Source organism: Micromonospora sp. NBC_00389 (assembly GCF_036059255.1).
Taxonomy (GTDB): Bacteria; Actinomycetota; Actinomycetes; order Mycobacteriales; family Micromonosporaceae; genus Micromonospora.
On the sequence record NZ_CP107947.1, the window covers coordinates 6,609,121 to 6,666,791 of the forward strand.

The following is a 57,671-nucleotide window of genomic DNA, read 5'->3' on the forward strand; positions in this document are numbered from 1 at the left end:
CGCCTCATGGGCACGCCAGTCATAAGAGGTGCCCCAGTAGTCGGCCAGATCCTTCAGGTAGCCCAGCGGCACCCCGGCCTCCCAGCTCGTGCCCGGCAGCTGGCTCGGCCAGCGGGCGTCGGCGAGCCGCCGGCGCAGGTCGTCGAGGCGGTCCTGAGAAATCTCGATCTTGAATGGGGTGATCTCTTCGCTCATGACTACCACGCTACGGACCAGCTAGGACAGGTTCCGCCCTAGGCGCATGACAAACTTCTGAGCATGTTGGAAACCTCCGCGCGACTGCTGCGGCTTCTCGGACTGCTGCAAACCCCGCGCGACTGGACCGGCGCAGACCTTGCGCAGCGCTTGGAGGTCGACGTACGGACCGTGCGGCGTGACATCCAGAAACTGCGTGATCTGGGCTATCCAGTGCACGCCATCGCTGGCGCGGCCGGCTACCGGCTCGGCGCCGGGACGAAGCTTCCGCCGCTGCTGCTCGACGACGACGAGGCCGTCGCCGTCGCCATCGGGCTGCGCACCGCCGCAAGCGGCACGGTGACCGGTATCGAGGACAGCTCACTGCGCGCACTCGCCAAACTCGAACAGGTCCTGCCCTCGCGCGTACGACACCGCGTCAACCTGCTGCACTCGGTCACCGTCACGGTCCCGGCCAGCGGACCGACCGTGGACCCAGCCGTACTCACCGCCGTCGCCGCCGCCTGCCGCGAGCACCACCGGCTCCGCTTCGACTACCAACGCCACGACGGCACGAGCTCGGTACGCGACATCGAACCGCACCGACTGGTCCACACCGGCCGACGCTGGTACCTGATCGGCTGGGACACCGACCGGCGCGACTGGCGCACGTACCGCGTCGACCGGATCCGTCCCCGCATCCCGACAGGCCCGCGATTCACCCCGCGACAAGCGCCCGACGTCGACCTCGCCGGCTATCTCACCCGCGGCGTATCCACCGCCCCATACCGTTACCAGGCCCTGATCACCCTGTACGCGCCAGCCGAGACCGCCGCCGAACGGTTCCCACCCACTGTCGGCGTCATCGAAGCAATCGACCCGCACACCTGCCAACTGCACACCGGATCCAACTCCCTCGACGAAATCGCCATCTACGTCGCGCTGTCCGGCTTTCCCTTCCAGATCCACGAACCACCCGAACTGATCGCACACGTCCGACACCTCGCCACCCGACTCATCGACGCCACCATCCCTATTGGGCACGATGTGCAGGCCAAGCGTGCGGCAAGGTCAACTGGGGAGAACGTGGGCGCATCAGGATGGTCGTACAGCGTCACCTACCAGCCGGACGTCGCGGCCGCGCTTGAACAGTTGCGTCAGGACGTGTACGCCCGAGGTGCCTACTACAGCGAGGAGCCGAACCCACTCCTTGCCCTGACCGCAGACGAGTTTCGTGCCACGCTCAATCCCGCGGACGACGAGAGCGGGATCAACGAGTTCCTCCTCGACGAGTGGCGCGCCGCCCAGCAGCGACCCACGCCGATTGACCCGGACACGTTGCTCGCAGCGCAGCCTGACTCCGGGACGCACTCCATCATCGATATGGCCAACGGCGTGTCGGCCGAGCCGGCGCTGTTCACCGTCTCTCCGTTGACCGACGAGCAGATGCAAGGGTTCTTCGGGACCCTGACGCCCGCGCCGGACCAGGTCATGGAGTGGATGAAGAGCGACGCCCCATACTCGGTACGCGAACGATGGCACGGCATCTACATCGTCAGTTACGTCGACGGACGTCCCGAGCAAATCCACTTCGCTGGGTTATCCGGCGACTGAAGGACGCCGCGCCTGTGTGTTCGACGCCGGGCTAGCCGACATCTCGGTCGTCTGGTGTTAGCTCGCGGTGGTCCCGTCCAGGATGTGCAGCATTTGTTCGACTGTCAGGGCCGGGTTGGCCGCGGCGGCCTCGGCCAGTTCAGGATCGTTGAGGAGTGCGGCGATCCGCGGTGCCGAGAGGCGAGGGCTGGTTGCCATCGCCTGCCGCACGGTGGCGTCCGGGTCGGTGCTGAGCCGGTCGACGAGTTCGGGATTGGCGTGCGGGTCGAGGGCAACGAGCCGCCGTACTGCCGGGTCGGGGTCGTCGGCGAAGCGGGCCAGTCCTTCGGTGGGAAACTGCGATAGCTCGCTGAGGCGGTCGCGGCCGCAGCAGTGGTACTCCAGGAAGCAGCGCAGCAGCAGCGCTGGCGGCGCGGCCGGGTGGTGCTGGGCGAGCAGGACCCGTACGCCCAGGTCAGAGTCGTCGGCGAGGATGGTGACCGTTTCCACCGGCAACTCGGCGTTGCGGGCCGCTCGGCGGCGCAGCAGCGGATTAACCGAACGGGCCCAGCACAGCGCCTCAGTGAGCTGCGGCGAGGCATCGTCGGGATACGGGATCGAACGGCAGCGGACGTCCGCGGAGCCGAAGTGTCCGTCGTCCCGCACAGTGGTCACGTCGATGTCGATGTCGGCCCGCTGTAGCTCGGTGAGGCCAGGATGGGTGGAGACCGCAGTGCGGACCTCGACCACCGGATCATTGGCGAGCCTGACGAGTTGGTCGCCGGTCAGGTCGACGCGACCGGTGACTCCCTGCCGCACCGACGGGTCAGGGTGGCATAGCAGCGTCTCGACCACGTCCGGCGGGACCGTCGGGTTCTCACCCATCACTCGCAGCGCAGCCGTGTCGCCGCTGGCGAGCACGTGATCGACCAGCGCTCGGGAGAGGGGACGCTGCAGCACGTACCAGAACGTGTGACAGTGCTGATCCGGCAGATCCGCAGGCTCCATCACCTGCTGCCGGTGCGCGACGGATGCCTCGGCCGCCGCCCGCACCTCGGGCGCCTCATCGTCCAGCAACGCCTGGCGCGACCGCTCGTCCAGCCAGTACAGGGAACCGGCCGCGAACCGGCGCACACCCGGCCGGGGGTGTGCGGCGGCCAGCCGGAACAGACGCCGGTCATACCCCATTGCGTCGAGCAACTCGCCGATCAACTCCTCCCGCGTGAACGGTATGTCGGAGGGTCGGCCGTCGAGCTCGGTCAACAACCTGACCAGCACGTCGTCGGGCAGCGGCTCCTGTCCGGGTCGGCCAAACGCGCGTACTCTCACCCGCCACGCCGGGTCAGCCAGCAGCTTGGCACGCACCAGAGGGTCGACGTCCGGGTAGGCGGCCAGCGCTCCGCGGATCCTGGGCGAGGGATGGCGCAGCATCGCGTCCCGCACCGGCGGTGGCAGCTCGCGGCGACGGCGTAGCCCCTCGCACACCTGCTCCGGCCATGTCTCTACCAGTCGGAGCAGCACGCTACTCGGTGCTGCTGGGTTCCTCGCCAGACCACGCAGCAACGGCGACGGCGACGAACACCGATCCAACCAGGCATCCCCGATCACCGGCCGCACCTTACGCCCAGGCAGGTCGCACCGAAGCCCGCTTATCGGCCGCTGGACTCTTCGCTATTCCTGGGCGACGGGTCGGAGGTCGTCAAGCTTGATCACCCTCGCCACCTCGCTCAGGTCACTGCCCAGCTGGTGATCGCGCCCGGCCAGCAGGTGCAGCTGTGCCTGCGGGATGACGCGGGTGTAGAGGTCGGCATGCGACGGTGGAGCAGTTTCGTCCTGGAGTCCATGGAACACATGCACCGGCACGCCTTGCGGCAGCCTCGCGCCGAGGTTGTGCGGCGGCTCGAACTCGTCGCCGGGCCAGCCACCCGCACCGACGAACGGCGCGGCGATCAGCACGATCGCCTTGAGCTCCCGCTCCGGTGGCCGCTCGGCGAGCGCGTTGATGAGGATCGTCCCGCCCACTGAATGGCCGGCGACGACCGCCCCGTCGTCCAGGGCCGCGATCTCCCGCCGGATGGCCGCGCTCCACTTGGCGAAGCTGGGGTCGCCCTCGTCGGGCATGCGCGGGTAGCGAACCTCGTACCCGTCCCCGAGCTCCCGCCTCAAGCTGTCGAACAGCTCGTTGTCCCATTCGTCGTGCACGTCGGCGCCGCCACCCTAAATGAACAAGATCTGCGGGGTCACCGCCATGACGATCCTCCTTGGGCACCGCCTGCGGGAAGAGCAGCGACGGCCTCGCGGAGTTGGCTAGCTCGCCACGCCAACGCTTCGCGAGAACGGTTTCAGTCTGCAGCGGATAACAACAAAGGGAAGCGATCCCACTTTAACGTATATCGCACCGGGGGGCTTGCCGCAAGACCCGGGTCTTGCCGCAGAATCGTCGGCCGGAGCCAGGAACGGACGAAGAAATGGGGCACGACGTGCGTGTGTTGTTGTCGACCTACGGGGGGCGCGGTGACGTCGAGCCACTGGTGGCATTGGGGGTCAGTCGAGTGCAGCGGACGACGGCTGCCTCGGAGGTATCGCGATGATCGAGCAGTACGTGTTGGGTCTCCAAGAGGTCGACGAGGCGCAGGTCGCGATCGTTGGCGGCAAGGGCGCGCACCTGGGGGCGTTGTCGCGGATCGAGGGCATCCGCGTGCCAGCCGGCTTTTGCGTGACGACGGACGCCTTCCGGCGGATCATGGCCGAAGGGCCGTCGATCGACGATCGGCTCGACCAATTGTCGCGCCTGAACCCGGGCGACCGGGAGACGATCCGCACGCTCAGCGCGGAGATCCGTCGGACCATCGAAGGGATCGTCCTCCCCGACGATGTGGCGGCGGCAATCACCCGGGCCCTCACCCAGCTCGGTGAGCGAACTGCCTACGCCGTCCGATCCAGCGCGACGGCGGAGGACTTGCCGACGGCCTCCTTCGCCGGCCAGCAGGACACGTACCTGAACGTCATGGGGCCGGCGGCGATCCTCCAGCACGTCAGCCGGTGCTGGGCCTCGCTCTTCACCGAGCGGGCGGTGACCTACCGTCAGCGGAACGGCATCGACCACCGCTCGGTCCACATGGCCGTTGTCGTGCAGCAGATGGTCTTCCCGCAGGTTGCCGGCGTCCTCTTCACGGCCGACCCCGTCACGGGCAACCGGAAGGTCGCCACCGTGGAGGCCAGCTTCGGCCTCGGCGAGGCCCTGGTCTCCGGGCTGGTGAACGCGGACGCCTACAAGGTCCGCAACGGTGAGATCATCGACAAGGCGATCGCCACCAAGCGGCTTGCCATCCACGCCCTGCCGACCGGCGGGACGCAGGAACAGGCGATCAGCTCGGAACAGCAGGAGCAGCCGGCGCTGACGGATGCACAGGTCGTACGGCTCGTGCAGCTCGGGCGGCGGATCGAAGCACACTTCGACCACCCGCAGGACATCGAATGGTGCCTGGTCGACGATGACTTCCAGCTCGTCCAGAGCCGGCCAATCACCACGCTGTTCCCCGTTCCCGAGACCGGCGACGGAGAGAACCACGTCTACGTCTCCGTCGGTCATCAGCAGATGATGACCGACCCCATGAAACCCCTGGGGCTCTCCATGTGGCAGCTGACGGCCATGGCGCCGATGCACGGCGCCGGCGGGAGGCTGTTCGTCGACGCCACCCGGGCCCTGGCCTCGCCCGCGAGCCGCGCCGGCCTGCTGGAAGCGGTGGGGAGGGGTGATCCGCTGATCAGGGACGCGCTGGAAACAGTCCTCGACCGCGGCGACTTCGTCCCGACGCTCCCCGATCAGGGTCCAGCAGGGCCGCCCGCTGGCGGCTCGCCCGCCCCCATCGAGACCGATCCGGCCATCGTCACCGAGCTGATCGAGCGCAGCCAGGCATCCATCGCCGCCCTGCGGCGCGACATCCGGACGAAGACCGGACCGGCACTGTTCGACTTCCTGCTGGAGGCCTTCCAGGAGCACAAGCGAGTCCTCGGTGATCCATTGAGCATGCAGGCGATCATGGCGGGGATGGAGTCCACCTGGTGGCTCAACGACCAGCTGCAGGAGTGGCTGGGCGAGAAGAACGCGGCCGACACCCTCACGCTGTCCGCCCCCGGCAACGTCACGTCGGAGATGGGACTGGAGCTCCTGGACGTCGCTGACGTCATCCGCCCGTACCCGGAGGTGGTGGCCTTCCTGCAGGAGGTCGAGGACGAGGGCTTCCTGGACGAGCTGGCCAAGCTCCCTGGCGGCCAGGAAGCGCGCGACGCCATCGAGGCCTACCTCGACCGGTACGGCATGCGCTGCGCCGGCGAGATCGACATCACGAGGCCACGCTGGAGCGAACGCCCCACCACGCTCGTGCCCGTCATCCTCGACAACATCAGGAACTTCGAGCCGGGCGCTCGCAAGCGACGCTTCGAGCAAGGGCGACAGGAGGCGCAGAAGAAGGAACAGGACGTCCTGGAGCACTTGCGGGCCCTGCCGGACGGGGAGCGGAAAGCCGAAGAGACCAAGCGGATGATCGACCGAGTCCGGACCTTCATCGGCTACCGGGAGTACCCGAAGTACGCCATTGTCAGCCGCTACTACGTCTACAAGCAGGCCCTGTTGGAAGAGGCCGAGCGCCTCGTACAGGCCGACGTGCTTCGCGAGAAGGAAGACATCTTCTACCTCACGTTCCAGGAGCTTCACGACGTCGTGCGCACGAACCAGGCCGACGATCAGCTCATCCACCGCCGCAAGGACGCGTTCAGGTCGTATCAAGCGCTCACACCGCCCCGGGTGCTCACGTCGGAAGGTGAGGGCATCACCGGGGCGTACCGACGCGACGACGTGCCGACCGGCGCGCTGGTCGGCCTCCCGGTTTCCGGCGGGATCGCCGAGGGCCGAGCCCGCGTCATCCTGGACATGGCCGAGGCCGATCTCGAACCAGGCGACATCCTGGTCACCGCCCACACCGACCCGAGCTGGTCACCCCTGTTCGTCGGGATTGAGGGGTTGGTGACGGAGGTGGGCGGCCTCATGACCCACGGCGCGGTCGTCGCCCGGGAGTACGGCTTGCCCGCCGTCGTCGGTGTGGAGCATGCGACGAAGCTGATCCTGGATGGGCAGCGGATTCGCGTGCACGGAACCGACGGGTACATCGAGATCCTGCCTTGACGGGCCACCGACCGAGAAGGCTGTTCATAGCGTCCGGCCCGAAGCAACGCTAAGCAGGGTCCACCGAACTACAGCGCCGTCCAGTAGGCGCGCCCGCCGCCGGGTGGTCGGGCTGGCTCAGCAGGCGCCGCGGTCCCTGGCGGCGCTGGCGATCAGCCTGGCGGCGGGCGGCGTCACGTTCGATGTCGTTCGTTCACCAGATGTGGCAGCGGCGGCGTTACCGGCACCTCAGTGGGCAAGTCGCGATCAGGCGCCACGGCACCTGTTCGGCCTGTGACCATGGCCTGGTGAGTCAACACACCGTTTCTCCAGAGATTTCGAGGTGTGAGTAAGACGGTCATTCGTCGCGGTGGGCTGACTGCCGGATGTCACTGAAAATGGACAGGCGAGTGCGATGGTGGCGGGGCGCCTCGATCTCGTCGATTGTCGCTACGGCCAAGTCGGCGTACGAGAGATGTGCGACCTCCCGGTCCGGGACGTGCTCCCCGCCGACCTGGTAGCGGCCGGTGCGTGGGGCGTCCATGTGCAATGCGGCGGGTGGGGTGAGCATGAGCCAGTCGACCATCGTGTCTGCTGCCTGGAGCCTGTCCAGACCGGCCGTGTGGGCAAGGGCGAAGGGTCGGAACTCGCCGGGGAGTACGGCGGGATCGTCGAGCAGGAGCCGACCTTCCGCATCCTTGAGGTTGGCGAACAGGCCGATCACGATCAGTCGGGGTACGCCGGCTTGGGACAGTCCGTAGAGGAGAGCGTCAGCGGCCTTGACGAAGAAGCCCGGATCGAGGTCGAGGGTGGCGAGCGCCTCTGGTCCGGATGCAGGGCTGACCGCGTGGACCACGGCGTCGTGGCCGTGCACGATCGCGGAGACTGATTGCGGGTTGGTGACGTCACCGCGTACCGCGGAGGTGATGTCGGGGTGTTTGTTGGGGTTCCGGACTATCGAGGTGACGTGATGTCCGCGGCGGTGCGCCTCGGCGGCTACGGCGCGACCCGCCCGGCCGCCGGCTCCGAAGATCGCGATGCTGGTCATGGCGCGACGCTAGTCGGCTGGTGGCCAGTTACTGCAACGGTACTGGGGTAGGTTCGAGCGGTGACGTTGAAGCTTGACGCGGACATGTTCGATCCAGCGTGCCCGTCGAGTGTGCTGCCGTTCCAGATCGGTGACAAATGGACTGCGATGGTGGTGCTGTGCCTTGAGCATGGGCCGCGTCGGTTCAGTGAACTCCGGGTGCCGTTGCGGACGGTCACGCCGAAGGTTCTGACCGAGACACTGCGCGCCATGGAACGGAACGGCACCGTCACCCGTACGTCTTACGATGAAAACCCGCCGCGCGTTGAATACGCACTGACGCCGCTTGGTCGGAGCCTGCTGACTCTTATCGAAGCTGCGCGGTCGTGGACCAGAGAAAACAAGTCCGAGCTGGTGGCCGCCCGAAAGTCGTATGACCCGCGCTTGTCGTGATTCGTCAAAGGCGAGGACGCTAGAACGTCCTGAGAGCAAACTCCCATGAGTCGAGAACTGTAGTTCGCCGCTCCGCAACCGCCGCGGCTACCGGAGGCTGCGGTCTTGGTTGGCGCAGCAGGCATCAGTGCAGCCAGGGCCGCAGCCGCAGCTCGCCGCGCCGTCGGTCTCGCCGCCAACGGCGGGCAGGGCGCAGTCGTCGCACTGCTCGCCGCGCCACGCCTCTACGCCTTCGCGGACGGCGACGGCGGCGATGACCAGCGCCGCGATGGGATCGGCCCACCACCAGCCGAGGGTGGCGTTGGCCAGCAGACCAACGAGCACGATCGCGGACAGATAAGTGCAGAGCATGGTCTGCATGGAGTCGGCGACGACGGTGGCCGAGCCGAGCTCGCGCCCGGTGCGCCGCTTGGCCCAGACCAGCAGCGGCATGACGACGACGGAGACGGCGGCGATGCCGATCCCGATCGGCGACGTCTCGGCCCGCTCGCTGCCGAGCAGGCTGCGGGCCGCGTCGACGGTGACCCAGGCGGCCAGGGCGAAGAACGACACGGCGATGAGTCGCAACGCCAGGCGCTCGCGGTTTTCGGGGACGCGGGAGCGGAACTGCCAGATGACGATCAAGGCGCTTGAGACCTCGACGAAGGAGTCGAGGCCGAAGCCGAGCAGCGCCGTCGAGGACGCCGCCGCGCCAGCGGCGACGGCGAAGACGCCTTCGAGCAGGTTGTAGCCGGCTGTGGCGTAGGCCAGGTGCAGGCTGCGCCGATTGAGCTGAGCGCGCCGAGGTGGGCTTGGTGCCGTGCGGAGCGGGACGCTCACCTCGTCACCGCAGGGGTGTCGGTGCCGTAGGTGGGGCAGAGCGCGACGGCGGAGCCGGTCGCGGCGAGCACGCCTTCGGCGGCTTGCAGGAGGTCCATCAGCTCGGGCCTCGTGAGGGCGTAGAACGACTGCCGGCCCTCGGCGCGGTAGTCGACCAGGCCGCAGTCACGCAGGCAGGCGAGGTGCTTGGACACAGTGGACTGGGCGAGGCCCAGCTCGCCGGTCAGGTCCACGACCCGGGCCTCCCCGGCGGCCAGCCGCGCCACGATCCGCAGCCGCGTCTCATCGGCCAGGGACCGGAACAGCGCTACCGCAGGGCTCATCCCGCCCGCAACTGCCGCAGTCACACACCCGTCGTCCATCATCGCCATAGCGCGATAATAGCCCAGTCAGGCGATGCCGGGTGGTGGACCCTTCGGGGTCGGGCCGCCATAAGCACGTGGCGGACTATGCAGCGCTGTTCAATCCGCTGGCCGCGTCCTTGATCAACGATGCCACCGCACCGGGCTGGGACACGTAGATCGCGTGACTTCCGGCGACCTCCACCACCGTGGAGCCGGCACGCTCGCTCATTGCCCGCTGCGCGGGTGGCGGGATCATCCTGTCCTCGGTGGCGACCAGGTACCAGCTCGGCTTGCCGCGCCAGGCGGGTTCGGTCACCTGACCGGCCAGCGCGTCCGCGCCCCACGGCACCTGCGAGGCAGCCATGAAGGCGGCCTGCTGCGCGGGGAGGTCGCCAGCGAACGAGTCGGCGAACTTCTCCCGGTCGAGCATCAGGAGACCGTCCCTGGGAGGCAGGATCGGCGGCACGGGGGCGCCGGGCGGCGGGTTGGCGATCAGAGTGTTGACGGATTCCCCCTTGTCCGGGGCGAATGCCGCGATGTAGACCAACGCAGCAACCTTGGGGTGGTTTCCCGCCTCGCTGATGACGACGCCGCCGAAGGAGTGGCCGACGAGGATGACAGGCCCGTCCTGCTCATCGAGGGTCCAGTTGGTGGCAGCCACGTCGCCCGCAAGCGAGGTGGTCGGGTTCTGCACAATGCTGACGTTGTAGCCGTCGTTGGTGAGCTCGTCGTAAACGGCCTGCCAGCCGGACCCATCCACGAAGCCGCCGTGTACGAGGACGACGTTCTTCGTCGTCGAGTCTGCACTCACTGTGTTCCTCCTGTTGCTGAGCGACGCCGTCCGGCGCGACGTTGACAGTAGGGCGACCCGATGACCGCCGATTCAGTCTTTTGACTGGCATCTGGGCGGGCCCAGCGAGGGGCGAAACGGCGGACCCCGGCCAAGCAGGCGCCCGTTGTGGCATCGGCCAAACTCGGCCCAGCGGGTACTTACCTGCTTTTCCCGCCTCCATGCCTGGATGACGTCACGGTCGCGCCCAACCGCTGCGCACCATCCAGCGGCGGCGCTTACCCGGCGGCCGGCAGATCAGCGACCCGTGTGCCGAGATCAAGCTCCAGCGACCCCCGGGTCTGAAAGCCCCGGCCGAACAACTCCTTCGACCGGTCCTGCACCTCCGGGGCGGCGACCAACTCCTGGAACCGGCGGCCGTCGGCGCGTACGGCCTCGGCCGGTGGCAGTGTCAGCTCATTGATCGCCCGCTTCGTGGCCTGAATCGCCGCCGGGGGAAAGGACGCGATCCGCCGGGCCAGCGTGGCCACGAACTCATCGAGCTCGGCGTCCGGCAGCGCCCGGTTGATCCACCCATACCGCTCCGCGAGGTCGGCGTCCGCGTCCTGCGCGCCGAGGATCATCTCGAGGGCCCGTCCTCGGCCGAGCCGGCGCGCCAAATGTTGTACGCCACCAGCCCCGGGTGCCACGCCGAAACCGCACTCGGGCTGGCCGAGCAGCGCGTTCTCCCGTGCCGCGAAGCACATGTCGCAGGCGAGCACGAACTCGCTGCCCGCTCCCCGAGCCCGTCCGCGCAGCTTCGCGATCGTGACGACCGGCACCTCGCTCAGCTTGCGCAGCACCATCCCGAGAAAGGCGTCCTGCGGACCCCCGCCCGCTTTGGCCGCCTCGGCCGTGTACTCGGCGACCTTGGTCAGATCGACGTGAGAAATGAAAAAGTCCGGGTCGGCGGTGTCGAAGACGACTACCCGTACCTCTGTGGCTCTGGTCAGGCGGTCAAGCAGAGTGACCAGGTCCCGCACGAACTCCGGGCCGATCATGTTGATCGGCGGCGCGTCCAGCGTCACCGTCAGGACGCCGCCGGTCAGCTCGGTACGCAGGGTCTCGAACGAGGTGTTCATCCGCCTGCTCCTCTCCGTCGCGCGACCGAAGCCGCGGGCAGCGGCGGTGAGATCCGCGGGGGCGACCAGCGCCGGGGCCCCACGTCACGCGACGGATCGGCGCCCGATGGTCGCTGTCGATGGTACGGACTGACTCCGCTCGGCCGTGGCGCTTCACCAGATCCCCAGGGCGCACCGCGCGACTCCTCAGGGGCGGCGGGCGTCGAGCAGGTGGTCGAGGCTCACGGCGGTGCCGATCAACGAGAGGTGGCTGAACGCCTGCGGGAAGTTGCCGGTCTGCTCACCGGTGGGTGCGATCTCCTCTGAGTAGAGGCCGAGAGGGCTGCTGTAGGTGAGCATCTTTTCGAAGGTCAGCGTGGCGTCGTCGAGCCGTCCGGACTCGGCGAGGGCCCGGACGTACCAGAAGGTGCACATGGTGAAGGTGTTCTCCTGGCCGGGAAGGCCGTCGGGCGAGGCGGTCGGGTCGTATCGGTAAACCAGGCTGTCGGACACGAGATCCGCGTCCATCGCCCGCAGCGTGGACTGCCACATCGGATCCATTGATGAGACCAGTCCGACGCCGGGCATGGCGAGCAGCGACGCGTCCAGGACGTCGGTCGCGTAGTGCTGCACGAAGGCACCGCGTCCGGGGTGGAAGCCGCGGGCCATGATCTGGTGGTAGATCTGGTTTCGGTTTTGCACCCACCGGGCGGTGTCGGCCGGTCGTCCGCTTCGGTGCGCGAGGCGGACAGCCCGGTCGAGGGCGACCCAGGACATCAGCCGCCCGTAGGTGAAGTCCTGGCGGCCGCCCCGGGTTTCCCAGATCCCGTCTTCGGGCTCGTCCCAGTGCTCGCAGACCCAGTCGACCAGTCGCACGGTGTTCAGCCACAACTGGTGAGAGGTCTGCAGACCAAGGCTGGCGGCTTCGTGGAGGCCATTGAGTAGCTCGCCGTAGATGTCGAGTTGCAGCTGGTTCGCGGCGGCATTGCCGATCCGCACGGGCGCTGATCCGCGGTAACCCTCGAAGTGGTCGAGCACCTCCTCGGAGAGATCGGGTGAGCCGTCGATGCGGTACATGATCTGCAGCGGCACCTCCCGGTCCCTGGCCTCCCGGACCCGTTCGTCGACCCAGTGGATGTACTGCCACGCCTCCTCGGTGAAGCCCAGCTTGAGCAGGGTGTGTACGGAGATTGCCGCGTCGCGGATCCAGGTGTAGCGGTAGTCCCAGTTGCGTTGGCCGCCGACCTGCTCGGGCAGCCCGGCGGTGGGGGCGGCGATGAGCGCGCCGGTCGGCGCGTACGTCATGAGCTTGAGCGTCATCGCCGACCGCTCGACCATCTCCCGCCAACGACCGGTGTAACGGGAACGGCCCAGCCAACGCCGCCAGAAGTCGCGGGTTTGCTCCAGCAACTCCTGCACCTCGCCCGGCGTGTAGAAGCGTGGCAGGTCAGCCGACACTCCTGTTTCCAGAACGGCACCCCCGGCCTCGCCCTCGCGCAGCGTGGCGATGGCCCATATGCCATCGTCCTTGCGCTGGACTCCCTGCTCGCCGGGCTGGGTTTCGGGGTATCGAACGAGGCTCACGGCGAGGGAGAGCGCAGAGCTGCGGAAAACGTGACCGGCGGGGTACGCGTCGAGTTGGTGCGGGTCTCGCCCGTAGTTGAAGCGGGGTTGGCAGTCGACCCGGAACCGCATGACACCTCGGACAACCCGCAGCACCCGCACCAGGCGATGGCGGTCGGTGGGCTGATCCCCCGCGACGGGCATGAAATCCACGAGCTCACCCACACCGTCCGCGCTCAGGAAGCGGGTGATCAGGATCGGCGTGCCGGGCAGGTACAGCTGCTTACTTACGTAGTCGACGCCCTCTGGCGACACCTGGAAGTACCCACCCTTGTGCCGATCGAGCAGGCCGCCGAACACGCTCGGCGAGTCGAACCGAGGGGCACAGAACCAGTCCAGCGTCCCGTCCTTCGCCACCAGCGCCGCGGTCTGCAGATCACCGATCAAGCCATGGGATTCCAACGCAGGGTACGAATCCACCCATGCCTCCCCAAATTATCTCAGCGTTACCAGACTACCTTGTACCGGACGAACCACCTATAACGCACCACCGTGCCTGATGATCTTCAAACAGCCATTGGGCGCGGTTGGCATGCCGCCAGCCGCTGATTGGCTCTCGACCTGTAGAGGCCCGCCAGGGAGATTGCAGATCTGATGCCGTACTTGAGGGAGTTGTGATGCAGGTAGCCGTGGTGACCTTCGACGGGTTCAACGAGCTCGACAGCTTCATCGCTTCCGCGCTGATCAACCGGTGCCGTAAGGGCGGCTTGGAGGCCTTCATTACGACGCCGACGCCGGTGGTCACGTCGATGAACGGCGTCGAGGTGACCGGACAGCGCCCGATGGAGTTCGTGACCGAAGCCGACGTCGTGCTGATCGGTAGCGGGGTGAAGGCGCGAGACGTGGTCGCCGACGACCAGCTGCTCTCCAGGCTGCTGCTCGATCCCTCGCGACAGCTAATCGGTGCGCAGTGCTCCGGCGCGCTCGTGCTCGCCCGGCTCGGGTTGCTGGCCGGCATGCCGGCTTGCACGGACAGGACGAGCCGGCCCTATGTCGAAGCCTGCGACGTCACCGTGCTGGACGCGCCGTTCCACGCCGAGGGAAACGTCGCTACGGCGGGCGGTTGCCTGGCGTCCCAGTATCTCGCCACCTGGGTGATCAGCCGAATGCTCGGGGAAGACGCCGCGCGCGACGTCCTCGATTACGTGGCTCCGGTCGGCGAAAATCAGGAGACTGTCGAGCGCGCCGTACGCGCCATCCACGCAGGCGAGGTTGCGCTGCGCTGACGCCCCGCGATGAGCCTTCCCGGGCCCGCCTGCAGTCATAGCGGCGACTCCTGAGCGCATTGGAGGGATTTCGTGTCGGTGGCTGCCGTCGAGTCGGCATGTACGACAGGTGGCCGACTTCCGTCGTAGGCTGCATCTCGCACGCGATGGGCAGGAGGCTGAGGTGGCCGAGACGGCGCTGACCGAGACGATGGTGGCCGAGGTGATGGCCGAGCTGGCCGAGCTCGAGGACCCGAAGACTCGCGAGGTGAACGAGAAACACGGTGACGATCACGGTGTGCACCTCGGCAAGCTGCGCGCGCTCGCGAAGCGGCTGAAGACGCAGCAGGAACTCGCGTGCCAGCTCTGGCAGACGGGTGACACCGCGGCAAGACTGCTAGCGATCTTGATCTGCCGCCCGAAGGCGTTCGAGCGTGACGAGTTGGACGTCATGTTGCGCGAGGCGCGCACACCCAAGGTGCACGACTGGCTCGTGAACTACGTGGTGAAGAAGAACCCGCACTCCGAAGAGCTGCGCCTGGCCTGGTCCGCCGATCCGGATCCAGTGGTCGCGAGTGCCGGCTGGGCGCTGACCACCGAACGCGTGACGAATAAGCCCGAGATCCTCGACCTCCCAGGACTGCTCGACATCGTCGAGACGGAGATGAAAGACGCCCCGGATCGCCTGCAGTGGGCGATGAACCACTGCCTGGCTCAGATCGGAATCGAGCACGCCGAGCACCGCGCCCGTGCAATCGACATCGGTGAGCGCTTGGAGGTGCTCAAGGACTACCCGACTTCCCCGGGCTGCACCTCTCCGTTCGCGCCCATCTGGATCAGCGAGATGGTGCGCCGACAGCACGGTAGGTAGAAGATCCGAACCGGCTTCGTTCAGCCCACGAGCGCTCGTACGACGTCGGGCCGGTTCAGGGCCGCGACACACCAGGCGAAGTGGCCGTCCCTGCCCTGGGCGTCGTAGGCGTTCGCCGTGATCAGGGAGTATGCCGCACGGTAGACCAGGAGCGCCTCCCGCTCATAGCCCAGGCGCTTCTCGATGTGCGCGTAGAGACCGAGCTCGGTGTCCAGGGCGTGCTCCCCGTACATGTCGAAAATCGAGGCTGCCACGGAGGCGTCGAACACCGGGTCGCCCTCGGTCGTGAGGAAACCCCAGTCAAGAACCGCAGTAGGACCACCGGCGTCGTTCACCAGGATGTTGCCCAGGATCATGTCGCCATGGACGACGGACCGCCGTCCGCTGTCGACATCACGCAGGCGGTCCTGCAGCGCGGTGAGCTTCTTGTCGAGGTCCTCGACAACCGGGTCGAGCACCGGCCGGAATCGGGCGACGCGACGCTTCACCAATGCGTGGAGCGCATCCGGGAAATCGTCCTCCGCGTCGTAGAGCGACACGTCCTCATCCATGACCGACAGCGCTCGCCCCTCGGGCAGGGGCCCACTTCCCGCCAACTGAGCCAGCACGTCGACGAACGCCGACCTGGCCTCGTCAACGCTGATGCGACCGGCCTCCAGTTGGTCGGTCATGGTCGTGCCGGCCAGCCGCTGCTCGGTCGTGACGCAGCGGTCCTCGATCACATGGACCTCGTGGATCCGCGGGACCGCGAACTCGAAGGGCTTCCCGGCCAACGCGTCGTAGAACACCCGGGTGCGCTGCAGCGACACCTCCGACTGGCCGAACCAGACCTTGGCGACCCGCTCCTGGTCGATCTCGTAGACAAGCCCTTCCATCCCCCGACCCAGCAGTCGGGGGTCCGCCTCGCCCGTCCAGCGGTGCAGGAGCCGGACCACTTCGTCATTGGTCGGGTAATCCATAAGGTCGCATTCTCTACCCCCGCACGTGGGCGGGCCGGTCGTGGGCGGTGACTCGCGCCCCCGCACGCGCCTCAGCCGGCGTACACCGCTATCTGTCGAAGCGGATCTCGACCCGGCGGTTCTTCGCCCGGCCGGCCGGTACGTCCCTGCCTTGCGGGGTGGTCTCCACCGCGATCGGCTCGCTCTCGCCGTGACCGGCGGCCTGCATGGTCACCGGAACGCCGGCCAGCAGCACCGCGAGCGCGACCCGGACGGTCTCGGCACGCCGCCGCGACAGTTCCTGGTTGTCGGCCGGGTCACCGATGCCGTCCGTATGCCCGTCGATCCGGACCACGCCCTTGGCCTGCTGACGGATCCGGTCGGCGATCTGTGCCAGCCGCTGGTGCGCGGCCGGGGACAGGTCGGCCTTGCCGAACGCGAACAGCACGTCCGCGCCGAGGGTCAGTTCGACCCGATCGGTGCTCTCGGCCTCGGTGCTGTCACCCTCGACGCTGCCGGTGACGACGAAAACATCCACCGCCGGCGCCACCACGTCGACCACCGGAGCGGTCACCTGCCCGTCGTCGGCTTCCAGCCGTGGCCCGCCCACCGCGATCGTCGGCGGGTCGAACACGGCTCCGGGCGCCGCCCACGCCGCCGTGGGGCAGAGGAGCAGCAGGCCGGCGCCGATCGTGACTGTGACCCGACCGAGCGGGCGGCTAACCGAGCGGGACATTCTCGAACACCGGAATCTGCGGGATGGCCAGGTCGACGGCGGTCACGTCTGCCGGCGGAGCCCCGAACGTGGCGAAGAGTTCGGCCGCCTGCTGCGGCTTCACGAACACCGCGTTCAAGTTGGCCGAGGCGAGAAACTCCTCGTTGGCGTTCCGCGCCACCAGGTACTGCTTGTGGTTCTTCCGATCGAGCAGGTAGACGCCGGAGAAGCTCTGCTTGCCGCCGACGCTTCTGGTCGACCCGGCAAAGGCGTCGTTGATCTGCCACCCCAACGAGGAACCCTGACCCTCCGGCGTCAGGTTCGTCACCCGGAGGTTGACCGTCACGAACCCTTGGTCCCGGCGCGGCCCAAACAGCTCGACCTTTAGTGGCACGACATGGCCCGCGTGGCTGACCTGCGCCTCCACCGTCGCGATGACCGGTGCCCGCTCGTCAGGCTTTCCCGGCGCCCCACCGCCTGCGGTGGCCTGCTCCCGTTCCGGCTTCGACCCTGGCATGCAGCCGGTGGTCAGCAGCGTCGCGGCCAATGCCAGCGTGATCGCGGTCATCGCCTTGGGCAATCGCACGGTGGTCCCTTTCATCGGTGTCGCGGCGTGGATACCCCTGCCTTCAGGCGGGGGAGGAAACGCAGCTCCCTCCCCTCAGGGATAGACTTACATGAACTACTGGTAAAATGCGAGGTATGGGTGAGGTGGTGAAGCGGGCGTACAAGTACCGCTTCTATCCGACCCCGCTGCAGGCTGAGCAGTTGAACCGCACCTTCGGGTGCGTGCGAAAGGTGTACAACCTCGCCCTGGATGCGCGCACCCGCGCGTGGGCGGTTGACCGGCAGCGCAGCACCTATGTGCAGTCGTCGGCGTGGCTGACCGAGTGGAAGCGCACCGAGGATCTGACGTTTCTCAATGAGGTCAGTTCCGTGCCGTTGCAGCAGGCGCTGCGGCATCTGCAAGCCGGGTTCGCCGCGTTTTGGGGTAAGCGGTCGCGTTACCCGCGTTTCAAGTCTAAGGCGTGTTTCAAAAGTGGAGTCTGATCGAAGTCACCGCGTGGCGGTGATCGACAGCTGAAGAGGTCTCCGGTAACTGGTTCTGCGACCAAGCAAGAACTTCATACCGGAGACCTCGTGCCCAGCGTAGCGGTGACGAGGCGGCATGACCTGACCGACGGGCAGTGGGCTGTTCTGGCTCCGTTGCTGCCTGCCGCGCCGAGGACGGGTCGTCCGCCGAAGTGGAAGAAACGACAGCTCATTGACGGGATCCGGTGGCGGATCCGGATCGGTGCCCCGTGGCGTGACGTCCCGTCCGAGTACGCGCCCTGGCCCACCGTCTACGGCCTGTTCCGCCGCTGGCAGCGTGACGGAACCTGGGACAAGATCCTGTCCGCGCTGCAAGCCGCTGGCGACGCGACCGGCCGGATCGGTTGGACGGTGAGCGTGGACTCGATGACCAGCCGCGCCCACCAGCACGCCGCCGGAGCCCGCACCGACGGGCATCTGCAGAAGGAGCCGCCCGGCGGGGTGCACGACGAGCCGGCCGATCACGCGCTGGGCCGATCGCGCGGCGGGCTGACCACCAAGACTCATCTGGCCTGCGAGCAGGGACAGAAGGTCCTCTCCCTGATCGTGACCGCCGGGCACCGTGGTGACAGCCCGCAGTTCATCCCCGTCCTGCGCCGCATCCATGTGACCCGCCTCGGCGTGGGTCGACCCCGCACCTGCCCCGACCTGGTCTTGGCCGACAAGGCCTACACCAGCCGCGGCAACCGCAGTCATCTGCGCTCACGCGGGATCCAGGCCTGCATCCCCAGCAAGACCGACCAGGACGCCCATCGCAAGGCCAAAGGCTCCAAGGGTGGCCGCCCACCCGCGTTCGACAAGGACCTCTACCGGCTACGCCACGCCGTGGAGAACGGCATCAACCGGCTCAAACGCCACCGCGGCGTCGCCACCCGCTACGACAAGCTGGCAGTCCGCTTCCAAGCCGTTCTCACCATCACGATCATCACCGAGTGGCTCTGACCGGCTTATGAAACACGCCTTAAGCGGAAGTCTCGGGCGTCGGCGGAGTACACCCGCTCGGCGTTCCGCTGGCGCGACGGGCAGCTCACCCTGGCCAAGATGGAGACCCCACTGGACATCGTGTGGTCCCGGGCCCTGCCGGCGGGCGCGCAGCCGTCCACGGTCACCGTGTCCCGCGACGCGGCCGGCCGCTGGTTCGTGTCCCTGCTGGTGGAAGACCCCACCGTCGAGCCCCTTCCTCCGCTCAGCACGGCGGTGGGGGTGGACGCGGGCATCACCAGTCTGCTCACCTTGTCCACCGGGGAGAAGATCACCAACCCGCGTTATGAGCGCGTTGACCGGCGCAAGTTGGCCAAGTCGCAACGCGCCATGGCCCGTAAGGCCAAGGACTCCGCGAATCGGGCCAAGGCTCGCCTTGCGGTGGCTCGGATTCATGCCCGTATCGGCGATCGGCGGCGGGATCACCTGCACAAGTTGTCGACTCGACTCGTCCGTGAGAACCAAACGGTCGTGATCGAGGATCTCAGTGTGCGCACCATGCTGCGCAACCACAGTCTGGCCCGCGCCATCTCCGACGCGGCGTGGACACACCTGCGCGGCATGATCGAGTACAAGGCCGCCTGGTATGGGCGGACTGTGATCGCCGTTGACCGCTGGTATCCGAGCACGAAGACCTGTTCGGCGTGCGGGCGGATCAACACCGCGATGACTCTCGGCGTCCGTGTCTGGACGTGCCCTGGCTGTGATGTCGTGCACGACAGGGACGTCAACGCCGCCCGCAACATTCTCGCCGCCGGGCTGGCGGAGAGGTGAAACGCCTGTGGAGGGACGGTAAGACCCGACCCGCGTCAGCGGTGAAGGCGCGGCCCGGTGAAGCAGGAACCCCCTTGGGTGACCGAGGGAATCCCCGCCCTTCACGGCGGTGGAGGATGTCAATCGTGTCCCCCTGAGGATTGAGCGATGACCGCTCCCCCACCCGCGGCAGGTTCACGAAGTGTCACTGCCGCGGGTGGAGCGCGATGTGGCTGCCCGTCAAAGGCATGGGCCAGCCCCATGGACGCCGAGGCGATACGCACCCTGTCCCTCGGCGGATAACGGGTCAGGCGCTGTCGAGGGCCCAGGCGCTGCAGGCATACGGAGAGCCATTGGCGCCGTCGGTGAGACAGACCCGGTAGCGCACGTCTCTGCCTTCGGGAATGTCGTAGTCGTGGACTGCTGTCCAGCCGTTGCCGTACCCGTTGTAAAGACCGCTGGACGGGGTGACCCAGTGCCAGCTCGAGTTGTAGTACTGCTGGAGAAATCCCTTGACGCCGTGGCCATCTGCCTCGACATCGAGAACTTTGAGGATCTCGTCACTCGATACGAAGTTGACTTCGCCCGAGCAGAACTCGCCGCCGTACCACACGGTGCACACGGTTCCGCTGGCCTGGGCCGGCTGCGCGGACAAGCCCACCATGAGGGTCGCGCTTGCGATGACTGCCATAACGGACCACTGTCGCTTGGCCATCGTGCTCCTTCTTGTCGTTGGATGCTCGTCCAGCGTTCCTCAGCAGTCGGATCGCTTCGCGGCGTTGTCGTTCCACCAGGCGGCCTTGTCCTCGCTGCCGGAGACGTAGTGAATGTCGTCCCACAGGCGGATGTTGAACAGGTAACAGCCCCGGCTGCTGGAACGTTCGTTGAGGTCGTAGGAGCCGCCCTGGCTGGCCCGCCGGGTGGTGCAGTTGCCGTTGCCGGACGCCTGGACGCTGTAACCGGCGCCGGTGAAAATGTCATGGAGCACGACGTTGACGTGCGCGCCGTCGGCTTGGACGTCGCAGACCTGGACGATGTCCCCGTCGGGCCAGAAGTCCACGCGGCCACCGGGATTGCCGTCGTTGGTGTACATCCAGTAGTGCGGTCCCGAGTACGCCTGGGCCGGACTGGCGATCACCGCCGATGCCGTCAGGGTGGCTACCAAGGCGACCAACGTGGTCGCAATGCGTCGTAGATTCACTGCGTACTCCTTTTTGAAGGGTGTGCACGGCGTCCCGTCACGGCAGCCGCAGGTTGGATGATTTCCTCCACCGAATGCAGTCCGCTTGCAACCGCCTTGCAGTGCGACGGTTCGAGAGGTACTGATCCTGGGCCCCGGCAAAGTCGTCAGTTGATGCCCCGTATGGCCGTCTGAGGATGGACGCAATTCCACTGTGCCGACGGACCGGAGCTGACCGGCGGTGGATGCGGGGCTGTGACCGCCCCGCATCCACCCACCGGCGTCAGCCGATCGGCGTCAGCGTCACATCGCGTCGTACCGTGCCGTACGGTGCGTCGAGCCGTTGTTGCGCGGTGCCGGGGAAGTGACCGGCGGCGTCGACCGCCAGGTCCCACGTGCCCAGGGGCACCCGCAGCGTGAAGGTGCCGGTGGCATCGGTGACGGTCTCCTCCTCGACCTCCTCCAGCCGCAGGAACTCCACTGTCGCCCCCGCCAGCGGCGCGCCGGTCGTGGCATCGGTGACGACGCCGGTGACGGTGCCGGGCGGCAGGAACCGCACCGACTGTCCGGAGCGCAGCCACTCCTCGTTGTAGCTGTACTCCTGCGCGTACGAGGAGTCGGCGTCCTCGATGCCGACGGTGGCGCCGTCGCCGCGCCCGTCCGCGGTGTCGGGCAGGGACCGATGCTGCAGGTCGATGCGGCCGTTTTCGTGCAACACCGCGTCGACGCTGAGCCGCTCGCCGTCGAGCAGCATGTCCTGCCAGGAGACCATGAAGCGCCGGTTCGGCGCGGTGCCGGCGGTGCCGTGGGCGACCCGGGACGAGCCGTCCATAACCAGGCTGTCCCAGAAGGCGTATACCGCCGCGTCCGGGGCGGACGAGCTGTTGCTGGGCAGCGTGCTGTTGGAGCCGCTCTGGTAACTCGCCGGCTCGAACGTCAGGTAGCCGTAGCGGGACACGTATGCCGTGCTGAACTGCTGGCCGTACAGCCGGAACGGGAACGGCAGCGGGACCGCGGTCGGTGCCCCGTACTCGCTGGTCGTCACCGTCGTGGTGGCGAAGCTCGGCTCCACCGCGCCCAGCAGGCACTGGTGGCCGAACCCGTCGGCGCCGTCGATCACGCCCATCGGGGAGACCACCGTGATGTCGGTGACCGCGTCGCCACCGATGATCGTCGGCAGGTAGAGCCGCCCGTCACGCTGACAGCTGTTGACGCTCGCGTAGACGTACGTGGCCACGTCGGACTCGGGGACCTTGGTGAACCGGTACGCCCCGTCCGCTGCGGTGGTCATCCGCACCGTCGGCAGATCGCTGTGCGCGAGCCACACCTCGGCGCCCCGGACCGGCTGTCCGAGTGAGTCCCGGATGACGCCGCTGACCGTGCGCTCGTTGAGTGACAGCCGCACGTCGTGGCGCATCCGCTCCCCGCTGGTGTCGAGCACGATGGTGGAGCGGTGGATCCCGAAGGTGACCAGCGAGACGTCCACGGTGTACGTGCCCAGCGGCAGGTGCAGCACGTACGTTCCGTCGGCCGCCGCGGTGGTGGTCACCGCGGAGGTGTCCCCCGTGACCGCCGAGATCAGCGCGTTGGCGGCCGGTGACCCGTCCGGCTTGGTGACGGTGCCGTGTAGGGATCCGGCCGCCCGGAACGTGATGGCGCTGTTCGGGCGAAGCGCTGCCACATCGCGGGAGTATTCGAGCCCGATGGTGCCGGCCTGGTTCTCCACGCCCACGCTCGCTCCCGCGCCCCGGGCCACGGCACCTGTGGTCAGGTCGCGGTAGTGCACGGTGACCGCGCCGGTCTCCGAGAGTTCGATGGCGAACGTGACCCGCTGCGTCCCGTCCTCGTAGAACGTCACGTTGCGCCACTCGACCACGAACCTCCGGTCGGGTGCGGCACCGTAGTTGGCGGTGCGCACCTCGGCCTGGGCGTCGACGATCAGGTCGTCCCAGAACCCGAAGACCGCCGCGTTCGGGGTGGACGGGTTGGGCACCTCCCGGTTGATGGAGTTGTCCGTGGCCCGGTCGAAGGTGAGGAATCCGTTGGTGGCCACCCACATGGTGGTCTGGTTGCGGCCGTAGAACGGCACCGGGAAGGGCAGGTTCACCTGCGTCGATTCGTCGTCGCCGGTGAGCGCCAGGGTGGTGGTGCCCGCCGGGAACGGCGCGGTCGTGCCGTTGCACTGGTAGCCGGAGGCGTCCACCTGGGCGGGCGGGCGCAGGTCGACCGTCTCCGCCCCGTCCACCGTCACCTGCCGGCTGCCCGCGCTGAGGCAGCGGCCCGCCCCGAAGGTGAGGGTGTACCCACCGACCGGCACGCCGTCGATGCGGTAAGCGCCGTCGGGCCCGGTGACTACCGCGGGCAGCGGTGTGGCCAGCAACTTCACCGCGATACCGGGGGTGCCCAAGCCGCCCGGGTCGCGGACCACGCCGGTGATGGCGTGCCGCGCCAGCGCGACGAGGTTCAGGTCGGTGGTCGCGGTGCTGTTGGCGGTCACGGTGGCGGAGATGGCGCCGTCGCTGAACCCGAACGCTCTGACCGACAGGGTGTAGGTGCCGGGCGCCACGGTGACGGTGTAGCGGCCGGCGGTGTCGGTGGTGGCCACCCGCTCGGTGCGGTTGGGCCCGTTGAGCCGCACCGACGCGCCGACAACCGGTCCGGCGGGCCCTCGGGCAACGCCGGTCAACGTGCCGCGGGGGCCGTGCGGCGCGGCGACGACCGCGGCGTGCACGTCAAGGCGGCCCTTGCCCCAGACGGGATTGTCGGCCACTGTGCCGCCGCACTGCGTGTCGGCGACGTCGACCGCGCCGCCGTCGAGCAGGGCCCGGGTCGCGGGGATGTTGCCGATCAGTTCCGGTGCCGCCGACCACAGCAGCGCCACCGCCCCGGAGACGTGCGGCGCCGCCATCGAGGTCCCGTTGTACGCCTCGTAGCGTCCGCCCGGCACCGAGGACACCACGGCGACGCCTGGCGCGGCGATGTCCGGCTTGATCTCCGTGGCGGCCGCGCCGCGGCTGGAGAAGTCGGCGATGGCGTTGTCGGCGTCGAACGCGGCCACCGCGTACGCCTGGGTGTAGTCGGCGGGCGAGCCGACAGTGTCGCAGGCGGGGCCGCTGTTGCCCGCGGAGAAGACCGGCATGATGCCGACGTCGATCCACCGGCTGACCACCTGGCTGTAGAACGGGTCGCTGACCGGCGAGCCCCACGAGTTGTTGACGATGTGCGGGGCGAGGTCGGGACGGAAGGTGAAGGTGTCGTCGAACGGCGCCATGACCCATTCGCCGGCCAGCAGCAGGGCCAGTTCGGTGCAGCCGCCGCCGACGCAGCCGCGGGCGGCCACCCAGCGCGCGCCGGGCGCGACGCCGATGTGGGTGCCGTCGCCGTCGTCGCCGACCATGGTGCCCATGGTGTGCGTGCCGTGGCCGTGGGTGTCGCAGGGCGCGGTGAGGCACTGACCGTACGGGTCGTACCAGTTGAACCGGTGGTCGAACACGCCGTTGCCGACGTTGCCGCGATACTGGCGGACCAGCGCGGGATGGTCGAACTGCACGCCGCTGTCGATGCTGGCGACCACGATGCCCTCGCCGCGCACGCCGAACTGCGACCATACCTGCGGGGCTTGGATGCGGTCGATGTTCCACTCGACGGCTGCGGCCGCCGCGGTTCGCTGCGCCGGGGTCGGTTCCGGCAGCTGGAAGGTGCGCATGGTGCGTACGGTGCGCACCTCGGGCCGGCCGGCCAGCTCGGCGGCGAGCTTCGCGTCGGCGTGCTCGACGTGGACCGCGTTGACGATCCAGAACGGATGGTGGTCGACCTTGCGTTGGGTGAGCAGCTGCCGGATGCCGCGCTGGCTGCGCTCGGCCAGCGTGGACAGGGTCCGCTGCCCGTAGGCGGTGCGCTGGGCATGTGTTCGCAGCCCGCGGGCCGCGCTCAGGTCGGCGCTCTCGGCCAGCTCGACGATCAGATCGGCGGTGCGCCCGCCGGTCAGCGCCTGGCGCGCCGCCGGTTGGAGCTTGTCGGCGGCGGCACCAGCCGCGGGAGCGGGAGCGGTCAACAGGGTCGTTGCGAGTACGACGGCCACCGCGGCGGCGAGCCACCGCACGGGCCGCGACCGTGGCGCGGAAGGGGAGGTATGCATGGAGTCCTCGTCTGGGCGTGGGGCGGTGGCGGGCGCGCGTGCGCCCGCCACCGCCGGAGAGGGAATCAGCCGACGTGCGTGTCGAGGTACGACAACGCCTGGTTGGCGGTCAGCCCGGACAGCGCCGGGAGGTTCGCCTTGCCGAGCTCGGTCTCGATGACCGAGGCCAGCGCGCCACCACCAGCCGCCCGGTCGGCGGCCGCGTAGTCACGTAGCAGCGTCTCCACCTCGGCGAGCATCTCCGCCCTCACCACTGTGGCGTCACCGTCCGGTGTGCCGACGGTCTGCAGCACCGGTTGCAGCGTCTGCATCGCGTGGGCGGTGCGCCGGCGCAGGTCGTCGTCGGCGGCCATCAGCGCGATCGCCCGGTCGCCACCGTCGGCGTAGACGACCTCGTAGTGCCGCAGCGCCGGGGTGCGCCCGTCGGCGAACAGGTCCCGTACGTGCAGCAGCGCGCCGAGCACCGCGTCCACGCCCGGACCCTGCGGCTCCAGGCCCTCCGGGCCCACCCCGGACAGCGACGTGTCGGCGATGCACAGGCAGTCCTGTCTGGCCTGCTCGTACACGCCATCGACGCCGACCGCCGTCCACGCCGCAGCCGACTCTTTGGCCTCGGCCGAGCCCTTGCCGTAGAGCTTGTTGGCGGACTCGATGAACCCGACCCGGGAGTCGGTGAACCGGGCCCGCGGCGACAGGTAGGTGGTCAGGGTGCGGTAGGCGATCCGCGCGGCTTTGTCGATGCCGATCTTCTGCGACAGCAGGTAGAACGCCTTGTTCTGGATGCCCGAGTTGGTGTGCACCCCACCCATGTCCAGGCAGCTACGCTCGAAGTCGCGATAGTGGCCGGGATCGCCGTACAACGACGGGTCGGCCATGCTGCGCAGTGCACCGCCGGGAATGCCGGTGCCGACCAGCCAGTCGTTGCTACCGGTCGCGAACTTCTCCACGGCCTCGGCGAAGACGTCGGAGAAGCTCTCGTTGAGAGCCCCGGACTGGTACATGTACCACAGGTCGGCGGTCTCGAAGGTGACCCCGTGCGTCATCTCGTGCGCAACCACGTCCAGCTTGGTCATCTCCTCGCCGAAGAGCATCGTGTCGATGACATCCGGCACGAACGCCGCGTTGCGCATCGGCTCATCCGGGTCCTGGCGGACCCGGACCAGCGCCCGTAGCTGCCCGCCGGAATCGTCGAAGCTGTCGCGGCTGAACGTCTGCTGGTAGTAGTCGTAGGTGTGGCCGAGGTTGACGTACGCCTCGTCCACGTCCTGGATGCCGCTCGCTCCGTCGCCCTCCTTGCGCTTCGGGAACGCCGGCACCTTGTCGTCGGAGAGCTTGTTCAGGTCGTAGATGCGCCGGTCCTTGGCGTGCGCGGAGCGCGGCAGCGCATACACCAGCCGCCCGGTCGCCGCGTCGACGAAGTACGACGTCGACACGCCCTCACCGGCGTCGGTCAGCCACACGTGCCAGGCCAGCACGGTCGGCGTACGGCGGCCCGGGTCCGCCGCGGCGGGCAGCAGGTACAGCTTCGCCGGCTCCACCAGCGAGCCATCCGGCAGCGCGACGCGGGCGTTCGCCGTCGCGGTCTGCGCGCTGACCGAGGCGCTGCGTCCGTCCACGACCAGGTCCGGCTCCAACGAGTTGGTCAGGAACTCCACCGTGCGCCCGGCGGCGTCCAGGTGCACACCGACCCGGGAGCCGTAGACCGGCACCCCGCCCACGTACTGCTCGAACCACACGTGCCGCTCGCCGGTGCGCTCCCGCTGCTCACGTAGCGGCCGTAGCTGGGCACTCGCGTCGGCCACGCCGAACAGGCCCGAGTTGCGCCGCAGCCAGCCCGGCACATCCCCGCCGAGGCGGCTGGACAGGCTCAGCATCGACGGCGTCCCCCGCCACGGCTCGAACGCGACGACCGGCGCCTGTCCCTGCTCGGTCCCCACACGTGCGAGGGCGTCCGCGACCCCGGCCCGCTGGTAGCCGCCAGGCGCCGGCGTCGGGTCGCCCGCGAACGGCACTACCCGCTCGGCCGGGGACCGCGCCGGCTGCGCCGCAGCGGGCTGCCCGACCACCATGCCCGCAGCCACCACCACCAGGGCCAGCACGCCGGCCCGGGCCGGCGTGGCCAGCCGCCTCGCCGCGCGTGGCGCCAGCGCGGCCGCAGCCAGCTGGGCGAGTGACGCCCAGGCCAGCGCGGCCAGCGCAGCGAGCCAGGCGGGCGACGCGAGGTGCACCAGCGGATCCGTCGCGGTGGCGGCGCCCGTGGCGGACAGCCCCCCGATCAGGGCCGCATAGCCGCCCGCGACCAGCGCGGCCTGACCGAGTGACCGCCGGCGGCGGCCGGCCCGCCAGGCCAGCAGCACCGCCGCCGCCAACGGCCCGGCCACCAGCAGCGCCAGCTGCGAACCGCTCAGCAGCATCGAGATCGGGTACAGCCGGCCGCCCGTGGCGCCGATGCTCCAGTCCAGCGGCGCGCCGGTGCTCGCGGCGACGGCGGCGGCAAGCCCGGACAGGTCACCGGCCAGGTAGGCGCCGACCGGCCCGGCCGCGCCGCCGGCCAACGACCGCAGCACCAGCCAGCAAACGATCACGGTCAGCGCCGTGGCGAGCAGAGCGTCACCGCCGGCAACCAGCCACGGCCGCAGACGGCGTACGAACACAGGCACGATGAACCTCCCCAGTGGACACGGTGCCGCGTCAACCCCCGTCAGGGAGAGGGATGACGCTCCCACCGATGTATCGGCCCTCATGAGTTTCAGGCGTGCGGAGGATCGCGCCATCCGCTTGCAGAACGCCTGCAGATCGCTTGCGGTGCGACGGCCATACCGAACGGCCGGGGGTGTCCAGGTGGAGCTGTGCTGGCGGCTGGCACTGCACCCGGGCGAGAGCGGCGGCGCTCGCGGGCGTATGTGCCGTTACGCCGGCAGCAGGCTAGAGCGCGAGGTCGTCCAGGTTGACAGCGTCGGCCACGGCCTCGGCACCCTTGTCGTTCAGGTGCATGCCGTCGCCGCTGTCCAGTGCGGGATGGATGTAGTCGGGGGCATCAGGGTTCGCGACGGCTCGGGCCACATCGAAGACGGCGTCGAAGGCGTCGGTCGTACGGATCCAATCGTTCACGTCGCGTCGGGTGGCAAGGCCCTCCGGCGTGCTGATCTCAGGGTCGGCGCCTGCGAAGGGGCCGATGGTGGCGGCGAGGATCTTCAGGCCGGCCCGGTGGGCACGGTCGGCCAGAGCGGTGAAGCCTTCGATGAGGGCGTCGGCGGTGGCGGGAGGTTCGCCCAGCATGCCGGGCAGACCGAGGTCGTTGATGCCGAAATGCACCAGGACGTGGGTCAGGGCCGGTATCGAGAGAACATCGCGGTCGAATCGCGCCAGCGCGTGTTCGCCGACCCCGTGGCGCAGGAGGCGGTTCCCGGCGATGCCCTGGTTGCCGCCGGCCATGTGCAGCACTTGACGTACGGTTTGGTCGGCGATGCCACGGGGTTCAGTCAGCTTCTCGACCCTGAGGGGCCGGGCTTGCGGATCGTGACGGCTCGTGGTGATGAGCACGAGGTCGCGCCGCGTTCGGCAGGCTGACGGCTGCCCAGCCTGTAACACCGCGTGCGGCGATGTTGCGGGCTGCGTTTCGGTCGGCGTGCTCGGCGAAGCCGCATGACCGGCAGTGGAAGGTGGATTGGTTGGGCCGGTTGGCCTTGGCGACGTGTCCGCAGGCGGAGCATCCCTGCGAGGTGTACGCCGGGTTGACGTGCACGACCGCCACTGCGGACCGCTTCGCCTTGTAGGCGATGTACTGGCCGAGTTGGTGGAACGCCCACGAGTGCAGCGTGACCCGCTGGGGCCGTCGGAGCCGTACCCGGTCGCGGATGCCGCCCAGGTCTTCCAGGGCGATTCCGCGGCCGGTGCGTTCGGCCTCGGTCACGATGCTCTTGGCGATGCGGTGGTTGGTGTCGGCGGCGAACCGGGATTCCTTGCGGCGGCGTTTCTTCAGCAGCCGCTTGGCGGACTTGGTGCCGATGGTCTGGAGTTTCGCGCGGAGCCGCTGGTTGCGGTGCCGGATGCGGTTTGTGGCTTTGCCGCTGTGGTGGCGGCCGTCGGAGTCGGTGGCGAGGTTGGCGATGCCGAGGTCGACGCCGAGGAACCCGTCCGGTTCCTTGGTCGCGGTGTCGGGGATGTCGCAGGTGGCGTACAGGAACCACTTGCCGTCGCGGCAGACCAGGTCCGACTCGCCGCGGCGGTGCGCGGCCAGGGTGGCGTGCTGCTGGTCGGAGCAGCCGAGGCGGATCGGCCCGGATCGGCCAGCGACCGTCCAGATCGACACGGTGCGGGCAGCCAGTTGCCAGGACAGGCAACGGTCGTCGAACGGCTGCGCCGCGTCGCGACGGAACCGGATCGGTTTGCCCTCGGCGGCCTGGCGCCTCTTCGAGGCTGGCTTGCCGAGGTTGCCGGCCTGGATGTTGGCCGTCAGGGTGGCGTACGCGCCGGATACCTTCCGGGCGACGTGGATGGCGGGCTGCGCGGACAGACCCATGTCCTTCAACTGGCCGTAGGTGAGCCGCTGCAACGACTGCTTGGCGAACACCCGCCGCTGGTACGCCAACCCGGAGGCGACGTTCGCGGCGTCGTTGCACAGGCCCACAGTGGCCCGCAACGCCGCCTGCTGAGCGGCGTCCGGGAACAGCCGGACCTGCACGACAATCTTCACCAGGCGTCCTCGTCCGCGTAGTCCTCCTCGGCTGCCATCGACGTCGGCCAGCGGCACCACGCGGCCCGGTCAGCTTCGTCCTCGGAGCAGCGTGTCTCGATCATCAGGTGTCGGCCGACAACTTCGAGCGCAACAGCAACGACTATTTCGGGCCATTCTCGTGGTTCGACATCGGACGCCCTGATTTCGTCGGCGTCTACAAGGGCAGCAATGGTTCCGAGTGGTACCCGGAGTACGCGCAGATCTACGCGCACGCCACCGGGACCTGGTACCGCTGCCCGATGAACGCCTACTACGGCGATGGCGAGGAGACCCGCTGGTTCGACTGCCCGTGACGTCGAATCCGATCTAGTGATCGCGGTGCAACTTCAGCTACGAGGGTGTCCCCGGCCGACTGACGGCCGGGGACACCGCCGTGCTCCTGCCCGAGATTGATGTAAAGCTCTCTAGACACGATGTCAAAGATTCGCTACCTTGCTGGTGTCAAAGATTCTAGACACCGAAGGGGCTGATCATGACGCACGACGAGAAACGCGCGTGGATCGGGCTGATCGTCGCCGTGCTCGGCTACTCCGCCTACGTGGCCGTCATCGCGAGCCGCGCGGACGGACGCTCGCTGCCTGACGTGCCGTACGCGAGCACCCTGTTGTGGACGGTCGGCGCGGCCATCGTCGCGTCGATCGTGGCCGAGATCGGCATGGCCATCGTGAATCCAGGCGCGTCCCGCACCAGGGACGTGCGGGACCGCGACATCGGGCGGCTCGGCGACCACGTCGGCCAGTCGTTCGTCGTCGTCGGCGCGGTCGCGGCGATGCTCATGGCGATGGCGGACTGGGACCGGTTCTGGATCGCCAACGTGATCTACCTCTGCTTCGTGCTGTCGGCGGTCCTCGGCGGCATCACGAAGGTCATCGTGTACCGCAGGAGCTTCCCCCAGTGGTGAAGCCGACGCAGGTCACCAACTGCATCCGCGCGCTGCGCTTCGCGCACGGCGAGATGACCCAGGCCGAACTCGCCGAGCGCATCGGCGTCACCCGACAGACCCTCATCGCCATCGAGCAGGGCCGCTACTCGCCTTCGCTGGAGATGGCCTTCCGGATCGCCCGGGTGTTCCGCGTTCCGCTCGACGACGTGTTCCAGTACCCCGACTCCCCCGAGGAGAAGTCATGAAAGCGATCGCCCGCGACCGGTACGGCCCGGCCGACGTGCTCGACCTCCGCGACATCGACACGCCCTCGATCGGCGAGGACGAGGTGCTCGTCAAGGTGCGCGCCGCCGGCGTGGACCCGGGCGTGTGGATCCTCATGACCGGCCGACCCATGGCCGTGCGCCTCGCGGTCGGGCTGCGCCGACCCAAGGTGGCGGTGCTCGGCCGGGACGTCGCCGGTGTGGTGGCGGCGGTCGGCGCCGGCGTGACCCGCCTGCGTCCCGGCGACGAGGTGTTCGGCACCTGCGGGAGCGGCTCGTTCGCCGAGTACGCGACGGCGCGGCAGCACCGGCTGGCGCCCAAGCCGGCCAACCTCACCTTCGTGCAGGCGGCGGCGACGCCCATCTCCGCGGTGACGGCGCTGCAGAGCGTCCGCGACGCCCGGGTGCAGCCCGGGCAGCGGGTGCTGGTCACCGGCGCGGCCGGAGGGGTCGGGTCGTTCGCCGTCCAGCTTCTCAAGGTGTACGGGGCACGCGTGACCGGCGTCTGCAGCACCTCGAAGATCGAGCTGGTGCGTTCCATCGGTGCCGAGGACGTCATCGACTACACCCAGCACGAGATCGACCGCGGCGGTGCGCAGTACGACATCATCATCGACACCGCGGGCAGCCGGCCGTTGCCGTTGCTCCGGCGCGCACTCACGCCGCATGGGACGATCGCCCTCGTCGGCGGCGGACACGCCAAGGGCTGGCTGCTCGGCGGCTTCCAGCGCCAGATGGCTGCGCCGTTGCTCTCGCTGTTCGGCGGCCAGCGGGTATGCGGCGTGACCGCTCGGGAGCGCTACGAGGACCTCGAGGAACTGACCCCGCTCATCGAGTCGGGCTCGGTCACCCCGGTCATCGACCGCACCTACGCTCTCGCCGACGCGCCCGACGCGATCCGTTACCTCGCCCAGGGTCACCCCGCGGGCAAGGTCGTCGTCACGGTGTAGCGCGCCGGCCGCCCGCCGATGGTGGATGCTATCGGTGTCCTGCTCTTGAGTGTCCTGTATGGAGATCGTGTGAGGACGATGTCGGGCAAGACCTGCCTGGTGACCGGCGCGACCAGCGGGATCGGCAAGGAGACAGCGCTGCGGTTGGCCATGCTCGGCGCTACCGTGATCATTGTCGCCCGCGATGCGGCACGCGGTGAGACGGCCCGCGACGAGATCCGCCGGCACGTACCGCTCGCGCAGATCGAGACCGTGGCCGCGGACCTGTCGAGCCTGGCGCAGGTACGCCGGCTGGCCGACGAGGTCATGGCTCGGTACGACCGGCTCGATGTCCTGGTCAACAACGCTGGCGTGATCTCGATGCGCCGGCAGCTGACCGCCGATGGGTTGGAGACTACGTTCGCGACCAACCATCTGGGGCCGTTCCTGCTCACCAACCTGGTGCGTGGGCTGTTGGAGCGCAGCGCTCCCGCACGGGTGGTCACGGTCTCGTCCGCCGCCCACAAGCAGGCCCGGACAATCCCGTGGGATGACCTGCCCCGCGGGGCGCAGGCCGGGCATGCGCAGACCTATCCCCTCTCGAAACTACTGAACATCCTGTTCACCGTCGAGTTGGCCAAGCGTCTGACCGGCACCGGAGTCACCGCAAACTGTCTGCATCCCGGCTTCGTACGTACCGCCCTCGGCCGCGACGTCACCGGCGCGCTCGGCGCGGTTGTGCGGCTCGTCCTGCGTATTCAGCCCGGCCCCGCAACTGGTGCCGAGACCTCGGTATACCTTGCCAGTTCGCCGGAGATCGCCGACGTGACCGGCGGCTACTTCGTCAGGTGCAAGCCTGCCGAGCCAAGCGCTCTGGCCAGAGACGCCCGGGCTGCCGCGAGGTTGTGGGCGCTCAGCGAAGAACTTGCTGGCCTTGACCCAGGCCGGTAACCAACAAGACGACCGGAAGCCGGACCAAGGGACGGGCCGCGACGTCGTTCCCCGTACCGAACTGACTAGAGCGCGAAATCCAGCGCCGAAATACCTTGCGGACGTACCAGACAACTACACGGTGCACGACCGGGTCGGTGCGCCTTGGCTGGCCAGCCCTTCGATGATCGAGCCGTGGAGCACACCGGCCGTCGCTCGGCGTAGCAAATTCCTCGGGTCACGATCCGTCCGGAGGGTTGGCCGGCTGCTGTCCCGGCCAGAACGGCCACTCCTCGAACGACCGGCAACGTCCGTCGTCGGCGAATCGCATGATCCACAGGTCGCGGTACTCCTGGTCGACCGGGTCGCCGTAGCGGACCTCCTGGCGTGACACCGCGGTGTCGCCGTCAACCGCAACGATCTCGCTGGTCATCTGGAACACCTCGTCGGGACCTCTGCGCTGCTTTTCCCACATCCGGGCGATGGCCGGCAGGCCGACGACGGGCGTCCAGTACGGCCCCTGCTGGTAGCTCGCGTCCTCGGTGAAGATCGTGACCAGCGCGTCCGTGCCCGGCGTCCGCCAAATCTGCTCGTAGGCGGCGAGCCAATCGGCGACCTGCTTCCTGTCCATGGACATCCACCTTGCCATCGGCGGGGCGGGCAGGCGGCGAGAACCGGCCAGCTGCGGGCATGCACTCGTCAACCAGCCGCCGGTGTCAGGCGTGACGGCCGCAGAGCGGACCTGCGCGCTGCAGGATCTCAGCACGCCCCGTGGGGTGATGTGCGGAACGCGCGAGAGGGTGGCTGACCACGAATCGGCCCAAACTTGACAATTCCTCCCTTAGGTTACTGCGCAGGAGGTGTGTCGAGACCTGGGGGCGACGTGGAGAGCTATCCGGCGATCGAGGATCACGGGCTCATCGGAGACCTGCAGACCGCCGCGCTGGTGACGTGCGACGGGACGATCGACTGGTTCTGCGCGCCGCGCTTCGACTCGCCGAGCATCTTCGCCGCGCTGCTGGACCACGAGCGGGGTGGCTATTTTCGCATCGCCCCGCACGATGTCCGGTACGTCACCAAGCAGCTCTACCTGCCTGGCACTCCGATCCTGATCACCCGGTTCATCAGCGCGGACGGCGTCGCCGAGGTGATGGACTTCATGCCGGTCACCGGCGATCAGGCCGTTGACGCGCACCGCCTGGTCCGCATGGTCAACATGGTCCGGGGCAGCATGCGGTTTCGGGTGGAGTGCCGGCCCCGGTTCGACTACGCCCGGGAGAAGCACCAACTGGAGCGCCACCGCAATGGGTACGTCTTCCGCAGCCGGTCGGCGGTGCTCACCTTCAACCCGGTTGACCCGGTGCGGCAGTTGATGTCGCAGGGAGGCGACATCCGCCTGGAGGACGACGACCTGGTCGTATACGGCACCCTGAACGAGGGTGACACCGGCGGGGTGGTCCTGGAGACGGCCGGCACGGAGCCACGGATCATCGCGCCGGCAGAGGTCCAGGGGATGTTCGAGTGGACCCGGGACTACTGGCGGCGCTGGGTCGAGCGCTCCCGCTACACCGGGCGGTGGCGGGAGATGGTCGAGCGCTCGGCCATCACGCTGAAGCTCATGACGTACGCGCCGACCGGCGCGATGATCGCCGCGCCCACCGCCGCGCTGCCCGAGCTGGTCGGCGGCACCCGCAACTGGGACTACCGCTACACCTGGGTACGCGACACGTCGTTCTCGGTGCACGCGCTGCTCGGCCTCGGCTTCACCGAAGAGGTCAGCCGGTACATGAACTGGCTGGACGAGCGGATCCGCGAGGCCGGTGACCACCAGGACCCACTGAAGATCATGTATCGGGTGGATGGCTCCTCCGATCTGCACGAGGAGATCCTCGATCACCTGGAGGGCTACCGCGGCTCCCGACCGGTGCGGATCGGCAACGGCGCCGCCGACCAGCTCCAACTCGACATCCACGGCGAGGCCCTCTACGCCATGCACCTCGCCGACGAGCAGGGCATCCGCGTCTCGCACCAGGTGTGGAAGAGCACCGTCCGGCTCGTCGACTGGCTCTGCCAACACTGGGACCAGGCCGACGCCGGCATCTGGGAGAGCCGCCACCACCCCCGCAACTACACCTTCGGCCGGGTGATGTCCTGGGTGGCGCTGGACCGGGCCATCCGCCTCGCCACCCGCACCGGCCGCCCCGGCGACATCACCGGCTGGGCCGAGCAACGCAACCGGATCTACAACCAGGTCATGGCCCGCGGATACAACCGGGAACGCGGCAGCTTCGTGCAGGCGTACGACGAGAACGTGCTGGACGCGGCGCTGCTCTCCATGCCGGCGGTCGGCTTCGTGACGCCGAGCGACCCCCTCTGGCAGTCCACCTTGAACGCGATCGAGCGCGAGCTGGTCTCCGACAGCCTGGTCCACCGGTACGACCCGGTCCACTCCCCCGACGGCCTTCCCGGCCACGAGGGCACCTTCAACATGTGCACGTTCTGGTACGTCGAGGCGCTGGCCCGCTCCGGCCGCCTGGACGACGCCCGGCTCACCTTCGAGAAGATGTTCACCTTCAGCAACCATCTCGGCCTGTACGCCGAGGAGATCGCCGCGACCGGTGAGCAGATCGGCAACTACCCGCAGGCGTTCAGCCATCTCTCCCTGATCAACTCGGCGCTGGCGCTGAACGACCTGCTCGACGCCAAGGCCGACGCCCGGCGCCGCCAATAGAGTGGCCTCAGCCCCAGACGCGCTCGCCCCCACGGGGGCTGATCAGGGTGGCGGGTGACTTGCGGTTGTGCTGACCTACTTCGGCAGTTCCGGGTCAGGCGCTTGTCGCCGCCGTCTCGCAGTCGGATGGAGTGCCACGCCGCGCGTACGTGGCTGCGCATGACCGACTCCGCCCAGTCGGGGTCGGGCGCGGCCAGGGCCGCCACCAGTTCGTGGTGGTGAGCCAGGCTACGGCGCAGCGCGTCCGGGGTGTACCGGGAGAAGGTGCGCGAGACGAGCGGCATCTGGATCACCGAGGAGACGACGCCGGCCAGTCGGCTGTTGTCGGACGCCTCGAGGATCATCCGGTGGAACCGGTTGTTCAGCTCGGTGAGCTCGTCCACGTCGGTCGGTCGTCTGTCCGGCGCGACCTCGTCCATCCGGTGGGCCAGCGCGTCTAGCGCGTCCACGTCGATGGTGCCCCTGGTGGCCGCCAGTCGGCAGCCCCACGGCTCGAGCACGGACCGCAGGCTGAAGATCTCGTCGAGATCGTGGATGCTCCATGCCTGGACCTGCACGCCGCGGAATCCCGGACACCGCTGCGGTTGCACCTGCACGACACCCGGCACACCGGCGTGGCCAACGCGGTCGCGGCGCTCCAGGCAGGCGTCACGACCCTCGACGCCAGCATCGGCGGAGCAGGCGGTTGCCCGTTCGCGCCGGCGGCGACCGGAAACCTCGCCACCGAGGACCTCGTCTACCTCTTCGACCGGATGGGGCAGCCCACCGGCCTGAAACTGGAGGAGGTCACCTCGGCCGCGTCCTGGCTGGAACGGAGGCTCGGAAATCAACTCCCGGGCGCTCTGCTCCGGGCGGGCGGTTTTCCCGCCTGAGCCTGCGCCGAGGGCACTTGCCCGACGAGGGTCTGACCGTCCAGCGTCACCTGCGGTCAGGCCCGTGGACCAAGCTGGGCCAGGATCGTCGGGTCGGTGATCTTCTCGTCCTCGTTGAGCAGAAGCACCTTGCTGAGAATGACGCTGGTGATCCGGTCCTCGTCGGCGAACGGCAGGAACAGGCTGGGATGGGCCGTGCCGCCGAACGAGGCTGGTACCACGCACAGGTAGCCACCGGGCTCGACGTGAATGCTGCCGCTGTTGAGGTGCACTCGATAGGTGGCCCGGGAGCCACGGACCACGGCCGACGTGCCGTCGACGGTCACCCGGGCCAGCCCGAGATCATCGACCAGGCTGGCCAGCAAATGGGCCCGGCTCGCCCCGTGTAGCGGCGAGGCGTACCCGGCCGGGTCGATCCCGGCGACCGACACGACGAGGTCCAGATCCCGCATGACCTCGGAGAACGCCACCGGCGGCACGTCGGCCAGGGGGACGACCGAGCCTGCGGCCAGGAAACGCAACTCGCCGACGACCACCTCTCCCCCACCGAAATAGCCGGGCAGGTCGCAGACCAGCGCGGCGGTGATCTCGGTGGTGACCGGCCGGGTTGCCTGGTGCTGCTGATACTGGCCATGAGTCGACCAGCCGCGCCCGGACAGCAGCTGACCCGACACCTTGCCGTCGACCGTGTGTCCGGCGAACCGTCGCGACACGTCGACAGCGTCGCGTTCGGCCGGAGTCAACAGGTACAGCTCCCGGAAGGCCTGTTTCACGGGTTGTCGGATCCGTTGCCGGACGACCTCCGCCTGCCAGTGGGCGAGCAGGTCCCGCTCGTACAACAGCGACGGATGCACCACGGTGACCGGACCGTCGAGGTCGACCTGGTCGAGCAAGCCGATCGTGCCCACCTGGTCCTGCCAGATCAGCGCCGGGAGCATCACCGCGCCGGCTGGCAGGCTCCGCAGGCGGGCGAGCTCGTCAGGCGCGAGGGTGCCGCCGGTGGCGACGAGTCGCTCGATCAGCCCGGTACGTATGCGGCGAGCCTGGTCGCGTAGCCGTTCCTGGTGTTCGCGGACCTCGGGGTACCGCGGGTCGGCGCGTACGGCAGCCGGCACCGACGTCAGCTGCCTGCCTGCCTTGCTGATGGTGATGAGCGGCTCGGCATCGGACAGCCGCAGCGCGACGGTGTAGTCGCCGATGTGCCACTCGCCGGGCGTCTCAGTGGCGATGCGGGCCTCGCAGTCCCACTCCAGGCGCTCGGCGTCTGGGAAAGCGGTCACCTGGGCGAGATGGTCGAGGGCGACGGCGACCGCGGCGGCGTGGCTGTGCCTGCGGTTCGGACCCAGCTTCGGACCCCGCTTCGCCACCTCCCGCAACGCCATGTAGCGGTCGAGCACCGTCTCCCCGTCGGCCAGCGGCAGCAGGCCGAAAGCGGCGATGCCCGCCAGCGCGTTGTGCTTGACGCGCTTGGAGACGGCTGCGCGGTTCCAGCCCAGCGCGGCGGAGACGATCTCGCTCGGGCAGATCCGCAGCAGCCGGCGCGCACCGTCGACGCCGGCCTGCCGCACGGCAGCGAGGATGGCGCTCCTGTCCTGCCGCACAGCCTCCGTTGTGGAGGTCGCCTGCACCAGCCGCAGCAGCGGCTCCGCGCCGGGTAGCCCGAGCAGTGGCAGCAGCACCCCGGCGTCACCCGCCGGCAGCCGTAGGTCGAAGGCGTACCGCCGCTCCTCTGCCGGCCGATCGCGCAGGTGTTCCACCAGCGCCGTCCGCTCGCCATCGGTCAGCTCGGCGGCGCCGAGGCGCACGGCCATCCGGCGATCCGTTGGTCGCTCCATGGCCCGGAGCACGAACCGCAGGCCTCGTGGCACCAGCACCTCGGGTAGCGCGGTCCACTCGGGCTCGGGTGGCGAGGTCAGGCGCCAGGCCACCTCGTCGAAGTAGTCGCGCACAGCGGGCGTGCAGGCGTGGGGCATCGACCGTTCGGCGCCGTCCGCCGGGGAGCGTCCGACGATGGCGTTGCCCAGGTACTCGTCGTCGGTGAACGCCTGCTCGATGATCTCGACATCGAGCGCCCCCACCTCGTGCAGAGCGTCCAGGACCCGCACCACGGTCGCCCGACTCGCGCGGCCCAGCGGAGTGAGGACCAGCAGCCGCAGCAGGTGAACGTCGTTGGCGGCGATTGCGCGGTCGGCCAGGGGCTCGAGCGGTGGTTTCGGCCAGCCCACGTGGTCCACGATGGAGGCGAGCTGGGCCGTACGGCTGGCGGTCGGCCACGGCGTTTCCAGGACGTCTGCCGGATCGTCGGGGTTCTGCACCGGAAACGCCGCATCGTAGATGTCGTCCAGCGACGCGTGGATGTCACCGACGTTCGAGTCCAGATGTCCACCGGTACGGTCAATGCTGTTGCCGGCTTCCAGCCCACGCCGGATCTCCTTGGCGTGGGCCCGCAGACCTGGCAGGTCATCGGCCTTCGCCAAGGCCGAGGCCTCGTCGACCATCCCCCACAGGGCGTCTCGCTGGCGACGGACCTCGTCGGCGTACATCTCCGGTACGTCCACCACGGGTCACCCACCGACCAGCGCGGTCAGCCGCAGGAACACGACGGGCTCGCCGGGGCGAAGCACGATCTCCTCGTCGAGCCGCTCGACCTGGCGTCCTCCCACGAACAACACGAACACGCTCCGCTCGAACGCCCGACACGCCCGAGCCACATGCTCGGCGACGTCCGGCGAATCGAGTTGCGGTGAGGGCATCCGGACCATGCCGGTGGATGCCTGTGCCCGGATCTCCGCCGCGGAAAGATACTGGCGATCGAGCACGGTCTGGCAACGCGTGGCGTCGACGCCCAACGACCGGATCTGCTCCTCAACCGCCCTGCGGATCAGCTCCCGCACCGTCGCACGTTCGCTCGCGAGCTCGACCAGAACGTCCGGCATGCCGGACCGATACGCGCCGGACACCACTGCACGCACCTTCACCTGCAACACCGACATGTGTCCATCCTGTCAGCCGCAACTCAGCAGTGGCGCATCGTGCCGGCGCTGCTGCCACACCGGTGTCCAGGGACCATCGACCGTGAGCGATAACATCCCGTACGTCAAGTCGTAATGTTCGGGGTTCACCAGCCGGTGGCGCACCGCAGCCGACGTCAGCGGGCGGGATCGACGAGGACGCCGGGGTTGAGGATCCAGGACGGGTCGAGGGCGCTCTTGGCGGCGCGCAGTGCGAGCGCGATCGGGTCCGGACGCTGCCGGTCGTACCACGGTCGGTGGTCGCGGCCGACGGCGTGGTGGTGGGTGATGGTCCCGCCGGCGGCGAGCAGCGCGTCGGAGACGGCATGCTTGACCTGGTCCCACTGTGCGAGGGTGGCGCCCCAGCGGCCGGTGGCGTACACACCAAAGTAGGGAGCGGGGCCGTCCGGGTATACATGCGTGAAGCGGCAGGTGACCACACCGGTCGCGGCGACGGCGCGCAGCGCTTCGCCGGCCGCGGCGAGCACGGCAGCGCGCAAGGCGGGGAATCGATCCCAGGTGCAGGCGGTCTCGAACGTCTCCACGATCATCGACCGGGCGGCGAGCGCGTCGCGCTGGTACGGCATCCGCAGGAACGCTGACCGCCAGGCGTCGGCGGCGGCGGTGCGCTGCCGTGGGCCGGACGAGTCGTCGCTGCGGGATGGCTCCGGCAGGGTTCCGCCGTGGTCGCGGCACAGCTCGACGGCGCGGTCCAGCCATGGTGTGACCGGATGGTCTGCGGACTCGAATCCCAGGACGAGCACGCCGCCGGTGGTGGCGGCGCCGGCGTTGAGAAGCGCCTCCACCGGGTCGAGCAGCCGGCAGTTGCTCGGGTGCAGACCGGACTGGGCGATGGCCCGGGTGGCGGTGACCGCCCCGTCGTAGTCGGTGAAGTGCACCGAGGCGCCCGCCCGCCAGCGGGGCCGGTCCTGCAGCCGCATCCACGCCTCGGTGATGACGCCGAGCGCGCCTTCGGAGCCGAGGAACAGACGGTCCGGGGACGGCCCGGCGCCGGAGCCGGGCAGCCGGCGCGACTGGCTGGTGCCCGCTGGGGTGATCACCCGCATCGACTCCACCAGGTCGTCGATGTGGGTGAGGACGGTGGCGTAGTGACCGCCGGCGCGGGTGGCTAGCCAGCCGCCCAGGGTGGAGAACTCGAACGACTGCGGGAAGTGCCGCAGGGTGAGGTCGTACCGCCGGAGTTGGTCCTCCAGCGCCGGGCCGAACACTCCGGCCTGGATGCGGGCCGCCCGGCTGGTCGGGTCCACCTCCAGCACCCGGTCGAGGCGCCCAAGGTCGAGACTGACCGCCGCGGGATACGCGTCACCCAGCCGCGGCTCCACACCGCCGACCACTGACGATCCGCCGCCGTAGGGGATTACCGCGATGTCCCGGCCCGCGCACCAGTCCAGCACGTCGACGACGTCCTGCTCGGTCACCGGCCGGACCACCAGGTCCGGCGGGTCGTGGACATCCCCGTGCAGGTTGCGGACGACGTCCCGGAACGCCTTGCCATGGGTGTGCGCCGCCCGGTCGGCCGGATCCGTCGAGCACAGCCTGGCGAGTGACGTCGGCGGATTGACCCGCGGTGGGCGCAGGCCGAGTTCGTCCACCGGCGGCGCAACGTGCTCGGTCAGGTCGACGTCGGGCAGCAGGGTACGCACCCGGGTTGCCAACGCCGTGGCCTCCGCGCCGGTCACTGCGTCCTCGACGTTCCCCCAGCCCCACCACGAACGGCCTTTCCCGGCCATGCGGCCTCCCCGCCGTCCACCATCGCCAGATCGACTCGCCGGTAACGTACATCGACGGCCAGCACCGCGTCGATGCTGTCGTGCTGGTCAACGCCGCCTTCCAGCCCCGGATCGCCCGGTTGTCACCGCCGCTGCCCCTACTCCTCCTCGGCGAACACGACCTCGCGGCGCCTGCGAATCGTCGGGAGGACGGCGACGACGAGCGCTGCCACGGCCAGGGCCAGAAGCACTGCGGAGATCGGTCGGGTCAGGAAGACCGACGGGTCGCCGCGGGAGATGATGAGCGCCCGCCGCAGGTTCTCCTCAAGCAAGGGACCGAGGACGAAGCCGAGCAGCAGTGGCGCCGGCTCGCAGCCGCACTTGATCAGGATGTAGCCCAGGATCCCGAAGAACGCGATGGCGTAGACGTCGTACGCGTTGAAGGCCAGGGAGTACGTGCCGATCGCGGCGAACAGGATGATCATCGGGAACAGCACCTGGTACGGGATGCGCAGCATGCGCACCCACAAGCCGATCAGCGGCAGGTTCAGCAGCAGGAGCAGCACGTTGCCGATCCACATCGACGCGATCAGGCCCCAGAACAGCGCCGGTTCGTCATTGATGACGTTCGGGCCGGGGGTGATGCCGTGGACGATGAACGCGCCGACCATCAGTGCCATCACCGGGTGGGCGGGCAGACCCAGGGTGAGCAGCGGGATGAACGACGTCTGTGCGGCGGCGTTGTTCGCCGACTCGGGGCCGGCGACGCCCTCGATCGCACCGCGCCCGAACTCCTGCGGCCGCTTCGAGATCCACTTCTCGACGGCGTACGAGGTGAACGAGGCCAGCACGTGGCCACCGCCAGGCAGGACGCCGAGCGCGGCGCCGAGACCGGTGCCCCGCAGAATCGGGGCGACGATCCGGCGCCGGTCTTCGCGGGTCGGCCAGAGGTTCTTCACCTTGCTGACGACCGCCGTTCGGGTCTGCTCGTTCTCCAGGTTGCGCAGGATCTCGGCCACCCCGAACATGCCGACGGCGACCGACACGAAGTCGATGCCGCCGTACAGCTCGCGCTGGTCGAACACGAACCGGGGCGTGCCGGTGTAGATGTCCTGGCCGACCGTGCCGAGCAGCACGCCGAGGGCGATCATCGCCAGCGCCTTGAGCGCCGTGCCACGCGCCAGCGCGATCGACACGATCAGGCCGAACAGCACGAGCGAGAAGTATTCGGCCGGGCCGAACTTCAACGCGACGCTGGCCAGCGGTGGGGCCGCCACGGCCAGCGCGACGGTGGCCACCGTACCCGCGATGAAGGACCCGACCGCAGCGGTGGCCAGGGCCGGGCCGGCCCTGCCCTGGCGGGCCATCTCGTGCCCGTCCAGCGCGGTGACCGCCGCCGACGACTCACCGGGCAGGTTGATCAGGATGGCGGTCGTCGAGCCGCCGTACTGTGCGCCGTAATAGATACCGGCCAGCATGATCAACGCCGTCACCGGCTCGAAGCTGAACGTGATCGGCAGCAGCATCGCCACCGTCGCCGTTGGCCCGATGCCGGGCAGCACGCCGACCGCGGTCCCGAGCAGCACTCCCACGAAGCAGTAGAGGACGTTCTGGACCAGGAAGGCGGTCGAGAAGCCCAGCGCGAGGTTGTCGAGAAGTTCCATGCCTCAATCCGGATGCCGCGTCAGAACCCCAGCCAAGGGCCCCATAGCGGGATCCGCAGCTGAAGTCCGACGACGAAGATGAGCGTGCTGGCCACGGTCAGCCCGGCGGCCACGGCCAAGGCCGTGAGCAGCCGTACGCGTGAGCTGGCCAGCGTGGTGAGCAGGGCGGTCACCGCCGACGTCGGTACGAATCCGAGGCGCCGGACGGTGAATCCGAAGAACACAACCGCGAGCACGATGGCGGCGACCGCACGCCACGGGATCGGTCCGAACGAGATCACCTCGCCGGCGATCAGTCCCTTGATGACAATCGCCAGGCCCAAGACGGCCACCGTCGCGCCGACCAGCAGCGGGAAGGCGCCGGGGCCCATCCGCAGTGGGGTGCCCAGCTCATAGCCGAGCGACCCCACCACGAATGCACCACCGATCAGGACGAAGACTCCCCCGGCGAGGACGTCCGGAAACGACCGACGGCGCTCCACCTCAGGAGACCTTGACCCCGGCGTCCGCGATGATCTTCCCCCAGGTGCCGAGCTGCTCCTCAAGCTTGGCCCGGTGCGCCTGCGGGGTCGCGTCCTGGGCCGGGACCGGCGCGGTGCCGAGCTTGGCCATCTGGTCGATGACCCCTTGGTCGGCCAGTGCCACCTTCAGCGCCTCGGACAGCTTCTCGACGATCTCCTGCGGCGTGTCGGCCGGGACGTAGAGACCGTGCCACACGCTGACCTGAAGCTGGGGCAGCCCGGCCTCGACCGTGGTGGGCAGGTCGGGAAGGCTCTTCACCCGCTCGGGCGTGGTGACCGCGTACGCCTTCACCTTCCCCGCGGCGATCTGGCCGCTGGTGTTGGTCGTCTGGTCACACATGAAGTCGACCTGGCCACCGACGAGGTCGGTCAGCGCGGGGCCGGTGCCCTGGTACGGGACCTCTTGGAGCTTCACACCAGTGGCGGTCTGGAACAGTAGGCCGCACAGGTGGGACGCGGCGCCGATGCCGGCGTTCGCCAGCGTGACCTTGTTGGCGTTCGCCTTCACGTGGGTCACGAGGTCCTGGAGTGTCGTGGGCGCGAAGTCCTTGCGGGCGACGACCGTCATCGGCACCTCGGTGACGAGCCCGACCATCTCGAAGTCCTCGAGCGGCTTGTAGCCCAGGTCCTTGTACAGGGCGGGTGCCGTCGACATGCCGATGTGGTGCATGAGCACGGTGTAGCCGTCCGGTTCGGCCCGCGCGACCTCGCCGGCACCGACCGTACCGCCGGCACCCTCGACGTTCTGGACGACGACCTTGCCACCGAGTTTGGCGGCCATCGGCTCGGCGATCATTCGGGTGACCGTGTCCGTCGGGCCGCCCGCACTGAACGGCACGACGATCGTGATGTTCTGATCCGGGTAGCCTGCGGCGTCGCCTCCGCCGTTGGCACCTCCGTTGCCGGAACAGGCGGCTACGAGCGTGACGACGCCGATCGCGGCGATCATCCGCGCGGCGGCCCGGTACCTGCTGGTCTCTCTCACAGCGGCCTCCTCATCAGCGCATGCACATACCTCGGTGAGTGAGTGGCCCCCAGTCTCGACTGGTCGGGACGCGGATGGTGTCAGAGAAATCCCAAGAACTCGCGGGCTGACACCAGGGCCGGCCCGGGCCGTAGAATCCGCTGGTATGCGGATAACCGTCATCGAGGATGACGACCGCGTGGCGCTGGGTCTGGTGACCGTCCTGACCCAGGCGGGCTTCGAGGTCCACCGCATCGCCACCGCCGCGGAGGCCGTGCGTGCCGCACCGGCCGACGTGGTCCTCGTCGACCTGGGTCTGCCCGACGGCGACGGGCTCGACGTGATCCGGAAGCTGCGTGACCACCCGGAGACCGCCGTCATCGCGGTCACCGCACGGTCCGAGGAGCACGAGCGGGTCCGTGGGCTGCGCGCCGGCGCCGACGACTACATCGTCAAGCCGTTCGGCATCGCCGAGTTGCTCGCCCGGATCGACGCTGTCCTGCGGCGTACCCGGGCGGCTCGTGCCCTGAGCCAATCGGACGAGCCGCTCCTGCTCGGCCCGATGCGGATCGGCGTCGGCACCCGCGAGGTCACCGTCGACGGCACGCCCGTGGCGTTGACCCGCAAGGAGTTCGAACTGCTCCTGCTGCTGGCCCGGCGGGCACCCAACGTGGTCAGCCGTGACATCATCCTCGACCAGATCTGGGGCGCGACGTGGGAGTCGTCGAGTCGCACCCTGGACACCCACATCGCGGCGTTACGGCACAAGCTCGGGACAGACGTGGTCATCCGCACGATCCACGGCGTCGGCTATCGGCTCCTGGCCGACCAGCCGGAGCTGATCGGCTGACGCGCCGTGCACCGCCGCCTGCTCGTCGTCCTGGTTCCCCTCGCGGTGCTGCTCGTCGCGGCGCTCGGGGTGCCGCTCAGCATCACTGTGGCCGAGCGGGAGATGCAGGAGACGTACGTCAACCGGCTCAACGACGTCGGGCGGTTCGCCTCGCTGGCCGAGACCGCGCTGGCGACCGGGCGGACCGAGGCGCTGCAACAGGAACTGACGCGCTACCACGAGCTCTACGGCATCCCGGTCGCGCTGGTCGACACGTCGGGCAATGTGTTGCTCGGACCTGCCGATGCGTACCGGGAGGCGGCGCGGACCGAGCCGACGTTGCCCCGGATCGTGACCGCGGCGCTGGCCGGGGCGCGGTCCGAACCGTCCTGGGAATGGGCGCCGTGGGACGACTCCGCACTCGTTGTGGCCGAGCCGGTGGGTCGGGACAGTGAGGTCGTTGGCGCCGTCGTGACGATCTCCGACCTGTCGAAGACACGCGAGACCATCCTCGTACGCTGGGCCCGGCTCGCCGGGCTCGGGCTGCTGCCGTTGATCGCATTGGCGGCCGTCGCCTGGCCGGTATCGGCGTGGGTGCTGCGGCCGGTGCGGAAGCTGGATGCGGCGACCTCGCGGATCTCGGAGGGCGACCTGACGATCCGCGCCGACGCCGAGGCCGGCCCGATCGAGCTGCGGCGGCTGGCGGCGTCGTTCAACACCATGATGGACGCCGTCGAGAACGCCGCGCAGCGGCAGCGGGCGTTTGTGTCCGACGCGTCGCACCAGTTGCGCAACCCGTTGACCAGCCTCCGGCTCGCGGTGGAGAGCCTCGCGCCGCACCTGCGGCCGGAGGGCAACGGGCGGCAGGTGTACGACGTCGCCGTCGACGAGCTGAAGGCGATGCAGCGGATGCTGAACTCGCTGCAGGCCAGTGCGCGGATGGAGAGCCTGCGGACGGCGTCGCCGGTGGATCTCGACGAGGTGCTGGCGACCCGGGTGGACCGGTGGCGGGCGTTGACGGCGACGGCGGGGCAGACACTGGCGGTCGACGTGCCGCCGGGGCTGCGGCTGCTGGAGCCGCCGGGCGGACTGGGCAGCATCCTGGACGAGCTGATCAGCAACGCGTTACGGCTGTCGGGCGCGCAGGCGGTGGAGGTGACCGCCCGCGTTGTTCCCGCTGATGTGGGCGAAGGAAACCGCAACAGCTCCGCGACGGGAGGCGTGGTCACCGTCGCTGTCCGCGACGACGGGCAGGGGATCGACGTTTCCGAGCGGGCCCAGGCGCTACGACGGTTCTGGCGGTCGCCGCGGCACCAGAACGTGTCCGGAACCGGCCTGGGACTGGCGATCTGCGCCGACCTGGTCGGGGCGGCCGGGGGCGAGCTGCGGCTGGAGGAGGGCCTGCCGCGTCCAGACGGGTCCGGGCACGGGTTCGCCGCGGTGGTCGCGTTGCCGGTCGTTCCGCAGGTGGCGTCGTCGTCCGGCGCCCCGACTCCGTCGCCGGTCTGAGGACCCGGTCGCGTCGCTGTCTCTGGTCAGCGCTTGCGGTCGCGGAACCAGGCCGCTGCGCCCGGATGGAGCGGAACCGATGCGGTGGAGATCCCGGTACGTACGTTGATCTGCCACGCTTCGGGAACGGCCGCGGCGTCACCGCGACTGGCGGAGGTGATCGTGCCGGTGTGCGTGAAGATCGTGTCGGTGATGGCGTAGACCAGGTCGTCGGGCAGGTCGTTGCGCGCGAGCAGCACGTTCGGCACGGCGACGGTGCGGGTGGCCGGGATGCCGGCGTAGGCAGTCGCGTGGATCATGGCGGGAGCGTAGGGACCCGGGTACGCCCCGAAGAGCGCGTCCGCCTGTGCGTCCAACGGGATCAGCCGGATCGGGTGCCGCTGCGCCAGCTCCGTGATGGCGGGTGTCGGGACGCCGGTCAGGGAGAACATCGCGTCGATCTTGCCGTCGCGCAGTGCCGCCGCCGATTCCGCCTGGCTGAGGTACCGACCGTCGGCGTTCACCGGGCCCAGCTTCAGAACCCGCAGCGATGTGAACTCGGTGCCCGAATTGCGGGCACCGAGGGATATGCGCTTGCCCTCAAGGTCCCGGAACTCTTCGATCGCTGAACCGGCCATGACCACGAGATGCAGATGACTGTCGTAGAGCCGGCATACCGCCGAGAGCCCTTCGGGCGCGCTGCCGTCGGTCGTGATCAGCGCATCCAGGCTCGTCAGCCCGAGGTGCGCCTCGCCGGCCCGCAGCATCCGGATGTTGTCGGTGGACGCCCCGCTCGGCACGGTGGTCACCGTGGCACCCGGCACCTGCTCGGAGATGTGTTCGGCCAGCGCACCGCCGATGCGCCGGTATACCGCACCCGCCGGCCCGGTGGCCAGTCGCAGGTGAACCTCGTCTGCCTCGGGCTGCGGGGAGCAGCCGACGAGCAACCCTCCGGCGGCCAGGAGCACCGCCCGTCGGCTGATCCGTGGCTCCAGGTTCAGCACCATGCCGAGATGATACGGACGGTGACCGTCGGTCGCCGATGACCTCAGGGCGCCATCAATGCATCGCAACCACGTCACCCTGCGCCGCCCTCCGGCAAGGTCTCATCGACGTCAACCCGGCGCGCTGGTGCAGCCCGCCGGGACTCCCCCAGCTCGCCTCCCGACGGGCCCTTCCGGCGCGACCGGTTACCGCGTCACGGGCAGGGTGTCCGCGCGCAGACGTCGATGACCTTGCCGGTGAGTAGGAACACCGCCTTCTGTTTCTGGGCTCCGGCCTGGGCGCGCGGGAACTCGTGCGGATCGTCGCCGTACTCCGGCCCGGCCGGGGCGAGGTTGGTCGGCGGTGGCGCGTAGGCCGCACCGCTGTTCCAGATCACGATCGCCGAGCCGGTGTACGGGTACCTGCGGATCGGCGTGATGCCCCAGTACGGGCGCACGTCCAGTGACCAGCCGTCGGCGAGCGCGGGGGTGTGCAGGCGGGCACCGATGGTGCGCGCCTGGACCTCCGCCGCGGCGGGCGATACCTGCTGGTCGCCGAAGGCCACGTGCATCAGCACCTGGTGTGCCGGGGTGCCCGGCAACGGCCGGTCGGTCATGTGCTGGGCGTACCCGTTGGCCTCGGATCGGTCCCACAGCATCTGCAGCAGCGCGAGGATCAGCTGCTGGTCGACCTTGTCCGGGTAGTAGCCGTCCATGATGGTCTGGAACGGGGCGAAGTCCACGCTGCGTTGCAGCAGCGTGGAGTAGTTCATCGCCGGTACGCCGAGCACCGACCGGGTCCAGTCCTGGGCGATGGCGGTGAGCGCGCCGCCGTTGATGCCGCCCTGGCTGTTGCCGTCGTAGTGCAGCCCGCCGGCCACGTTGATCAGCGGCCGTGCGCTGGCGTCCCGGAACGCCGGGTGGGCGGCGAACCCGCCCGGGTGGATCATCGCGCGGCCCAGGAAGAGGAAGTTCAGGTAGCTCTGCTGCAACCGGTCCGCCACTGCGGGGAAGGCACTGAGGTCGGTGAAGGCGCCTGCCACGTAGGGGACGTCGGCGGCGGCCATGCCGATCCAACTGGTCGCGCAGTAGGTGAAGTCGTACGTGTTCGACATCGTCTTGACGTTGCCGGCGTTGATCTCGGTCGGCCTGCCGAGCAGGCCGTGGCCGTAGAGCGAGAGGTGCGCCGGCTTCGCGGCCGAGGCACTGCGCGGGATGTTGCAGACGAAGTCCGCCGCCACCGTCGCACCGGACGGCGTGGGCAGGGCGTTCGGCGTCAGCGGCGTCCCACCGCCGCCGGCCGGCCCGTAGTGCAGCCGGGAGCCGGGCCCGCCGTCGCCGGTCAGATAGGACGGTACGCCGATGGTGCCGGTCACCTGCCGAGCGATCAGCGGATCCTGCTCGGGCGAATAGTCGGTCACCTGGGTGACGGTGAACGACGGTGCGGCCCGGCGGAGGGCGGCGAACGCGCCGTCCCGGACCGCCAGCATCCGCCCGGTCAGACCGTGCCGGCTGGCCACGGTGAAGTCCCAGGCGAGGTAGAGACTGTGCCGCTTGACGCCGGTCCTGGACAGGTCGGCGATGATCCGCTTCATCTGCGGGACGCGACTGTCCCGATGGCCGAGGCCGGCACCGGTCACGTACGACGTGAACGCCTTCGGCGCCGGGATCAGCGCCCCGTTGCCGTCGCGCAGGCCGCGCAGGCCGACGACGTACCGGGTGCCCTCGGTCAGCGCCACCGCCGGCCGGATGATCAGCAGCTGCCGGTCCGGCTGGCCGGCGGCGTGCGCGTCCAGCTCGGCCCAGTACGGCGTGCGCTTGCCGGTCCGGGCGTCGAGCAGCACGATCGGCGCGTCCGGCGCCAGCGAGCGGCCGATGTCGGTGACCGGCGCGATCCCGGTCGCTGCGGCGTCGAGGCCGGGCACGCGCACCAGGATCGGTGAGCCGGGACTGAACCCGTCCTGCCGGTTCCATTCCGTCGGGTCGATCGGGGTCCCCTGCACGTTGGCGGGCATCGCGGAGGCCGCGAGCCGCACCCGCTTGCCGGTGGGGCTGGTCCGATCCGGCACGGTGAAGTAGTCGTTCGGGAACGGCAGCAGGCAGGCCGTCGGGTCGATCGGGTCGCAGCTCCGGTGCCCGGCCGATGCGGGAGTCGCGGGCGGTGCCGCGGCGGCGGCCGGGCCGAGCAGGACGGCGCCTGCGGTCACCAGCACGGACACGGCGAGACGGAACCGTCTGGGTGTGGTCACGCGCATCTCCCTCGACACAGGACGGTGATTCGACGCAGGGGTCGACGGTGGTGGGTGGATCGTCGTGTTCTTCCTACGCTCGTGAAACGATCTCGGCAAGAGGGTCACGGAGAGGACCGAGCACCCGCCGCGTTGAGGTAGGTGAGGACGGCGAGGACGCGGCGGTGGCCGCTGTCGGTCACGACGAGGCCGAGCTTGGCGAAGATGTTGCCGATGTGCTTGTGTACGGCGTTGTCGGTGATGACAAGCTGCTGAGCGATCGTGTCGTTGTCGTGTCCCTGCGCCATCAACGCGAGTACCTCGCGTTCGCGGGGGGTGAGCGCGGCGATCGGGTCGCCGGCGCGTTGGACGAGTTGCGCGATGACCTCGGGGTCCATGGCGGTGCCACCGGCGGCGACGCGGCGCAGCGCGTCGACGAACTCGTCGACTCGGCTGACGCGGTCCTTGAGGAGGTAGCCGACGCCGCCGCCGGTGGTGGAGAGTAGTTCGGCGGCGTACTGCTGCTCGACGTATTGCGACAGCACCAGGACCGGCAGGCCGGGGTGCTCTCTACGGGCCTGCAGAGCGGCTCGGATGCCCTCGTCGCGAAATGACGGCGGCAGCCGGACGTCGACGATGGTGACGTCGGGTTGGTGGTCCCGCACGGCGGTGAGGAAGCCCGCCGCATTGTCAGCGATGGCGGCGATGTGAAAGCCCACGCGGTTGAGCAGCAGCTCCAGCCCGGTGGACAGCAGCACGTTGTCTTCGGCGATCACTACCCGCACAGCAGCTCCATGGTGATGGTCGTCGGCCCGCCGACCGGGCTGTCGACGTCGACGGTGCCGTCGAGCGCGAGCACCCGACGACGGATCCCGGCCAGGCCGGTGCCCCGCCGATCGTCGGCGCCGCCGGTGCCGTTGTCAGTGATCATTACCGACAACCGGTCTGCCGTGCGGCTGACCCCGACGCTGGCCGCGGTCGCATGGCTGTGCCTGACGACGTTGGTCAGTGCCTCGGCGACGGCGAAGTAGACGACAGCCTCCACGGCCGCCGGGACCCGTCCCAGGTCGCCGATGTCCAGTCGGGTCGGCACGCCGCAGCGGGCTGTCACGGCGGTCAGAGCGCCGTCGAGGCCCCGGTCGGCGAGAATCGGCGGATAGACGGTGCGGATCACCTCGCGTAGCTCTGTCATCGCCTCTTCGGTTCCCTCATGTGCGTCCCGAAGAAGTCCTTCCACGAACTGCTCGTCCCGCGGATTGTCGGACAGCGCCTGCCGGGCCACGGCCAGCCGCATCGCGATGGCCACCAGCCGGGCCTGGGTACCGTCGTGCAGGTCGCGCTCGATCCGGCGCAGCTCCGCTCCGTGTGCGTCGAGCACGTCCGCCCGGGTGCGGGTCAACACGGCGACCCGGTCGGCGAGCTGTTCGACCGTTGAGTGCGACAGCACTCCCAGGCAGATCCGGGCGTGCGCGCGAGCGATCGGCGGGAAGACCAGGTACGCCAGCGCGGCGAGCAGCAGGATCTGCAGTGGCCCGAGGGTGAGCGCCGTCGCCCAGCCGGTCACCGGAATATCGATGAACAGCCGTGGCCGGTCCTGCAGCCTGAAAGCCCACCAGAGTGGTGTCGCGATCGTGGCGAGCAGGACGTTGCCCGCGCACAGCAGTGCGGGCAGGCCGAGCGCTACCCCGGTCATGGCGTTCACTGGCAGCCAGAGCAGGTCGCGGCGCGTGGTCGGATCGGCCCAGGCTCGGCGTCCCGTCGCGCGCAGGGCGGGACGCGGTGCCGACGGCGTACCGAGCAGCCGGCCGGCGCGGTCACGGTGCCTTTCCGCCCAACGCCGGGCGAGCCGCGGATGGCACAGCAGCGGCAGCGCGAGCACCGTGGCGATCCCGGAGGCCAGCGATCCCAGCAGGTAGACCCCGCCGCGCCACACCTGCACCCACCGCCGACCCGACGTCACAGGATGCCCTTTCTGCGCACCCACGGAGGCAGCGTCCCTTCGAGTTCCCGACACGGCGTGAAGTCTGCCCTGTGGCTGCCGCCCGCGGCACTACAGCCAGCTGTACCTCAGATCCGGTGGTAAGGGGTAGTGGTTCGCGCCGACATGACTCGTAGCGTCGGACGGCATGAGGTTGAACAGCAGAAACCCATCGAGGCGACGCGTGGCACTGGCCGAGGCCACCGCGACCGACTCGCTACAGCCGGGTGCAAGGACGTCGTGTACGTACGCGGTGCAGTTGGATTCGGTGTCCAAAACATACGGGTCGGGGAAGAACGAGGTACGCGCTCTCGACGGGGTGACGGTCGGATTCCGGCGCGGTACGTTCACCGCCGTCATGGGCCCGTCCGGCTCCGGCAAGAGCACGTTTCTGAACTGCGCGGCCGGTCTGGACCAGCCGACGTCGGGCCGGGTCGTGCTGGGTGACACGGAGTTGTCCGGCCGGCCGGAGACAGAGCTGACCGAGCTGCGCAGGGACCGGATCGGGTTCGTCTTCCAGGCGTACAACCTGCTCGGTGCACTGACCGTGGCGGACAACGTCACGTTGCCCGTCCGGTTGGCCGAGAAACCGGTCGATCCCGAGCAACTGGCGAGCGTCCTCGCCGCGGTCGGGCTCGCCGAGCATCACGACCGCCGCCCGAGCCAGCTCTCCGGTGGCCAGCAGCAGCGGGTGGCGATCGCCAGGGCGCTCATCAACCGGCCCGACCTGGTGTGCGCCGACGAGCCGACGGGCGCGCTGGACAGCCGCAGCGGTCGCCAGGTCCTGGCACTGCTCAGGAAGATCGTCGACGACCTGGGGCAGACCGTGCTGATGGTGACGCACGATCCGGTCGCGGCCGCGCAGGCCGACACCGTGGTGTTCCTCGCGGACGGCCGGTTGGCCGGCGAGATGCCCCGACCGTCCGCCGAGCAGATCGCCGAGCGGATGACTCACCTGGGGGAGGCGTGAACCGCCGAATGCTGGCGTTGGCCTGGAGCACGATCAAGGGACGGAAGGGCGGGTTCGTCGCGGCGTTCGTCGCGGTGCTGTTCGGGTCGGCGGTGATCACGGCCTGCGGGATCCTGTTGGAGAGCAGCGAGCGCTCGGGCGTGCCGACCGAGCGCTACCAGGCTGCCGACCTGGTGGTGGGCGCCCCGCAGGCACTGCCGGTGGCCGACGACGTGGATCCCAGGTTCGGCGAGCGGGCCACCCTACCGGCCGATCGGGTCGGCGACATCGCGCGAGTGCCTGGCGTCCGGGCGGCGATCGCCGACGTCAACGTCCCGGTCAGCCTCGTGACGGCGGACGCCGAGGTGCTCGCCGGCACCCCCGCGCTGGGGCATGGCTGGCAGTCGGCCGCGCTCGGCCCGTTCACCACGACCGCCGGCCAGGCCCCGACCGGGCCGGACGACGTGGTGCTGGACTCCGCGCTGGCCGAGCGGGCCGGCGTCAGCGTCGGCGCGTCGGTTCGGCTCGCGGTCGGCTCGAACACGTCGATCTACCGGGTGACCGGCATCGCGGGTCTGCCTGGAGGCAAACTCGCCCGGCAGCCCACACTGTTCTTCACCGAAGATCGGGCCCGGGAGTTGACCGGCCAACCGGACCGGGTGGACGTGATCGGTGTGCTGGCCGCACCCGGTGTCAGTGCCGACGAGTTGGCAGGCGCCATCGAGGCGGCGGTCTCGGACGTGGTCGTGTACGCCGGCAGTGACCGCAGCGAGGCCGAGTTCCTCGACATCGGCAGCACGCGTTCGTTCATCAGCGAGCTGTCCCTGGCGTTCGGCGGCACCATGGTTGTGGTGATCATGATCGTCGTGGCGAGCACACTCGCTTTGTCCGTTCGGCAGCGGCTGCGGGAGCTGGCGCTGTTGAGGGCGATCGGCGCGACCCCGAAGCAGATGCTTGGCATGATCGCCGCCGAGACCATGGTGGTGGGCACGCTCGGGGCGGTGCTCGGGGTGATTCCGGGCATCGGGCTGAGCTTCCTCCTCCGCGAAACCTTCACCCTGGTCGGCGCGATACCGGACGACTTCGAGCTGTCGATCAGTCCGCTGCCGGTACTCGCGGCGGTGGTGCTGTGCCTGGTCGGCGCCCGTCTGGGCGGTTGGATAGCCGCACGGCGCGCGGCCAGGCTCAGGCCGGTGGACGCGCTCGGCGAGGCCGCGTTGGAGCCGCCCAAACTCGGATGGCTCCGGTTGACCGTCGGCTTGCTGCTGGTCCCCGCCGGTCTCGCCATGGCGTTCGTGCTGCCGCTGGTGCTGCCCGGTGAAGGGGCCGCTGAAAGCGCGGCCTTCTCGGCGTTCCTGCTCATCTTCGCCATCGCGCTGCTGGGGCCGCGGTTGCTCAGTGGCGCCGTCACCGTGCTGGGTCCCTGGTTGAACCGCAGGTCGGGCGTCAGCGGGTTCCTCGCGACCGCGAACGCGCACGCCAACTCCCGGCGGCTCGCCGCGGCGACCACTCCGCTGATCATGGGCATCATCCTGGCCGCCGGGCAACTCTTCAGCGGGACGACCGCGAGCGCGGCCGCGCAGGATCAGGCCGAGGACGGCCTGCGGGCGGATTACGTCGTCACGTCCACGTCCGCCGGTGTGTCGCCCGAGGTCGCGGACGTGCTCCGGGACGTGCCCGGCGTCTCGGCGGTGACCCCGGTCGTCCGTACGCGGACGCTGGCGACCTTCGCCTCGGGAGACAGTCCTCAGATCAGGACCTACTCGGCACAGGGGATCATCGGCGACCGGCTCGCCGAGACTTTGGATCTCGCGGTTCTCGAGGGCGATGTCGCGGAGGTGCGGGGCAACACGGTGGCGTTGAGCCGGATCGCGGCGGGCACCCTCGGCGCTGCTCTCGGTGACACCGTCGACCTCCGTCTCGGTGACGGCACGCCGATCAAACCCACGGTGGTGGCGCTCTACGAGAGAGGACTCGGCCTCGGTGACGTCACGCTGCCGCACGACCTCGTACTGGAGCACACCACCGACCGCCTGGACTTCGCGGTGCTGATCGCGGCGGCCACGGGAACCGACGTCGGGGCACTCGGCGATGCGTTGCGATCCGCTGTCCAACACCTCCCGACCGTTCAGGTCAACAACCGCGAGTCGTTCGTCGCCGCGCAGCGCGATGCCGCCGCCGGAGAGTCGGCGGTCGGCCTCATCCTCAACGCGGTCCTGCTCGGCTACCTCGCGATCGCCGTGGTGAACACCCTGGTGATGGCGACCGCCGCACGCTTTCGCGAGTTCGCCCTGCTCCAACTGGTCGGCGCCACCCGTCGCCAGGTGTTCGCGATGATGCGCAGCGAGACGAGGATCATCGTCGTCGCCGCCGTTCTCATCGGTACCCTGGCCGCGATCCCGTCGTTGATCGGCACGAGCCTCGGGCTGACCAGGACACTGATTCCGTCCATCCCACCGCTCATCTACCTGGGAATCGTCGCGGTCGCCGCGCTGCTCGGCTGGGCCGCCATCATGACCTCGACCCGGACCGCCATGCGGTCGCAGCCGGTCGACGCGATTGGCGTTCGCGAGTGACGCCGGCGGCATCGGTAACCCCGGATGACGCCCGAAGACCTCAGTCTTCGGTGGATCCGGCAGCCTCGACGACCGAGACGGGAGTGCCAAGTTCGACGGTACGGGAGACGGTGCACAGTCGTTCGTGCGACTGCTGCAGCGACCGGGGCAGCGCCTCGCGCGCCCGGTCGCCGTCCGCGCCCACCGGGAACGTCACGGTGAACTCGACCTTGAGGTTCTGCATCCGGTTTCCTCCGGCCTCGTCCCGGATTTTGTCGCCACTGACCTCGACGGAGAACTGGGTCGGCTCGGCGCGGCGGCTGGTGATGTAGTCCACGTCTACCGCAGTGCAGCCGCCGATGGCAGCCAGAAGCAGTTCCACCGGCGTAAAGCTTGCGTCCTCGCCCGTGCCCATCGACATCGACCCGCCGCGGACATTCCGCGCGACGTAGTTCCCCACGCTGGTGCGCTCGATCTCCACCGAGCGGAAGGTGTCCTCACTCATGACAGGGAAACTACCCGGGCCTCCTGGTCCCCGAGCCACCGGCCTGCCGGCCGATCGTCATCCCCGACAGGAATCAGACGTCGGCTTCGAGGGCAAAGGTATTGCCGCGTGGTCAAGGCCTTGCCCGCCCGCGCCTTACCAGCGGCAGATCCGAACACGTGACCTTGGCAAATCCGCACGGCGGCGGTGGCAACAGCCCTCACGGTGACATTCGGGTCATGGATCAGGCCGGTCAGGCGGCCGGTTCGCCGGAACGTGTCAAGGGATTGAGGCCAGCGGGAGTTAAGCGGCTTGTGGTTCGGGTTCTGGCTTGTTGATCCAGACCTGGTCGGGCAGGTCGAGGATCTTGGGCAGGAGCCGGGTCGTGCTGAACCGGTGCGGGTGCGCGGCGCGGGCCGCGGTCAGGGTCTGTTCCCGGCCGGCCCGCACGGTGTTATGCCGGCCGTGGTGGACTTCGGCGGGGGTGTGCAGGCCGATCCCGCTATGCCGGTGGGCGTGGTTGTACCAGGTCACGAAGTCGGTCATGAACGCCCGGGCGTCGGCGAGGGACGCGAACCGGTCCGGGAAGACCTGCGCGTACTTCAACGTCTTGAACCAGGCTTCGCTGTACGGATTGTCGTTGGACACCTTCGGCCGTGAGTGCGAGCGGGTCACGGTCAGGTCTTCGAGCAGGTCAGCAACCGACTTCGAGGTCATCGAGGTGCCTCTGTCGGCGTGGACCACGTGCGGGACACCGTGGACGTCGAACACTTTCCGCATCATGGCCTCGGCCAACGGTCCGGACTCGCGGGCGTGCACGCGCACCCCGACGATGTACCGCGACCAGATATCGATCATCACGTAGGCGTCGTAGTAGACGCCCTTGGCCGGGCCGGCGAGTTTCGTGATGTCCCAGCTGTAGACCTGCCGCGGCCCGTCGGCGACCAGCTCGGGACGCTTGCGGGCCGGATGCCGGGCCAGCCTGCGACGCTCACGCACCTGCCGGTACTCGCGCAGGATCCGGTACATCGTGGCAATCGAGCCCACATACACGCCCTGGTCTAGCAGCGCCGCATAGATCTGCGCCGGAGCGGCGTCGACGAATTCCGGGCTGTCCAGCACCGCCAAAACCTGCTCCCGCTCGGCGGTGCTGAGCGCGTTCGCCGGCGCCCGCCGCGGCGAGGCCGTCGGGCTTGGTCGGCGCCGGTCCCGATCCGCGCTGGCCCGGGCGATCCCGGTCACCCGCGCCGCGTCCCGCGTCGTGGTCCCCGCATCGGTCAATGCCTGGTAGGCGTCCATCAACGCCTGCCGAGCCCGAACACGTCCGGACCGTCCGGCTCGCTCCTGGAGATGTCCTCCAAGAGCTCGCGCGCTTTTCCCATGATCTGCAGCGCCGTCTCCGTCCGCGCCAACCGCGACTGCGTACGCTCCAACTCACGCCGCAACCGGGCGATCTCCGCCTGCTCGGCGCTGGGCCGCCCGACCGTCTCCCCGGCCGGCTTGCCCTGCAACAACCCGGCGTCCCGCGCCCGGCGCCACTCCGACATCAACGACGAGTACAAACCCTCCCGCCGCAGGAACGCCCCACCCTCACCCGCCGCCACGGCCTGCTCATACCGGGCCAGCAGGTCCAGCTTCTGACCTGGGGTGAACGACCGACGCGCCCGCGGCCCGTCCGAGCGTGGACCTCTCTTACGACTCATGACCCCATCCTGGGCCGCCACCATGTCAACAGCAGTATCCAACGCTTCTCGATCCTGAACTCGCCCCGTCAGACGGACTTGCTACGAGCCGCTGGCCTCAACTCACCCTGACAGACAGGGCGCTGGTGGGCGACCGGCGGCCTCCGTGGCTCGCGACCAACGCGTCTGCCACGATTTCAGCGTCAGCTTCTGCGACGTCCGCTGGATACTCCGGCAGCAGGTCGTCCCAGACGACCAGCCACGACCCGTACAATTGGGCCTGCCCCTCGGGCCGAGCG

General features: G+C 69.1%; 50 protein-coding genes and 2 pseudogenes (2 of these 52 only partly in view). 19 read left to right on the plus strand and 33 right to left on the minus strand.

Annotated features, from left to right (window positions below; all coding sequences use genetic code 11):
* Positions 1 to 183: the beginning of an epoxide hydrolase family protein gene (locus OG470_RS31280; RefSeq protein WP_328426704.1), read on the minus strand. It extends 951 nt beyond the left edge of the window; 183 of the gene's 1,134 nt are visible here — the first part of the coding sequence; its start codon is at positions 181 to 183; the stop codon falls past the left edge of the window.
* A 75-nt stretch (positions 184 to 258) separates the two neighbouring features.
* Between OG470_RS31280 and OG470_RS31285 the strand changes: the two are divergent.
* Positions 259 to 1,200: pseudogene (locus OG470_RS31285) on the plus strand (helix-turn-helix transcriptional regulator); the annotation flags it as partial.
* A gap of 645 nt (positions 1,201 to 1,845) precedes the next feature.
* Here the strand turns inward: OG470_RS31285 and OG470_RS31290 are convergent.
* A complete protein-coding gene (locus OG470_RS31290) occupies positions 1,846 to 3,288 on the minus strand; it encodes a hypothetical protein (protein WP_328418129.1) in 1,443 nt (480 codons plus the stop codon).
* A 150-nt stretch (positions 3,289 to 3,438) separates the two neighbouring features.
* Complete coding sequence (locus tag OG470_RS31295; RefSeq protein WP_442931005.1) at positions 3,439 to 3,969, minus strand: alpha/beta fold hydrolase; 531 nt, start codon at positions 3,967 to 3,969, stop codon at positions 3,439 to 3,441.
* 385 nt (positions 3,970 to 4,354) lie between these two features.
* On the opposite strand from OG470_RS31295, the gene rph reads away from it, so the two are divergent.
* Complete coding sequence (gene rph, locus OG470_RS31300; protein ID WP_328418131.1) at positions 4,355 to 6,952, plus strand: rifamycin-inactivating phosphotransferase; 2,598 nt, start codon at positions 4,355 to 4,357, stop codon at positions 6,950 to 6,952.
* Positions 6,953 to 7,289: 337 nt separating this feature from the next.
* Here rph and OG470_RS31305 read toward each other — a convergent pair whose 3' ends face one another.
* The gene (locus OG470_RS31305) at positions 7,290 to 7,979 is read right to left on the minus strand and encodes an NAD(P)-dependent oxidoreductase (protein WP_328418133.1); all 690 of its coding nucleotides are present in this window, start codon (positions 7,977 to 7,979) and stop codon (positions 7,290 to 7,292) included.
* A gap of 60 nt (positions 7,980 to 8,039) precedes the next feature.
* Here OG470_RS31305 and OG470_RS31310 point away from each other — a divergent pair, with 60 nt between their 5' ends.
* Entirely contained in the window at positions 8,040 to 8,411 is a 372-nt protein-coding gene (locus OG470_RS31310) for a winged helix-turn-helix transcriptional regulator (protein ID WP_328418135.1), read from the plus strand.
* Positions 8,412 to 8,498: 87 nt separating this feature from the next.
* Here the strand turns inward: OG470_RS31310 and OG470_RS31315 are convergent, their stop codons facing one another.
* From OG470_RS31315 to OG470_RS31335, 5 genes are all read right to left on the minus strand, one after another.
* Positions 8,499 to 9,230, minus strand: a complete 732-nt coding sequence (locus tag OG470_RS31315) for a cation diffusion facilitator family transporter (protein WP_328418137.1) — start codon at positions 9,228 to 9,230, stop codon at positions 8,499 to 8,501.
* The gene (locus OG470_RS31320) at positions 9,227 to 9,601 is read right to left on the minus strand and encodes an ArsR/SmtB family transcription factor (RefSeq protein ID WP_328418139.1); all 375 of its coding nucleotides are present in this window, start codon (positions 9,599 to 9,601) and stop codon (positions 9,227 to 9,229) included. The genes OG470_RS31315 and OG470_RS31320 overlap by 4 nt, the downstream gene beginning before the upstream one ends.
* 76 nt (positions 9,602 to 9,677) lie before the next feature.
* The gene (locus tag OG470_RS31325) at positions 9,678 to 10,385 is read right to left on the minus strand and encodes an alpha/beta hydrolase (protein WP_328418141.1); all 708 of its coding nucleotides are present in this window, start codon (positions 10,383 to 10,385) and stop codon (positions 9,678 to 9,680) included.
* Between the two features lie 257 nt (positions 10,386 to 10,642).
* Positions 10,643 to 11,485, minus strand: coding sequence for an enoyl-CoA hydratase/isomerase family protein (locus OG470_RS31330; RefSeq protein WP_328418143.1), 843 nt, complete (start codon positions 11,483 to 11,485; stop codon positions 10,643 to 10,645).
* A 186-nt stretch (positions 11,486 to 11,671) separates the two neighbouring features.
* A complete protein-coding gene (locus OG470_RS31335; protein ID WP_328418145.1) occupies positions 11,672 to 13,507 on the minus strand; it encodes a glycoside hydrolase family 15 protein in 1,836 nt (611 codons plus the stop codon).
* A 197-nt stretch (positions 13,508 to 13,704) separates the two neighbouring features.
* Between OG470_RS31335 and OG470_RS31340 the strand changes: the two genes are divergently transcribed.
* Positions 13,705 to 14,313, plus strand: coding sequence for a DJ-1/PfpI family protein (locus tag OG470_RS31340; protein ID WP_328418147.1), 609 nt, complete (start codon positions 13,705 to 13,707; stop codon positions 14,311 to 14,313).
* Positions 14,314 to 14,503: 190 nt separating this feature from the next.
* Complete coding sequence (locus OG470_RS31345; protein ID WP_442931221.1) at positions 14,504 to 15,163, plus strand: DNA alkylation repair protein; 660 nt, start codon at positions 14,504 to 14,506, stop codon at positions 15,161 to 15,163.
* 20 nt (positions 15,164 to 15,183) lie between these two features.
* Here OG470_RS31345 and OG470_RS31350 read toward each other — a convergent pair whose 3' ends face one another.
* The 3 genes from OG470_RS31350 to OG470_RS31360 all read right to left on the minus strand — a co-directional run bounded on the left by OG470_RS31350 (position 15,184) and on the right by OG470_RS31360 (position 17,402).
* Positions 15,184 to 16,122 (minus strand): phosphotransferase, encoded by a 939-nt coding sequence (locus OG470_RS31350; protein WP_328418151.1) that lies wholly within the window; start codon positions 16,120 to 16,122, stop codon positions 15,184 to 15,186.
* 88 nt (positions 16,123 to 16,210) lie between these two features.
* Positions 16,211 to 16,837 (minus strand): OmpA family protein, encoded by a 627-nt coding sequence (locus tag OG470_RS31355; protein WP_328418153.1) that lies wholly within the window; start codon positions 16,835 to 16,837, stop codon positions 16,211 to 16,213.
* Complete coding sequence (locus OG470_RS31360; protein WP_328418155.1) at positions 16,821 to 17,402, minus strand: hypothetical protein; 582 nt, start codon at positions 17,400 to 17,402, stop codon at positions 16,821 to 16,823. The genes OG470_RS31355 and OG470_RS31360 overlap by 17 nt, the downstream gene beginning before the upstream one ends.
* A gap of 116 nt (positions 17,403 to 17,518) precedes the next feature.
* Here OG470_RS31360 and OG470_RS31365 point away from each other — a divergent pair, with 116 nt between their 5' ends.
* The 3 genes and pseudogenes from OG470_RS31365 to OG470_RS31375 form a co-directional block, all read left to right on the plus strand.
* Positions 17,519 to 17,866 carry a transposase gene (locus tag OG470_RS31365; protein ID WP_328418157.1) on the plus strand — a complete coding sequence of 116 codons (348 nt, stop codon included), beginning with the start codon at positions 17,519 to 17,521 and terminating at the stop codon, positions 17,864 to 17,866.
* 105 nt (positions 17,867 to 17,971) lie between these two features.
* On the plus strand, positions 17,972 to 18,850 hold the full coding sequence (locus tag OG470_RS31370; protein ID WP_442930932.1) for an IS5 family transposase: 879 nt from the start codon (positions 17,972 to 17,974) through the stop codon (positions 18,848 to 18,850).
* A gap of 42 nt (positions 18,851 to 18,892) precedes the next feature.
* A pseudogene (locus tag OG470_RS31375) lies at positions 18,893 to 19,663 on the plus strand (RNA-guided endonuclease InsQ/TnpB family protein); the annotation flags it as partial.
* Positions 19,664 to 19,949: 286 nt separating this feature from the next.
* Here the strand turns inward: OG470_RS31375 and OG470_RS31380 are convergent.
* The 6 genes from OG470_RS31380 to OG470_RS31405 form a co-directional block, all read right to left on the minus strand.
* The gene (locus tag OG470_RS31380) at positions 19,950 to 20,357 is read right to left on the minus strand and encodes a hypothetical protein (RefSeq protein WP_328418158.1); all 408 of its coding nucleotides are present in this window, start codon (positions 20,355 to 20,357) and stop codon (positions 19,950 to 19,952) included.
* A 39-nt stretch (positions 20,358 to 20,396) separates the two neighbouring features.
* Complete coding sequence (locus tag OG470_RS31385) at positions 20,397 to 20,843, minus strand: hypothetical protein (protein ID WP_328418159.1); 447 nt, start codon at positions 20,841 to 20,843, stop codon at positions 20,397 to 20,399.
* Between the two features lie 262 nt (positions 20,844 to 21,105).
* Complete coding sequence (locus OG470_RS31390) at positions 21,106 to 24,924, minus strand: carboxypeptidase regulatory-like domain-containing protein (protein ID WP_328418160.1); 3,819 nt, start codon at positions 24,922 to 24,924, stop codon at positions 21,106 to 21,108.
* Positions 24,925 to 25,025: 101 nt separating this feature from the next.
* On the minus strand, positions 25,026 to 27,620 hold the full coding sequence (locus OG470_RS31395) for a M4 family metallopeptidase (RefSeq protein WP_328418162.1): 2,595 nt from the start codon (positions 27,618 to 27,620) through the stop codon (positions 25,026 to 25,028).
* A 265-nt stretch (positions 27,621 to 27,885) separates the two neighbouring features.
* Positions 27,886 to 28,395 carry a GDSL-type esterase/lipase family protein gene (locus OG470_RS31400; RefSeq protein ID WP_328426706.1) on the minus strand — a complete coding sequence of 170 codons (510 nt, stop codon included), beginning with the start codon at positions 28,393 to 28,395 and terminating at the stop codon, positions 27,886 to 27,888.
* Between the two features lie 43 nt (positions 28,396 to 28,438).
* Positions 28,439 to 29,656: an RNA-guided endonuclease InsQ/TnpB family protein gene (locus OG470_RS31405; protein ID WP_328418164.1), complete on the minus strand. Its 1,218-nt coding sequence runs from the start codon at positions 29,654 to 29,656 to the stop codon at positions 28,439 to 28,441.
* A 107-nt stretch (positions 29,657 to 29,763) separates the two neighbouring features.
* Here OG470_RS31405 and OG470_RS31410 point away from each other — a divergent pair, with 107 nt between their 5' ends.
* The 5 genes from OG470_RS31410 (at position 29,764) to OG470_RS31430 (ending at position 32,724) form a co-directional block, all read left to right on the plus strand.
* Positions 29,764 to 29,991 carry a hypothetical protein gene (locus OG470_RS31410; protein ID WP_328418166.1) on the plus strand — a complete coding sequence of 76 codons (228 nt, stop codon included), beginning with the start codon at positions 29,764 to 29,766 and terminating at the stop codon, positions 29,989 to 29,991.
* Between the two features lie 179 nt (positions 29,992 to 30,170).
* A complete protein-coding gene (locus OG470_RS31415) occupies positions 30,171 to 30,599 on the plus strand; it encodes a hypothetical protein (RefSeq protein WP_328418168.1) in 429 nt (142 codons plus the stop codon).
* A complete protein-coding gene (locus OG470_RS31420; RefSeq protein WP_442931006.1) occupies positions 30,593 to 30,826 on the plus strand; it encodes a helix-turn-helix transcriptional regulator in 234 nt (77 codons plus the stop codon). Before OG470_RS31415 ends, OG470_RS31420 begins: the two co-directional genes overlap by 7 nt.
* The gene (locus OG470_RS31425; protein ID WP_328418171.1) at positions 30,823 to 31,794 is read left to right on the plus strand and encodes an NAD(P)-dependent alcohol dehydrogenase; all 972 of its coding nucleotides are present in this window, start codon (positions 30,823 to 30,825) and stop codon (positions 31,792 to 31,794) included. The genes OG470_RS31420 and OG470_RS31425 overlap by 4 nt, the downstream gene beginning before the upstream one ends.
* A 78-nt stretch (positions 31,795 to 31,872) precedes the next feature.
* The gene (locus OG470_RS31430; RefSeq protein WP_328426708.1) at positions 31,873 to 32,724 is read left to right on the plus strand and encodes an SDR family oxidoreductase; all 852 of its coding nucleotides are present in this window, start codon (positions 31,873 to 31,875) and stop codon (positions 32,722 to 32,724) included.
* Positions 32,725 to 32,941: 217 nt separating this feature from the next.
* On the opposite strand, the gene OG470_RS31435 is transcribed toward OG470_RS31430, so the two are convergent.
* Positions 32,942 to 33,334 (minus strand): YybH family protein, encoded by a 393-nt coding sequence (locus OG470_RS31435; protein ID WP_328418172.1) that lies wholly within the window; start codon positions 33,332 to 33,334, stop codon positions 32,942 to 32,944.
* 252 nt (positions 33,335 to 33,586) lie between these two features.
* Here OG470_RS31435 and OG470_RS31440 point away from each other — a divergent pair, with 252 nt between their 5' ends.
* Complete coding sequence (locus OG470_RS31440; protein ID WP_328426709.1) at positions 33,587 to 35,434, plus strand: glycoside hydrolase family 15 protein; 1,848 nt, start codon at positions 33,587 to 33,589, stop codon at positions 35,432 to 35,434.
* Here OG470_RS31440 and OG470_RS31445 read toward each other — a convergent pair.
* Positions 35,338 to 35,991: a GntR family transcriptional regulator gene (locus OG470_RS31445; protein ID WP_328418173.1), complete on the minus strand. Its 654-nt coding sequence runs from the start codon at positions 35,989 to 35,991 to the stop codon at positions 35,338 to 35,340. The two genes, OG470_RS31440 and OG470_RS31445, sit on opposite strands and share 97 nt — an antisense overlap.
* On the opposite strand from OG470_RS31445, the gene OG470_RS31450 reads away from it, so the two are divergent.
* Positions 35,965 to 36,306, plus strand: coding sequence for a hypothetical protein (locus tag OG470_RS31450; RefSeq protein ID WP_328418174.1), 342 nt, complete (start codon positions 35,965 to 35,967; stop codon positions 36,304 to 36,306). The genes OG470_RS31445 and OG470_RS31450 overlap by 27 nt on opposite strands.
* A gap of 56 nt (positions 36,307 to 36,362) precedes the next feature.
* On the opposite strand, the gene OG470_RS31455 is transcribed toward OG470_RS31450, so the two are convergent.
* From OG470_RS31455 to OG470_RS31480, 6 genes are all read right to left on the minus strand, one after another.
* On the minus strand, positions 36,363 to 38,864 hold the full coding sequence (locus tag OG470_RS31455) for a DUF4132 domain-containing protein (RefSeq protein ID WP_328418176.1): 2,502 nt from the start codon (positions 38,862 to 38,864) through the stop codon (positions 36,363 to 36,365).
* Positions 38,865 to 38,870: 6 nt separating this feature from the next.
* Positions 38,871 to 39,299, minus strand: a complete 429-nt coding sequence (locus OG470_RS31460) for a hypothetical protein (protein ID WP_328418178.1) — start codon at positions 39,297 to 39,299, stop codon at positions 38,871 to 38,873.
* Positions 39,300 to 39,454: 155 nt separating this feature from the next.
* Entirely contained in the window at positions 39,455 to 41,068 is a 1,614-nt protein-coding gene (locus OG470_RS31465) for an FAD-binding oxidoreductase (protein WP_328418180.1), read from the minus strand.
* A gap of 137 nt (positions 41,069 to 41,205) precedes the next feature.
* A complete protein-coding gene (locus OG470_RS31470) occupies positions 41,206 to 42,711 on the minus strand; it encodes a tripartite tricarboxylate transporter permease (protein WP_328418181.1) in 1,506 nt (501 codons plus the stop codon).
* Positions 42,712 to 42,731: 20 nt separating this feature from the next.
* Complete coding sequence (locus tag OG470_RS31475; protein ID WP_328418183.1) at positions 42,732 to 43,193, minus strand: tripartite tricarboxylate transporter TctB family protein; 462 nt, start codon at positions 43,191 to 43,193, stop codon at positions 42,732 to 42,734.
* A gap of 1 nt (position 43,194) precedes the next feature.
* Complete coding sequence (locus OG470_RS31480) at positions 43,195 to 44,217, minus strand: tripartite tricarboxylate transporter substrate-binding protein (RefSeq protein ID WP_328418185.1); 1,023 nt, start codon at positions 44,215 to 44,217, stop codon at positions 43,195 to 43,197.
* Positions 44,218 to 44,362: 145 nt separating this feature from the next.
* On the opposite strand from OG470_RS31480, the gene OG470_RS31485 reads away from it, so the two are divergent.
* The gene (locus tag OG470_RS31485; RefSeq protein ID WP_328418187.1) at positions 44,363 to 45,046 is read left to right on the plus strand and encodes a response regulator transcription factor; all 684 of its coding nucleotides are present in this window, start codon (positions 44,363 to 44,365) and stop codon (positions 45,044 to 45,046) included.
* A 6-nt stretch (positions 45,047 to 45,052) separates the two neighbouring features.
* Positions 45,053 to 46,534 carry a sensor histidine kinase gene (locus OG470_RS31490; RefSeq protein WP_328418189.1) on the plus strand — a complete coding sequence of 494 codons (1,482 nt, stop codon included), beginning with the start codon at positions 45,053 to 45,055 and terminating at the stop codon, positions 46,532 to 46,534.
* Positions 46,535 to 46,560: 26 nt separating this feature from the next.
* Here the strand turns inward: OG470_RS31490 and OG470_RS31495 are convergent, their stop codons facing one another.
* The 4 genes from OG470_RS31495 to OG470_RS31510 all read right to left on the minus strand — a co-directional run bounded on the left by OG470_RS31495 (position 46,561) and on the right by OG470_RS31510 (position 51,708).
* Entirely contained in the window at positions 46,561 to 47,520 is a 960-nt protein-coding gene (locus OG470_RS31495) for a TAXI family TRAP transporter solute-binding subunit (RefSeq protein ID WP_328418190.1), read from the minus strand.
* Between the two features lie 191 nt (positions 47,521 to 47,711).
* Entirely contained in the window at positions 47,712 to 49,745 is a 2,034-nt protein-coding gene (locus OG470_RS31500; RefSeq protein WP_328418191.1) for a hypothetical protein, read from the minus strand.
* Positions 49,746 to 49,849: 104 nt separating this feature from the next.
* On the minus strand, positions 49,850 to 50,509 hold the full coding sequence (locus OG470_RS31505; RefSeq protein ID WP_328418193.1) for a response regulator transcription factor: 660 nt from the start codon (positions 50,507 to 50,509) through the stop codon (positions 49,850 to 49,852).
* Positions 50,500 to 51,708 carry a sensor histidine kinase gene (locus OG470_RS31510; RefSeq protein WP_328418194.1) on the minus strand — a complete coding sequence of 403 codons (1,209 nt, stop codon included), beginning with the start codon at positions 51,706 to 51,708 and terminating at the stop codon, positions 50,500 to 50,502. The genes OG470_RS31505 and OG470_RS31510 overlap by 10 nt, the downstream gene beginning before the upstream one ends.
* 262 nt (positions 51,709 to 51,970) lie before the next feature.
* On the opposite strand from OG470_RS31510, the gene OG470_RS31515 reads away from it, so the two are divergent.
* Entirely contained in the window at positions 51,971 to 52,672 is a 702-nt protein-coding gene (locus tag OG470_RS31515) for an ABC transporter ATP-binding protein (protein ID WP_328418195.1), read from the plus strand.
* Positions 52,669 to 55,227 carry an ABC transporter permease gene (locus OG470_RS31520; RefSeq protein WP_328418197.1) on the plus strand — a complete coding sequence of 853 codons (2,559 nt, stop codon included), beginning with the start codon at positions 52,669 to 52,671 and terminating at the stop codon, positions 55,225 to 55,227. Before OG470_RS31515 ends, OG470_RS31520 begins: the two co-directional genes overlap by 4 nt.
* 40 nt (positions 55,228 to 55,267) lie before the next feature.
* Here OG470_RS31520 and OG470_RS31525 read toward each other — a convergent pair whose 3' ends face one another.
* From OG470_RS31525 to OG470_RS31535, 3 genes are all read right to left on the minus strand, one after another.
* Positions 55,268 to 55,687 carry an OsmC family protein gene (locus OG470_RS31525; protein WP_328418199.1) on the minus strand — a complete coding sequence of 140 codons (420 nt, stop codon included), beginning with the start codon at positions 55,685 to 55,687 and terminating at the stop codon, positions 55,268 to 55,270.
* Between the two features lie 306 nt (positions 55,688 to 55,993).
* Positions 55,994 to 57,417, minus strand: a protein-coding gene (locus OG470_RS31530) for an IS3 family transposase (protein ID WP_442931204.1) whose coding sequence is annotated in 2 segments (ribosomal slippage) — positions 55,994 to 57,060 and positions 57,060 to 57,417 — 1,425 coding nt in all. Because the reading frame shifts where the segments join, the coding sequence is not laid out codon by codon here.
* A gap of 73 nt (positions 57,418 to 57,490) precedes the next feature.
* Positions 57,491 to 57,671, minus strand: the final stretch of a protein-coding gene (locus tag OG470_RS31535; protein WP_328418200.1) for an HIT family protein. 452 nt of this gene lie beyond the right edge of the window; 181 of the gene's 633 nt are visible here — the last part of the coding sequence; its start codon lies off the right edge, out of view; its stop codon occupies positions 57,491 to 57,493.

What these genes read in the sequence shown, in the direction of transcription:
- OG470_RS31355 (WP_328418153.1), bottom strand. Translation starts at nt 16,837, where the DNA reads ATGTCCCGCTCGGTTAGCCGCCCGCTCGGTCGGGTCACAGTCACGATC.
- OG470_RS31380 (WP_328418158.1), bottom strand. Translation starts at nt 20,357, where the DNA reads ATGGCCAAGCGACAGTGGTCCGTTATGGCAGTCATCGCAAGCGCGACC.
- OG470_RS31415 (WP_328418168.1), top strand. Translation starts at nt 30,171, where the DNA reads ATGACGCACGACGAGAAACGCGCGTGGATCGGGCTGATCGTCGCCGTG.
- OG470_RS31485 (WP_328418187.1), top strand. Translation starts at nt 44,363, where the DNA reads ATGCGGATAACCGTCATCGAGGATGACGACCGCGTGGCGCTGGGTCTG.
- OG470_RS31435 (WP_328418172.1), bottom strand. Translation starts at nt 33,334, where the DNA reads ATGGACAGGAAGCAGGTCGCCGATTGGCTCGCCGCCTACGAGCAGATT.
- rph (WP_328418131.1), top strand. Translation starts at nt 4,355, where the DNA reads ATGATCGAGCAGTACGTGTTGGGTCTCCAAGAGGTCGACGAGGCGCAG.
- OG470_RS31460 (WP_328418178.1), bottom strand. Translation starts at nt 39,299, where the DNA reads ATGTCGGTGTTGCAGGTGAAGGTGCGTGCAGTGGTGTCCGGCGCGTAT.
- OG470_RS31400 (WP_328426706.1), bottom strand. Translation starts at nt 28,395, where the DNA reads ATGGCCGGCGGCAACCAGGGCATCGCCGGGAACCGCCTCCTGCGCCAC.
- OG470_RS31470 (WP_328418181.1), bottom strand. Translation starts at nt 42,711, where the DNA reads ATGGAACTTCTCGACAACCTCGCGCTGGGCTTCTCGACCGCCTTCCTG.
- OG470_RS31320 (WP_328418139.1), bottom strand. Translation starts at nt 9,601, where the DNA reads ATGGCGATGATGGACGACGGGTGTGTGACTGCGGCAGTTGCGGGCGGG.
- OG470_RS31495 (WP_328418190.1), bottom strand. Translation starts at nt 47,520, where the DNA reads ATGGTGCTGAACCTGGAGCCACGGATCAGCCGACGGGCGGTGCTCCTG.
- OG470_RS31330 (WP_328418143.1), bottom strand. Translation starts at nt 11,485, where the DNA reads ATGAACACCTCGTTCGAGACCCTGCGTACCGAGCTGACCGGCGGCGTC.
- OG470_RS31340 (WP_328418147.1), top strand. Translation starts at nt 13,705, where the DNA reads ATGCAGGTAGCCGTGGTGACCTTCGACGGGTTCAACGAGCTCGACAGC.
- OG470_RS31430 (WP_328426708.1), top strand. Translation starts at nt 31,873, where the DNA reads ATGTCGGGCAAGACCTGCCTGGTGACCGGCGCGACCAGCGGGATCGGC.
- OG470_RS31425 (WP_328418171.1), top strand. Translation starts at nt 30,823, where the DNA reads ATGAAAGCGATCGCCCGCGACCGGTACGGCCCGGCCGACGTGCTCGAC.
- OG470_RS31365 (WP_328418157.1), top strand. Translation starts at nt 17,519, where the DNA reads ATGGGTGAGGTGGTGAAGCGGGCGTACAAGTACCGCTTCTATCCGACC.
- OG470_RS31350 (WP_328418151.1), bottom strand. Translation starts at nt 16,122, where the DNA reads ATGGATTACCCGACCAATGACGAAGTGGTCCGGCTCCTGCACCGCTGG.
- OG470_RS31465 (WP_328418180.1), bottom strand. Translation starts at nt 41,068, where the DNA reads ATGGCCGGGAAAGGCCGTTCGTGGTGGGGCTGGGGGAACGTCGAGGAC.
- OG470_RS31345 (WP_442931221.1), top strand. Translation starts at nt 14,504, where the DNA reads ATGGTGGCCGAGGTGATGGCCGAGCTGGCCGAGCTCGAGGACCCGAAG.
- OG470_RS31305 (WP_328418133.1), bottom strand. Translation starts at nt 7,979, where the DNA reads ATGACCAGCATCGCGATCTTCGGAGCCGGCGGCCGGGCGGGTCGCGCC.